This window comes from Gordonia metallireducens, from assembly GCF_021245825.1.
Taxonomy (GTDB): Bacteria; Actinomycetota; Actinomycetes; order Mycobacteriales; family Mycobacteriaceae; genus Gordonia; species Gordonia namibiensis.
In genome coordinates this window covers 288,357-343,868 of the sequence record NZ_JAJQJP010000002.1, presented here as the reverse complement: position 1 = coordinate 343,868, position 55,512 = coordinate 288,357, and the positions used below count along the sequence as shown (strand labels likewise).

The following is a 55,512-nucleotide window of genomic DNA, read 5'->3' as shown; positions in this document are numbered from 1 at the left end:
TCGCGCTGCGGGGACTGCTGGCCGGGGACGGGGACGATCGGGGTGCCGTTGCCTTCGCCGGGGCCGGGTCCGGGGTTGCCGGTGATACCGGGTCCGTTGTTTGAGCTGGTGTTGGCTGGTCCTGTGAGGGGTGGTGGAGAGTTCTGTGTGGGTGGTGGGGTGTAGGTGGGGACGCTGATGCAGGGCCAGCCGGCACCGTATTGTGCGCGCATCTGATCGCACAGTGGGTCGGCTTGGGCGGTCGGCTGGGAGCCGGTGAGTGCTGCCGAAGTGATCATGGCGGTGCCTGACAGAGTGGCCGCGAGAGCGAGAAGGGTTGTCGCACTGCGATGTCGGCGCCTGAGTGCAAAGCGTGTGCGGGTTTGGGTCATCGGTTACCGACAACCTTCCCGAGAATTGCGTCGGCGCCGCTCCAGAACCAGCGTCCCGCGATGGACATGAGGAGGAAGAATCCGAGGAAGACGGGGATCTGGCCCCAACGCTGGCTCCATTCGCCGAGGTGGTCGAGGTTGGCCGCGGCCAGGATCAGCAGGATGCAGCCGGCGACGAACAACGCGGCTTTGGTGACGACGGCGCGTCGGCCACCGCTGTCGGTAGGTGTGGCGTGGGCAGGTCCACCGGAATTAGTGGTGTTGTGAGACATGGATGTTCGATTCCCCCGAAGTCGAAAAGCCGAAAGTCTTGAGACGACTCAGAACAGAGGCGTGTCAGAGGTAGTGAGGCTGTCCGTACACATTGACGGTGTTGTCATTGGCCGGTGTGGAGATCGCGACCGTGACGTAGGAGCGCACCGCGACCGGACCGAGGCAGCCATCAACCTTGACGTGCACGCCATCGACGGTGAGCCCGGCGGTCGGTCCGGCGAGTTTCTTTGTGCCGAATGGGATGTTGGCGATGGTGCCAGGCTTCAAGGTAGTGGAGATGTTGCCGTTGGCTTGCGCGCCGACAATCAGCGCCGGCGGCCAAGAGATGGACATCTGGGCGGTGGGCCCGGCGGTCACTCCGAGGGTAAGTCCGGAGGTGACGTCAGTGTTGCAACCGATCTGGAAGCCGGCGCTAACGGTGCCCGCGGACACCGCGACCCGGCCTGCGCCGGAGATCCGTCCTTCGCCGCGTAGCGACAGGAAGCCTTCTCGGGTCCACGGTGATTGGTTGAGGGGCCGTACGCTTCGCACCTTCTCGTGCGCTTTGACGGCAGTGATCCGCCAGCCATCGGCGGTATGCTTCGACACCGTTTGATCAGCGAACGAGTATGGTCCTGCATCAGCTATGGCTGCGCCAGACGTGACCCCGAACGCGACCGTGGCTGCGGCGCAACCCGCGACCATCAGGCGACGCGCTGGTGACGCCACTACACCCCGCATATTCAACACTGGAAACCCCCGTTTTGTTAGTGTGAATGAGTGTAGACCATCACGGGGGGTGTCGATTGGCTAGCGCGACCGGACAGGTGTGCCTCGTATCACACCTACTCGGCAAGGAGTTGGCGGGCTGCGTTGATTTCGGCGTCAAGTCCGGCTGAGGAATGTCGGGTCGGTGCTATTCGAGGTCTGCACACTTAGCGCGCCGGCTCCGGTTCGTAGCCGACGAATCGATGCTGTCAGTCCGATCCGAATGCTGCTGTACGACAAGCCACGCCACAGGCTCAGGCTCTCGGGGGTCGTGAAACCTTCGATGCTCCGAATGTCGCTGTAACAGTTGGGTTGGCGCTTGCGGGGGCAAAGTTGGAGGAGTGCGCGAGCTGATGCATCTGATGCAATATGCAGCGGTCTAATTGACATAATGTATCTTATCGGCACTTACCTAGGACGGGTTGGAACGGTCTCTTGCAGCCCCAGTATCGCAGCCTGTTCCGCAACTGGTTTCGATCGCCGGCACGCGGTGGCGTGGTTTGTCGGGTCGATCCTCGGTCGAGGTGCATATCGACGCTCACCGAAGTCCTCTTTCGTCGTTGATCGCGTCGCATTCCTGGCGGCTAGCCCCCTTTCTCCTATACGCAGCTCACCCTTAATAAAACGTCACTGTGACGAATAGCTGAACTTCAATGCCCCTTCAGAATCGCATTGTCTAAGCTGCTGTCGGACGTCCTGCCTGTGAGTGTCACGGCACCCCGTGGTCATCATGGCTGTGGAGGCCCATCGCCACCGCGCTGGCCCAACGGCACACGGTCTACCTCTGGGACATGCCTGGCTACGGAGAATCCTCGAAATTCGACGGACAGGACGTGTCCCTCGCCGTCCAGGGCGATGCTCTGGCCGCACTGGTTGATTCATGGGGCCTCGATCGACCCATCGTCATCGCACACGACTACGGCGGCGCGGTGAGCCTGCGGGCGCACCTTCTTCACAACACCGTATTCCGAGCGCTGGCGTTGGTTGATGTGGTAGCCCTAAGTCCTTGGGGCTCACCATTTTTCCGACTGGTAGCCGACATTGCTGACGTATTCGCGCAACTACCCGCGGCCCTACACCAAGCATTGGTCCGTGAGTACGTCGCCGGCGCCGCGCACCGCCCGATTCGCGACCTCGACCACGACGCGCTCGTCCGCCCCTGGCTCGGCGACCACGGTCAGGCCGCGTTCTATCGACAGATAGAGCAGGCCGACGAGCGTTACACCCGCGACATCGAGCACCGCTACGACCAGCTCGCACTTCCGGTTCTCAATAGTGTGGGGTGAACGGGACGCCTGGATTGCTCTCGACCGGGCGCACACGCTCGCGGCCACTATCCCCGGCGCCGAACTCCGCATCGTCCCTGAAGCGGGCCACCTCATCCAGCTCGACGCCCCTGAACGCCTCACCGGCATACTGCCGGATTGGCTCGCCCGACTCCCTCACTGGGTTGAGTTGTTTCATCACGACGTCTCGATGTACGCAAAGAAAGTTCGCGCGCGACCGTGGATTGGTTCGGACCCAGTCGTGCTAGTCTCATCAGCAACATCAGCAACATCAGCAACATGAGCACCACGATCTGGAGTGCCCCGAATGCCCGTGCCGTACGGCCACAGCAAGCGCCGACGACTCGGCATCCGAACCATGCTGACTACCGCGGCCACCGCCGCCGCCCTTGTCGGCGGACTCGTCCATGCCGGCGCGGCCCAGGCAGCCGACGGGCATCCGTACGTCAACCTCGGTGACAGCTACAGCGCGGGCGCATCGGTATTTCCCCAGGCGACGAATGCGGCGATGTTCTGCTCCAACTCGCTCGTCAACTACTCCCACCTCGTCGCAGAGCAACGCGGGACCCCGGTAGTCGATGCCAGTTGCTCAGGCGCGACGACCGAGGATCTGACTCGGCCGCAACACTTGTGGCAGGGACCGCAGATCAAGGCGGTAGGACCGGCGACCCGCCTGATCACCTTGACGATCGGCGCGAACAACAACGGGTTCTTCAGTTTCGCGACGTCGGCCTGCCAGCAGGCCTGGTTGTCGGCCCCGTTGTCGGCCACTCCGTGCCGCGATAGGTACGGCACCTCGGTTGTCGACAAGATCAAGTCCTCGACCCATCCCGACCTCGTGAAAGCGTTGCGCGGAATCAACCGCGCCGCGCCGCGGGCCCGCGTGGTCCTCGTCGGGTATCCGCAGATCTTCCCCGCCAAGGGCTCTGCTCTCTGCTCGGCGTCGTTGCTCACGACGCCTGGAGATACCGCATACCTTCACCGGGCCTTCGTCGCCCTCAACGACGCCATGCGCCGCGCCGCCGCAACCACACGGGCCACCTTCGTCGACATGACCAAGGTCTCCGCCGGCCACGACGCATGCGCGGGCGCTCGGCGGTGGGTCGAGCCGACGTTGGGTGCGGTCAGCTTCCCGGCGATGCACGCCAATGAACTCGGTCAGAAGGCGATGGCCGACCAGGTCGTGGCCGCACTGCGCTGAGGGCCTCTCCGAGCACCTACTCGCCCAGTCTTGCCGATCGGGCGGCATGTCTGTCCCGACGTCTCACCGCTACGTTCCCTGCCCTTTCGGACAGCCCACCACCTGACCAACCTGGTTGCAACGTTGCTCGCCTTAATGTCAGGCGTCACGTTTACGGATCACTGTGGCCTGGGTAACTGGGTCCAGGTCCTGTCCCGAGGAGGCCGGTCATGGCTATCGACGAATCTCAGAGTCCGCACCACCACATCGGTGGCGTGGACAGTCACGCGGAGTCGGCGGACTATCTCGCCAAGCGGCAGCTCAAGGGCGGCACCGCCGGTTGGCTGCTGCTCGCCGGTCTAGGTGTGAGTTACGTGGTCTCCGGCGACTATTCGGGCTGGAACTTCGGTCTTGGACACGGCGGCTTCGGCGGTCTCGCGATCGCCGCGGTCGTGATCGCCGCTATGTACCTGTGTCTGGTACTGGGAATGGCCGAGCTGTCCTCGGCTTTGCCTGCGGCCGGCGGTGGTTACACCTTCGCCCGTCGCGCACTCGGCCCATGGGGTGGATTCGCCACGGGCACTGCGATTTTGATCGAGTATTCGATTGCCCCTGCGGCGATCGCGACATTCATCGGCGCCTACGTCGAGTCGTTGAACCTGTTCGGGATCACCGACGGCTGGTGGGTGTATCTGGTCGTCTACATGATCTTCATCGGAATCCACCTGTCCGGCGCAGGTGAGGCGTTGAAGGTGATGTTCGCGATCACCGCCATCGCGTTGGTCGGTCTGATCATCTTCGCCATCACCGCCATCGGACACTTCGACGTCGCCAACCTCACCGACATCGCACCCAACGACGCCGCCGGGTCGTCGTCCTTCCTTCCGTTCGGCTACATCGGTATCTGGGCGGCCATTCCGTTCGCGATCTGGTTCTTCCTGGCGATCGAAGGTGTACCGCTGGCGGCCGAAGAGACCGCCAATCCCGAACGCAATGTTCCGCGGGGCATCATCGCCGCGATCAGCGTCCTGCTCGTCACCTGCGTGACCGTGCTGTTCCTCACGACCGGCGCGGGTGGTGCCGGTCCGATGTCGGAGTCGGGGAACCCGTTGGTCGAGGCTCTGGGCGACTCGTCGATGGCCAAGGTGGTCAACTACATCGGACTCGCCGGTCTGGTGGCGAGCTTCTTCTCGATCATCTACGCCTACTCGCGCCAGTTGTTCGCACTCTCCCGAGCCGGCTACCTGCCGACGGTGTTGTCGGTGACCAACCGACGCAAGGCGCCCACGCTCGCACTGATCGTGCCCGGGGTCATCGGCTTCCTGTTGTCCCTGACCGGCAAGGGCGACCTCCTGCTGAACATGGCCGTCTTCGGTGCCGCGTCGAGTTACGTGCTGATCATGGTCAGCCACATCGTTCTCCGTCGCCGCGAGCCGGACATGAAGCGCCCGTACCGCACTCCCGGCGGCGTCGTGACCACCGGCTTCGCCCTCGTCGTCGCGGTCATCGCGGTCATCGCCACGTTCCTCGTCGACGTGGTGGCGGCCTTGTGTTGCCTCGGGGTGTTCGCCCTGTTCATGCTCTACTTCGCCGTGTACAGCCGCCACAAGCTCGTCGCCAACTCTCCCGACGAGGAGTTCGCTGCCCTCGCCGAGGCGGAGGACGACCTGCGATGATCTACACCCAGTCGATCTCGGGTACCACCTACACCTTCGACGGGTTGGTCGAACTCATGGCCAAGGCCACTCCACGCCGCTCCGGCGACGAACTCGCCGGGTGTGCCGCCGAGTCCGATGCCGAACGGGCCGCTGCGGCATGGCAACTCGCCGATCTACCGCTGACAGCCTTCCTCGAGGAACAAGTCGTCCCGTATGAGTCCGACGAGGTCACCCGACTGATCATCGACACCCACGACCGGGTGGCGTTCCAGTCGATCGCACATCTCACCGTCGGCGGATTGCGCGACTGGTTCCTCGAGACCTCGACTCGCGCAGACAGTGCCGATCAGATCGCCGCTGTGGCACCAGGGCTGACCCCGGAAATGGTCGCCGCCGTGTCGAAGATCATGCGCAACCAGGACCTGATCCTGGTTGCCGCGGCCGCGACGGTCACCGCGGCGTTCCGCACCACGGTCGGTCTCCCAGGGCGCATCGCCACCCGACTGCAACCCAACCATCCGACCGACGATCCGCGCGGTATCGCGGCAGCGACTCTGGACGGATTGCTGATGGGCTGCGGAGACGCGGTGATCGGCATCAACCCGGCTACCGACTCACCTCACGCCACGTCGGAGTTGCTGTACCTGCTCGACGACATCCGGCAGCGCTTCGGGATCCCAATGCAATCCTGCGTCCTATCCCACGTCACCACCACCGTGGACCTGATCGAGAAAGGCGCACCGGTCGACCTCGTCTTCCAGTCGATCGCCGGAACCGAAGGCGCCAACCGAAGTTTCGGGATCGACATGGCGATCCTGCGGGAAGCCAACGAAGCCGGCCGATCCCTGAAGCGAGGCACCGTCGGGGACAACGTGATGTACCTCGAGACCGGGCAGGGCTCCGCGCTGTCGGCGAATGCGCATCTCGGCACCGGCGGCAAACCCGTAGATCAACAGACCCTGGAAACACGGGCATACGCGGTGGCGCGAGTTCTCGAACCACTCCTGATCAACACCGTTGTCGGGTTCATCGGACCCGAGTACCTCTACGACGGGAAACAGATCATCCGTGCCGGACTCGAAGACCACTTCTGCGGCAAGATCCTCGGCCTCCCGATGGGCGTGGACGTCTGCTACACCAACCACGCCGAAGCAGACCAGGACGACATGGACACACTGCTGACCCTGCTGGGCGTCGCCGGCGCAGCATTCGTCATCGCCGTCCCCGGCGCCGACGACGTCATGCTCGGCTACCAGAGCCTGTCCTTCCACGACGCGCTCTACGTGCGTCAGGCACTCGGCCTACGTCCCGCGCCCGAATTCGAGACCTGGCTGGCCGGCCTCGGGATGGCCGACACCGACGGACGAATCCTGCCCGTCGACATGGTCAACTCTCCCCTGCGCTCACTGACGGTGGCCCGATGAACGCAGCCAACCAACCGGCCGAGGACCATTGGGCCGACCTACGACTGACCACGCAGGCGCGGATCGGGCTGGGCCGAGCCGGGAATTCACTCCCCTCCTGTCGAGTGCTCGAATTCAAGGCTGCTCATTCTGCTGCCCGCGACGCCGTGCACGAACCCCTCGACGTCGACGACCTGACCCGGCAGATCAGCCAGCTCGACATCGAACCGGCATTGCATGTGCGGAGCCAGGCCGACTCCCGCGGCGAGTACCTGAGGCGACCGGATCTCGGACGACAGCCCGCGGACCTGTCTCACCTGCCCGACGCCGGCGCCGACCTCGCCATCGTGCTGGCCGACGGACTCTCGCCGCGCGCACTCGCCGACCACGGGCGTGGACTGCTCGAAGCGCTCCTCGACACCCTCGGCGAGCGCTACTCGCTCGCTCCCCCGGTGATCGCGACCCAGGCCCGGGTCGCGCTCGGCGACCACATCGGCGAAGCCCTCCGTGCCCAGACGATGATCATGATCATCGGCGAACGCCCCGGGTTGTCGGTCGCCGACAGTCTCGGCATCTACCTCACCCATCTTCCGCAGGCGGGACGCCATGACGCTGACCGCAACTGCATCTCCAACATCCACCCGCCCGACGGTCTCGACTACACGACCGCCGCCGCGGTCACCGCGGCCCTGGTGGACGGCGCCCGGAAACTCGGGAGATCCGGAGTCGCGCTCAAGGACACCTCACGCGACCAACTCGCGGACAGTGACGCGCGCATCCTGGACGGCTAGATACCGTCTGGGCGACCCATGACAGTCGCCGCCGTCGACTGTCATGGGTCGCGGCGAAGACATCGTCGCCCTTTGCGGAGGTCATCGAGGCGGCGGCGTCCTCGGAAGATCGTCCTCCGGACCACCCGTCGGAGTGAGGGTGCAACCCCGCTGCAGAACGAAAAGCCATGTGCCGTAGTCTTTTCTCACGTGAATTCCGCTGCTGACGATGCTTTCATGACCGACCTCACTCCGCGTGTATGCGTGTGGTGCTCGTCCACCGAGGACATCGCCGAACTCCGTGGCGAACCGCGGTGCGGCCGCTGCCGCACCGCAGAGCAGACCATCGCTGCGGCCCGCGAATTCGTCGGCCTGTACGGCCTGCGGCCCCTGGGTGGATCGCTCGCCTCCGAGGACGAGGAAGAACACGAACACCGCGTGGCCGCGCGCGAGGCCCGAGTGCTGCTGAACCAGACCCGCTCGCAGACGCCTACGCGCACCAAGTCCAGGCCCGGGCAGCGCGTCGCGACCCGCACCGCGACCACCGCTTCGAAGGCGAGCAACAAGACGCCGGCCCCGAAGGCCCAGAACGACAAGTCCGGGGTCACCCGGCCGGACCGCGCCGAACTCATGAGCCGCGCCAAGAACCTGCTCGCGCAGCTCGCCGAGATCGAGGAGCGCCTGACGATCGCGCAGAAGGACTCCGGCTTGAGTGGCAAGGCCAAGGTGTCCGACCTGACCGCGAAGCGGGATTCGATCCTGCGGACGCTCGCCGCTCTGGAGAAGGCGAACCGGGCGCTGGAGCCGGCCTGACACTCCCCACGGACAGTGGCCCGCGGACCGGAAACCACTGCGTCGCAACCCGTTCGGATGCCCCTTCGCGCCGCATGCCCCTGATCGCCGGTGAAACACGCCGATTGCGCACCGGTCGGTTCCCCTGGGTGGTCGTCGACGACGCGTAGCATTTGGGTCGCACCTGCAGCAGCGCGGGACCGCCCAGGGGCGGCGCGTGCCGCCTGCCCCGCGTTCCGAGAGGAATCGCGCGATGACCGCGAACCAGCGCGACCACGAGGACGATCGGCGCGCGGCCGGTCGCGCGGACGGCCCCCTCGAACAGCAGCTCGAGGAGAGTTTCGACGAAGTCGTGACCGAGGGCACCGAACGCCTGTACCGGGCGGTGCGCACAGTGCTCATCACCGGCTTCTTCGGCGGGCTGGAGGTCGGACTCGGTGTCATGGCGATGCTGGCCGTCGTCCACGAGACAGGCAGCCACCTCTTGGGCGGCCTCGCCTTCAGTATCGGACTCATCGCGATCTACCTCGCGCACAGCGAGCTGTTCACCGAGGACTTCCTGATGCCCATCGCCGCGGTGGTGGCGCGTAAGGGATCTGTCCTTCAGCTGATCAAGCTCTGGGTCGGTACGCTGCTGGCCAACCTCCTCGGCGGCTGGGTCATCATGTGGCTCATCACGCGATCGTTTCCGGAATGGAACGAGACGCTGTCAGAGTCGGCACATCACTTCGTCGACGCCCCGTTGTCGTTGCAGAGCATCTGCCTGGCGGTCCTCGGTGGAGCCGTCATGACTCTGCTGACCCGGATGCAGCAGGGCACGTCGTCCGACCCGGCCAAGATCGCGGCGACTGTCGGAACGGCGTTTCTGCTCGCGGGTCTACAGCTGTTCCATTCCGTCCTCGACTCGCTGCTCATCTTCGGTGCGATCCAGGTCGGCGGCGGCGTCACCGTCGTCGGTTGGTTGTCGTGGTTCTGGTACACCGTGGCGTTCAACATCATCGGTGGCATCGTGCTGGTAACGGCCCTACGTCTGCTGCGGACCAAGGAACTGGTCGAGCAGGAACGCCGAGCGCCCGGGCCCGACTCGGACCGCAATGACGTGCCCTCCGAGAAGCCGTAGGGCTACCCTCTCGACGGCGTGTTCGCGAGCTCCACCGCCCGACGCAGCGTCTCCCGGTCGACGACATCGCCGGCGTTCATCGGCTGGGTCAGGACGCCCGACTCGGTCGCGATGTCGATCATGAACCCCACGCTGTCGTCGGAGAGCCCGCCATCCTCTGTCCAGAACGGATATTTCTGGATGAGGTCGTAGAGCTCTCGAAGCGATTGTTCGGACGGAGGTTCGTCGACGTACTCGCCGACCGCCGCTCGAAACAGTGCGAAGTCGCTCTTCAGCGTTGTCATCGCCCGCAGCGTGGTGGCACAGTATCGCGCGGCCAGTTCTCTGTTCTGTGCGAGCCAGCCCGCCTCGGCGGCCTGGGCCACCTTGAGGAAACCTGGGGCGTTCTCGTAGAGCGTGGCGATCAACACCGGTCGGTCCACCGTCGATCGGGCGGCGTCGAACTGCGTGTCGTGAATGACGGTGGCGTCGAGCTGTCCGGTGGCCCAGGCTTCCGTTCGGGCGGTTGCGTTTTCGATGATTCGCGGATTCGGGATCTCGTGCACGTCACGCGCCTCACCGATGCCGCTCAACAGCGCATTCAAAACGATGGCCCCTGCGCCGCCCGGGCTGTCGACGCCCACCCGGGTCTATGGCTCGAACAGCTGGCCGGCCGTGTCGACGCCATTGGCGCCGGCCAGGACGAAGTCGTCCATGCTGACGTATGGGCAGAACACCTTCAGATCCTCGCCCCGCTCCCGCGCATCGAGAATCGCCGAGACGACGTTGCGAGAACCTCGGCATCGCCGTCGGACAAGGTCTTCACCGCGTCGATGTGAGTGCCGGTGATCGTCACGTTCCCGTCGACGCTGAGGTCCAGCCCGGAATCGCGTCCGTACTCCCCGACGCCGTACACCAGCGGTATCTGCGACGCCGGCGGGGGCGAACCCAGCACGATCCGCAGCGACTCCCCTGTGCCCGCGTCGGTGGGCTGGGCGCAAGCGGTTCCGACGGCCGCCAGCCCGCTGACGGTGATGGCCGCGATCATGCGCGTCGTTCGGCTCCGGCGACCCCTGGCTGACATCCGGTACCTCTTCCGCAGTGTCCGATCGTTCCGCAGCAGTGCATCGACTGCGGACTCGCCCGTGCGGAGACACCCGATTCCCTCGGCATTGGGTTCAGGTGAACATACGTCAGCTCGACGCCGCGGGTGGGCAATCCGGAAGAAGTCGAATCGTCGTGCGACACAGAAGTTCATGACGGGTCATCCGCGATGAGCGCCATCGGCGGCCGGTGTCAGGTGAGCGGCGCCTTGAGTCCGTGCAGGATCGTGCCGATGAGCCGATCGAAGTAGTTCTCGCGTTCGGCCTCGGGCAACAGTCCGAGAGGTCCCTTGATGCAGAGCTCGGCGAATCCGTGAACCGCTGCCCAGCAGACGATCTCGGAGTCCGGGCGGCGTTCGGGCGGGATCTCTCCCACGGTCACCATCTCGTCGAGGACGCTGTGCAGGATGGCGTATGGGCCGTCGCGGCGCGCCGACACGTCGGGATTGACGCCCGGTCGGGAGAACTCGGCGTGAAAGGCGACCTGGAACAGATGCGGTTCGTCGATTGCGAACAGGGCATAAGCTCGCGCGGTCTCACGGAATCGGGAGCGCGCGACCTCCTCGGGTGCCTCGTCATCGGAGACCGTCGCGATCCGCTGGCGCATCAGATCGGCGAGTGTTGCGAGGGCGCGGTCGGCAATCGACGTCATCAGCTCCTGACGATCGGCGAAATGCCGATAGGCGGCGTTGTGGGAAACGCCGGCGCGCCGCGCCACCTCGCGGATGGTCACCTTCTCGGGAGCACTACTGCGCGCCAGCTCCCATGCCTCGTCGATGAGGGCATTGCGAAGGTTGCCGTGGTGATAGGTGGTGCGCTCCGATGCCATGGCGGTCACTCTACCGAGGTTGGGCCAGTCCCCCGACCTGGGTGAACCCGACACGACCTCCTTTCATGCCAATGTATGTTGACAGGGACAACATCGTGGTTCATTCTATGTTGACACTGCCAACACCTAGTGGTGACCGTCACAGCCCAGGGCGGTATTCAAGGAGGAACTCATGGCCACCGTCACCTTCATCACCTACGACGGAGAAAAGCAGGAAGTCCCGTTCGTCGAGGGTCAGAACCTGATGCAGGTCGCGACCGACAACGCGGTGTCGGGAATCGATGGCGATTGCGGCGGAGACGCTGCCTGCGGCACCTGCCACGTGATGATCGACCACCAGTGGGCCGCCGCGACCGGCAGTCGCAACGCCACCGAAGCGCAGATGCTCGAGATGAATCCTGACTGTCAGGAGAACTCGCGACTGTCGTGTCAGATCGCACTCTCCGCCGTACACGACGGTCTCGTCGTCAATCTTCCCGAATTCCAGTTCTGAACCGATCGGAGAACCACTGATGCAGATCCTCGACCGCGTCGTTGAGACGGTGCAGGCGAACATCCCGTTGGACCGTCAGGTTCAGGGCCTCCAGCTCTTCCACAAGACCCGCGCTCGGCTGCTCGGCGAGACGCGGCCGGAATCCTATGTGGAGAAGCCCATCCCGCCGGTGGACCAAGTCGGTCTGGACGAGATCGACATGAGCAACCCGTTCATGTACCGGCAGGGTCAGTGGATTCCCTACTTCGCCCGCCTTCGCGACGAGGCGCCGGTCCACTATCAGGCGAGCAGTCGTTTCGGCCCGTTCTGGTCGGTGACCCGGTACGACGACATCCTCACCGTCGACAAGGACCATGAAACCTTCTCGGCCGAACCCTTCATCGTGATCGGCACTCCCCCACCGGGTCTCGACGTCGAGATGTTCATCGCGATGGACCCGCCCCGACACGACGAGCAGCGCCGGGCGGTTCAGGGCGTCGTGGCACCGAAGAACCTCAAGGAGATGGAAGGGCTGATCCGGGAACGCGTGTGCGAGGTTCTCGACAACCTTCCCGTCGGCGAACCGTTCAACTGGGTCGATCGGGTCTCGGTCGAGATCACGGCGCGGACGCTCGCGACGATCCTCGACTTCCCGTACGACGAACGCCGTAAGCTGGTGCGCTGGTCCGACCTGGCGGCCGGCAGCGAGGAGGCGACCGGCGGCAGCAGCGACCCCGACGTCGTGTTCCAGGCCGCTCTGGAGATGGTCCGCGCGTTCGCCGAACTGTGGCATGACAAGGCTGCGCGTCTGGAGGCCGGGGAGGCACCGGGATTCGATCTCATCAGCATGCTGCAGTCCAATGAGAAGACCAAGGACCTGGTGAAGCGGCCGATGGAGTTCATCGGCAATCTGACGCTGCTGATCGTCGGCGGAAACGACACCACGCGCAACTCGATGTCGGGCGGTGTCTACGCACTGAACAAGTTCCCCGGCGAATTCGACAAGCTCAAGGCCGACCCGAGCCTCATCCCCAACATGGTCTCGGAGATCATCCGCTGGCAGACTCCGCTGGCCTACATGCGGCGGGTCGCCACGAAGGACACCATCCTCAACGGGCAGTTCATCCGCAAGGGCGACAAGCTGGTGATGTGGTACGCCTCGGGCAACCGGGACGAGAGCAAGTTCGAGCGAGCCGACGAGCTCATCATCGACCGCCCGAATGCGCGGAACCACATGGCCTTCGGATACGGCGTGCACCGGTGCATGGGCAACCGTCTCGCCGAACTGCAGCTCCGGATCCTCTGGGAGGAACTGCTGCACCGCTTCGACGACATCAAGGTGCTCGAGGAGCCCGAGTACGTGCAGTCCAACTTCGTCCGTGGGTACAGCAAGCTGATGGTCGAACTCACGCCGAAGACACCGTCATGACCTCGGGACGTGCCGTCGTGATCGGCGCCAGCCACGCCGGCGCCCAACTGAGTGCCCAGCTGCGGTCGTCGGGTTGGGACGGTGACATCGTCCTGATCGGCGATGAGCCGTACCTGCCCTACCACCGGCCGCCGATGTCCAAGACGTACCTTGCGGACACTGTCGGGATCGATGACCTGCTGATCCGCGGAAACGAGTTCTACGACAAGCAGAACATCCGGATTCGTCGTGCCCGGGTAGAACGCATCGATCGTGCCGACCAGCGCGTCGTTCTGAGCGATGGCGAGTCGGTGTCGTATGACCGACTCGCGCTGTGTACCGGTGCCAGCCCTGTGCGCCTGGGGATTCCGGGAGCCGAACTCCGTGGCGTGTACTACTTGCGGACCGCCGAGGACGTCGAGGCGATCCGCGCCGACGTTCCGGGCAGCAGGCGCGCCGTGATCGTGGGCGGTGGTTACATCGGACTCGAAACCGCGGCTTCGCTGCGCAAACTCGGTCTCGACGTCACCGTCGTCGAGGCAGCCGATCGTGTCCTGCAGCGGGTTACGGCCCCGGAGGTCTCCGACTTCTTTCGGCGTATCCATGAAGCTGAGGGCGTCCACATCAAGACCGATGCGGCCGTCGTCGCCTTGGAAGGCGACGACGGAACCGGTCGCGTCACCGCGGTGCGTCTCACCGACGGCGAGACGGTCCCGGCGGATTTCGTGATCGTCGGGATCGGTGTCCGGCCGAACGTCGAACTGGCGCACGAGGCCGGGCTCGCCGTCGACGACGGCATCATCGTCGATGCGCAGGGCCGCACCAGCGATCCCCAGATCACCGCGGCCGGTGACTGCGTCACTTACCACGACGTGCGCTACGGGAAGACTCGGCTCGAGTCGGTGCCGAGCGCGGGCGAGCAGGCCAAGGTCGCGGCGGCCACCATGTGCGGCAAGGAGACCACGATCTCGGCCCTTCCGTGGTTCTGGTCCGATCAGTACGACCTCAAGCTGCAGATCGCCGGACTCAACACCGGGTACGACACCGTCGTCCTGCGCGGGGACCCGACGACGGACCGTGAGTTCGCATGTTTCTACCTGCGAGAGGGACACCTGATCGCGGCCGACTGCGTCAATCGACCGCAAGAGTTCATGTTCAGCAAACGTGTTCTGGCACAGGGGCTGCCGGTCGACCGGGATGCACTTGCCGATCTCGGCGTACCGATCGCGTCGCAGCTCGCGGCGGTCCGCAACAAGGCCACAGCATAGTACTGGCATTTTCTCGCCATTCCGTCGGCCTATCTGAGTCGTTGGACGATCGCTGCGGCGCCGAGTCCGAGGCCGCCGGGAATCGTGAGCAATGCGATTTCTCCGTCGGTGCGCTCCAGGTGATCGAGCGCATTCACCAGCAGCACACCACCGGTCGCGCCGAGCGGGTGTCCGGTGGCGCACGCGCCGCCATTCGGGTTGACCCGGGCGGGGTCGAGATCGAGTTCGCGGGTCAGCAGCATCGGAGACACGGCGAAGGATTCGTTTGCCTCGATGACATCGAGGTCGTCTGGCTGGAGGCCGGTCTGCGCAAGTGCTTTTCGTGCGGCGTCGACCGCGGCGGTCAGTCTGGGCGACCGGACCGCTGCCTGGGTGACGGCGAGGATGCGGGCCCGAGGATGCGATCCCAGGGTCTGCTCCGACTCCGCGCCGCCCAGCAGGGCTGCCGACGCGCCGTCGGCAAGTTGCGGAGCAGTGGCCATGGTGTGGAGGCCACCGGCCGGACGCGTCGAATCCGGCAGCCGGGAGGCGACCAGATCCCAGGACGGGTCGTCCCCGAAAAGCGTCGGCAGAGCGCCGAATCCGACGGCGTCGGCGTCAGCACGGGCTCCTTCGTCGCCGGCGAGGGTCGCCCAGCGCGACATCACCGGAACGACCGACATGGATGTGGGGGCCTTGACAGCTCGGTGATGTGAGCGGACCGCGTAGGCATCGAGCTCGTCGCGGGTGATCCCGGCGTCGGCGGCGGTCAGATCTGCCGAGACGCCGATCGTCACGAAGCCGGTCCGGTCACGGAGGTCGCCGTCGAACGCGAACGCCGGCTTGTCGTGCAGCAACGGCACGCGCGACATCGACTCCACGCCGCCCGCCACGACCACGTCGGCCATTCCGGATGCGACTCGTGCGGTTGCGGATCCGATGGCGTCGATGCCGGAGCAGCACAGACGCGAGACCACGCCGCCGGGCACCGTGTCGGGCCAGCCGGCCCACAGCGTCGCGGCGCGTGCGATGGCACTCCCCTGTTCTCCGGCTGCGGTGCTGGTGCCGATGACCATGTCGTCCACGACGTGCGGGTCGAGGCCGCGCGCGGCGAGCGCGCGCAACAGGCCGGCCAGCAACTCGTGGGCAGGGACGTCGGCGAGTGTTCCGCCGGAGCGACGTACGCGGCCCTTCGGCGTGCGGACGGCGTCGTATACGTAGACGTCGCGAGCAAGCGACGAGCGAACCGTCTTCACTTAGAGGCCGACCGCCTCGGCGGCGGTGTCGGTCTCCCGCCACCGGCGTAGCTCACTGCCCGCTGCCCAGGTGGAATGGGTTCCGCTGGAGATGCGTTCGGGGAGTGCGAGTTTGCATACCGGGCCGTCGGAGACACGCGCCGCGTCGAAGATGACGCAGTAGGACGCGTCGTCGTTCATGTCGGTGGTGAGAGTGATCAGGTAGCCGTCGTCCTCACCTGTACTGCCGACGCGCGGAGCCATCGACGCTTCACTGCCGAAGACCCCCTCGCCGAGGTGGAACGATTCCTCGGCGCCGGTCTCGGTGTCGTGGCGGACGAGCCCGTTGAACAGGAACCATCCGTCGACGCCGGATGCGGCGTACACATAGCGGTGCTTGCTGCCGGCGTGGCCGCCGTTGATCATGCCGAACTCGGTGATCGTGTCGGTCAGTCGTTCTTCGGTCGTCTGACCGGTCCGGAGATCGAACCGCCAGCGGTGCAGGCGCGACTGGAAGTGATCGAGCGCCAGGTAACGGAAGGCGCGCTGCCATTTGTCGGTGATTCCGTCGGCTGTCGGCTCGGGCTCGCCCTGGTAGAACCCTTCCAACACAATCTCTTCGCCGACCTCATAGGCGTTCACGAAGTGGAGCACGTATGTGGGATCGGCCTCGAACCACTTGATGTCGGAGGGCTGTCCGCGCCGTGGGATGACGGCGAACCGCGACGGGGTGTCCCGGTGGAACTTCGGGAAATGCACGTTGTGCTCCAGTAGTTCCGGGTCCCAGAACATGGGCAGGTCGTTGAGGATGGCGTAGTTCTCGGTGAACGCCATGTCGTGTGGCAGCCGGGGGCCGGGCAGCGGGATGTCGACGTAGTGGACGAGGTCGTTGTTCTCGTCGACCACGCCGTAGTGCATGTACGGCGCTTCCTTGCCGTAGTTGAAGAACAGCATCTCGCCGGTCCGGTCGTCGACCTTGGGATGGGCCGACACTCCAAGATGGTAGGGAAATGCGCCGTTCCAGGACTCCTTGCCCAACGTCCTCGCCGAGTACGGATCGAGGCGGTAGAGGTCGCCGCACATCCAGAAGCTGGACAGGGCGGTGCCCCGGTGCACCACGATGTCGGTACTCGACGCATCCTTCATCCGTCGCCGAGCACCCCAGCCGTCTTCGCGTTCGGCCCAATCGGGCATCTCCGCGGTACCGGCCCACAGCGGACGCTGCGCCTCGTTCTCCGCCAGCATTCCGTCCGTGCGTACGAATCGGTTGCGGTAGAACGCTTTCCCGTCGCGGAAGCCGACGACGTGGACCATGCCGTCGCCGTCGAAAGGGTGATAGTTCTTGACCGCCGGATGCAGCGGATTCTCGGTGTTGCGCAGGTACACGCCGTCGAGGTCGGCGGGGATCTCGCCGGCGACGACCGTCAGGTCATCGGCCTTCCACTCGGTGGTCTGAGGACGCCACGGGCCGGTGCGATACGGGTGGTCGTCGTCGGCGGGCAGCGTCGACAGCAGCTTGCCCAGAACCTCGATCTCCATCGACTCAACTTCCTTCGGAGCGGTCACTACAGTTACGAGAGTGACCGACCTGCGTGAACCTGTCAAGGGTTACCATCAGCCGCCTGATGTGGTTACTCTCGCTGTTGTAGTTCCACTGCGTGAGGAAGGCGTGCGGCGAGATGACTGACAGGACGGTATGGATCACCGGCGGATACCAGTCCGATTTCGCCCGGAACCTCACCAAGGAGGGGCGTGGACTCCCCGAGCTCTTCGATGAGGTCGTGTCGGGAACGGTGTCGGCGTCGGGAATACCGGTCGGCGACATCGACGTGATCCATGTGGGCAATGCCTTCGGGCAGGTCTACACCGGTCAGGGGCACCTCGGCGCCATGCCTGCGTCGGTCGTCCCGGAGCTGTGGAGCATCCCGGCGAGCAGGCACGAGGGTGCCTGTGCGTCCGGGTCTCTGGCGATTCTCGCCGCGATGGCAGATCTGGAGTCCGGACGCTACGACTGTGCGCTCGTCGTCGGCGCCGAACTCGAGAAGAACGTCCCGGGCGACGACGGGGCGCGCAACATGGCCGGCGCGGCGTGGATCGGCGAAGAAGGTCAGGACGCGAACTTCATGTGGCCGTACATGTTCAGCCGCATCGCCGAGGAATACGACAAGCGCTACGGGCTGAATCCGCAGCATCTGTGGCAGATCGCAGAGTTGAACTCCCGCAACGCACGTCGGAATCCGCTCGCCCAGACTCGCGGCTGGGAACACGTACCGGAGTCGTTCACCGCCGACGACACCGCCAACCCGATCGTCGAGGGTCACCTCCGCAAGATCGACTGCGGTCCACTCACCGACGGCGGTGCCGGCGTCGTGCTGGTCTCCGATCGATACCGACGGGCGCACCCGGAACTCGAGACGACGGGCTTGTCGGCAATCCTGGGCTGGGGCCATCGCACCGTCGGGTTGCTCCTGGAGGACAAGCTGGCCCGCAGTGCAGACGACGAGTTGATGTTTCCCCATGTCCGCCAGGCGATCTCCGATGCCTTCGGTCGGGCGGGCATCGCAGGCGTCGACGACCTCGACGTCATCGAGACCCATGACTGTTTCACGACCAGTGAGTACATGGCCATTGACCACTTCGGACTCACCGCGCCGGGTGAGAGCTGGAAGGCGATCGAATCCGGCGAGCTCGAGATCGACGGCCGGGTCGCGATGAATCCCAGCGGTGGTCTGCTCGGCGGAGGACACCCGGTGGGCGCCACCGGAATCCGCATGCTCCTCGATTGTCATCGTCAGATCGTCGCCGGCGCAGGTGATTACCAGGTCGACGACGCACGTCGTGCGGCCACGCTGAACATCGGCGGGAGCACCACGACGGTCGTGAGCTTCGTCGTCGGCTCCCCGGTGACGACACAGCCTCGTCGAGCTGACTAGGGTCTTCGAGGTGGAACCAGACCGCGACAGCTTCACCAGCCTGGAGCCCGGCGGCGACAATGCCATCGCGGTGACCCTCGGCATCCTCGGCGACGAGTGGAATCTGTGGATCCTGCGGCACGCTGTCGAAGGTGCCAAACGATACGGCGACTGGATGCGCGAAGGTGCGATCTCCAACTCCGTGTTGTCCTCGCGCCTGGGGGCGCTCACCGACAAGGGCCTGTTCGACCGCGTGCAGTACGCCCACCGCCCGGACCGCTACGAATACGTGCTGACTCGCCGCGGCGCCGACATCTGGACCGTCCTGCTGACGATGTGGGCGTGGGAGCAGACGTGGGCGCCACCGGCGACTCCCCCGCTACCGCGGATGCGGCACATAGGATGCGGCGAGTTCCTCTCCCCCGCAACGACGTGTGGCGAGTGCGGCGCAGGCGTCGAGGCCCACGACGTCGTTGCGGAACTCGGTCCGAGCGGTGCGTGGCCACGGAGCGTGCCCGCTTCGATCACCCGACGACGCTCGGCGGGAGCCAAACAGCCTTCCCAGGTCATCCCGCACACCATGGAGCTCATCGGTGACCGGTGGTCTGCGGCCATACTCGGCGCACTGTTCCTTGGTGCTCGACGGTTCGGCGAGTTCTCCGAACGGACCAGCGCTCCACCGACAATGGTCGCCGATCGGCTGGCGCGATTCGTCCGGCTGGGGGCCATCGACACCGAACCCAATCCCGACCGCCCGGACTGGGTCAGTTATCGCCTGACCCCCAAGGGGGTGGCCTTCTTCCCGGTTGTCGTCTTCATGATCACCTGGGGCCAACGCTGGTTCCGTGCTCCCGAAGGTCCCGCGCTGATCTTCACGCACCGCGGCACGGGTCATGAGTTCCGTCCGCGCCTGGCATGTGACCGGTGCGGTGAAGAACTGACGGCGAGTGCCGTGTCGATCGAACCGGTCGACGTCTAGCGTTCTCCATGCCCGATAGGCGATGGGCCTCGACAGCGCCTGCGTCGGCACCCTCCCGGTCCAGGATCTGACCAAGCGTTGGTGTCATCAAGCCCTGCCCCACCACGGCGTGTGTGACGGATGTCGCGCTCGGCCTCAGCGGTCACGAGCCCGCGAGGATTCCGTGCACGGCGTCGGCGGTCGCCTACCGACGGTGATGACGAACTGATACGACCACGCCGCGAAAACCGGGTCCAGCAGGACGTTTTCGAGCCGCCACAGTTCCTCCTCGGTGAACCCGAAGGTGGTCAGGAGGGGTTCGAGCTGCTGAACCAGGCTGCGGTAGTAGAGCATTCCATCGGACCCGCCGGGTGAGGTGAACCGGAACTCCTCTTCACGTACGTTTGTCAGCCCGGCACGATGCATGTGGTCGCCGGCGGCATGGGCCCACTGCAGATCCATCCCGACGGCAGGGCCCACGCGGGTTGTCCCGGCTTCGAGGACGCGGTCGAAGAGGTCGCGATCGGCATCGTGCCGGGCTGCCACGGCGGTGGGCGGAAGGCCGGTCGCGTCGCAGAGGACCAGCCATCCGCCGGGCGCCAGTTTCGCGACGAGTGCATCGAAGACCTCGCGCCGGCGTCGAAGATGCATCATCAACATGCGGGCGTGGATGAGGTCGTAGGGGCCGCCGTCGGGAAGTCCGTCGTTGAGGTCCATGGTGTGCACAGTGAGTCCGGGTGCTTCGACGAGATGGCTTGTGTCGACGTCCACGGCGTCGACCGTTCCGTTCGGCCCGACTCGGTTCGCGAGCCAGCGGCTGATCGAACCGCCGCCTGCGCCGAGCTCCAGGCACCGCCGGCCCGACACCGCACCACATTCGGCCAGGGCTCGCGTCGTCGTCGGGTCCAGCATCGCAGCAAGCGTGTCCACCTGGATTCGGCCGTTGTCGGAGCCCGTTCGGAACACGTAATCAGTGGTCATGGGCATTTCCTCTCGTCGGAGCTGGTCGGTGGCACTGCCATGAGCGGCTACCCTAAACGGTGATTAGGCTGGCGAAGGTCCTATTCCGGTGCCACGCTGGAACCCATGTCGTCGATGTCGGTTCGACTACTCAGGCTTCTGTCTCTCCTGCAAGGGCACGAGGAGTGGACGGGCGCCCAGCTGTCGCAACGTCTCGGCGTGAGCGGGCGGACCGTCCGCAGGGACATGGAGAAGCTCCGCGAGCTCGGCTATGACGTGGAAGCGACGCGCGGCGGGATCGGTGGCTACCGGCTCGGGCACGGCGGCAACAAATTGCCGCCGTTGCTGCTCGACACCGACGAAGCGGTCGCTGTCGCAGTCGGACTTCGGACCGGGGTGAACTGCATCATCGGCGGGATGGAAGAGACCTCACTGCGTGCCCTCACGAAACTGGAAGGGACGCTGCCGGATTGGCTCCGTCAGCACGTCCGCGATCTCAGTCACTTCATGGTTCCGCTCCCCCACGAGGAACCGATCCCGATCACCGATCCCACGCGACTGACCACACTGGCCGAGGCCTGTCGCAGGCACGAGCGATTTCGATTCACCTACGACCCCGACGACCTCACCACCCACGACGTCGAGCCCTATCGGCTCGTCAACCGTGGGCATCGCTGGTACCTCCTCGGATACGACGTCGGGAAGACCGACTGGGAACTCTTTGCCGTAGAGCAGATCGCGCCGCGTAACCCGCATTTCGGGCCGCGATTCGCCGAGCGGGCGCTGCCGGCCGACGACATCGCCGTATACGTCGGCAATCGTCTCCGCGAACCGCACTGGGCCCACCGCGCGTCAGTGATTCTCCACGCCGGCGCAGACGAGGTGGCAGGCAAGGTGGCGCCTGCGGAGGGGACGATCTCACCGATCGACGACGAGAATTGTCGCGCAATACTCGGGGGACAGAGCCTCACCGGGGTCGCTGCGACCCTGACACGACTCGACGTCGACTTCGAGGTCGAGCGCCCCGCCGAACTGGTCGAACACCTGGGCGTCCTGGCCGATCGCTACGCGCGCGCCGGCCACCGGTGATCAGGGCTGTGTGAAGGTCCGACAGTCGATCAGAAGTCGAAACCGCCGCCCCCGAAGTCTCCGAAGCCGCCACCGTCTCCGCCGAAACCACCGTCTCCGCCGAAACCGCCGTCGCCGCCGGCATCACCTCCGAAGTCGTCCCCTCCGGCGCCGCCGTCGATGGCGCCCATGTCGGATCCGTCACCGACACCGTTCTCGAAGCCCTGAGCGTCGTACGGAACGCCGGCCATACCGGAGAACATCGCGGAGAACAGGAACATCGACCCGACTCCCCAGGCACCCGCCACGAGTGCCGGCCGCCACCAGGGCTCGGAGTACCAACCGGCCGGAACCGGGCGTCCGGCGACGCGGCCACCCGGGTAGTAGTTCGGCGTCCGATCAGACGGGTTGGGCGACGCCTCGACCTGACGCCCTTCGAACTCGACCTTCCGATCCTCGGTGACCTTGCCTGCGCTCTGCTGACCCTCGAGTTCGGGGATGGCGGGACCGGGATCGAGGTTCATCGCGACCCGCGCCGCACGGATGTAGTAGAGACCTTCGATGGCGGTCTGCTTGGCCAGGCGCGTCTGCGCGGGCGAGTTGGCCTGCTCGATCTGTGACCCCGCCGCGGTATAGCGCTCCCCGGCGTCAGCGAGAGCCTGCTTAGAGGCCGGTCCGTCGCCCACCAGCATGAACACCTGCCCGCCGAGACGTTCGATGGCTTGTCGCGCGTCGGCCTTTGCATCGTCGAGGGTCCGAGCGGCGTTGGTGCCGGAGCGCTGCTGTGCGACGACCACCACCCCGACGACGATCAGGACGATGAGGGCGATCAAGATCAGTGCTTCCATGGTTCTCTCCAGCTCGTGCGTGTCCGACGGACTCGTCCGCCCAGGCCGCTGAGCGCGGGCGGGCCTGGCCGACAAATCGGGCACCTTCGAGCGTACCGACCGGGATGGCGCCGGCACCGGGCTCGGCCCGGCGTGCGTCTCTTCGGCGGTCAGCGAGTGCGGGCGGCCTCGACGACGATGCGGACGTCGTCGACGACTTTCAGTGTGCCCATCATCAATGAGTACGGTTTGATCCCGAAGTCGCTCTGGGTGACGGTGGACTCGGCCGAGATCTGCCAGCCATCAGGGGTCTCGACGACCTGTAGGTCCAGCGCATGCGGGCGTGACCTGCCGTGGATCGTCAGCACTCCGTCGGCGTGGTAACCGTCGTCCGTGGCTCTGAAAGTGCTTGCCTCGTAGGCGATCTCGGGGTACTTCTCGGCGTCCATGGACTTCAGGGCGTTCACCCGGGCCAGCGACTTCTCGGCCCCGGTCATCGGGGTGAGTCCGCCTTCCCCGGATTCCACATGCAGCGAGTCGACCGAGATCGCGGCCTTCAGGTTCGTCGGTACGAGGTCGGTCAGCGTCACCGACGCCGACCAGGTGCGCATCGCGATCGCCAGTCGGTGGCCGGTGCGCGCCGCCCGTCCGCCCACGTCGGTGTGCACGACAACCGAACCATCGGATTCGGTGAATTCCCAGACAGATTCCGCCACGGCCGTAGTGTAAGCGCTCGGAGTACGCGGCCGGGCTCATTGCACGGCGGACGACACACAGCGAGGTGGTGAAGACGATGACGGAACAACGGATTCTGCTCGATGTCGACGATGCGGGCGTCGCGACGGTCACGCTCAACAGAGCGGCGAAGCACAACGCCTTGGACCCCGCGATGTTCGATGCGTTGTTGGCCGTGACAAGCGAACTGGCGGCGGATCGTCGAATTCGGGCGGTTGTCGTCCACGGAGCCGGGAAGAGTTTCTGTTCCGGTCTCGACATCTCCTCCCTCGGCGGCGATGAACTGGGTGGCTCACTGCTGGATCGCGATGACGCAGACCGCGGGAACCATGCGCAACGGGTGTCTCTCGACTGGGGCCACGTGCCGGCACCGGTGATCACCGCGATTCACGGCAACTGCTTCGGCGGTGGCCTGCAGATCGCGCTCGGCGCCGACATCCGCTACGCCACCCCCGACGCGCGACTGTCCATCATGGAGGTCAAGTGGGGTCTGGTGCCGGACATGGGCATCACCCAGACGCTTCCGCGTCTCCTTCGGGCGGACGTCGCCAAGGAACTCACCTTCACCGGCCGTGTGCTCTCCGGAGCCGAGGCCCACGAGCTCGGGCTGGTCACCGGTACTGCCGACGACCCACTCGCCCGTGCATTGGAGCTCGCCCACGAGATCGCGGCGATGTCGCCGCACGCGGTCCGCGCCGCGAAGCGCCTCTACGACGAGACATGGACCGGTGCCGACCCGTCGGCCGCGCTGTTGCTCGAGAGCAAACTGCAGGTCGAGCTGATCGGTTCACCGAACCAGCTCGAGGCCGTGCACGCCGGAATGGCCCGGCGCGAACCGCGGTTCACCGACCCGGACTGAGCGACCGAACCGGTGGGTTGGGATGGTCACCCGGTGCTCTCTTCAGCTCGGGCCCGCTGCCGATGGCGGCGCCGACCCGCCGCTTCCCTGGCCGAGCATCAATCGGATCACCGCGGCGCGATCCGCCTCGGATGGCAGACCCATCCCCGGCGAGTACCCGTACACCTCACTCAGCGGGCTGGACCCCTGTCTGCCGTCGACGATCTCCACTGAATCGGTCGAGATGAGTCCGGGGTGCTCCACTCCGCACGCCTGCGACACCTTGACCAGGTCACGCCGCAGCGTCGTGATGTAGTTCGCGACTCGAGTTGCCTTCTCGCCGGGCACCAATCCTCGTGTGAGCCAGTTGTTCTGGGTGGCGACGCCTGTCGGGCACGTGTCGGTGTGGCATTTCTGGGCCTGGATGCAGCCGATCGACAGCATCGCCTCGCGCGCGACGTTGACCATGTCGCACCCGAGCGCGAACGCTAGGACCGCGTTGTCGGGCAGACCCAGTTTGCCGCTTCCGATGAACGTGACCTGCTCGTGGAGGTTTCGCTCGGCGAACACCCGATAAACCCTGCTGAAACCGAGCAGGAACGGCAGCGACACGGAGTCGGAGAACAACAGGGGCGCCGCTCCGGTGCCTCCCTCCCCTCCGTCGATGGTGATGAAGTCGACGCCACGGTCGGTGTCCGCCATCAGGTCGGCGATCTGGTACCACGCATCGATGTCGCCCACTGCGGATTTGATCCCGACCGGCAGTCCCGTTTCGGCGGCCAAGAGTTCGACCCAATCGAGCATGCTGTCCGCGTCGGAGAATTCCGCATGCCGTGACGGGCTCACGCAATCGCGTCCGGCGGGAACGCCGCGCGTCGCGGCTATCTCCGCAGAGACCTTGGGGCCGGGTAGAAAGCCGCCCAGGCAGGGTTTGGCTCCCTGGCTGAGTTTGATCTCCAAGGCGCGGACCGGGGCTTCGGCCACGAGGTCTTTCAATCGGGTGAGGTCGAACCGCCCCTGTGCGTCTCGGCAGCCGAAATAGGCTGTGCCGAGCTGGAAGACGAGGTCGCCACCGTGTCGGTGATAGGGCGAGACCCCGCCCTCGCCGGTGTTGTGCAGCGCGCCCGTGAGGGCGGCCCCGCGATTCAGGGCCTCGATGGCGTTCGCGGACAGAGCCCCGAAACTCATCCCGGAGATGTTGACCACCGACTCCGGACGGAATGCGTTCCTCCGCCGGCGCGCTTCGCCGAGAACTTTTGCACAGGGCAGCACGACCTCGTGGCCGGCCTCGGGTGTCGAGGCCGGCGCCGAACCCGGATTGAATGTTCGATGCTTGATCACGGGGTAACCGGATGTGTACTCGACGTCGTTGTCGGTGCCGAACCCGAAGTAGTTGTTCTCCTTCTTGGACGAGGAATAGATCCAGCGTCGCTGGTCGCGGCTGAACGGACGCTCCTCGTCGTTCGAAGCGACGATGTACTGGCGCAGCTCGGGACCGACGGTCTCCAGCAGGTAACGCGCATGCCCGATCAGGGGGTAGTTGCGTAGCAACGAATGTCTGCGCTGGAACAGATCGCGAACGACAACCGCCGCCGCGGTGGTGGCGGCGCCGACCGCGACAGCAGATCTCCTCCGGCTCATGGAGCCAGTGTTCACCCGTCCGGATCGCCGGTGTCCCGAATCGGTCAGCTCTGCACATGACATTCGTGCAACGGTCGGGTCGCTTGGCCTCGACCTGACGCCGTTGGTCTGGTCAGTGCGGGTTGGCGACCTGTTGTCACCGGTGGTGAACCACCCATACTGGCAGCGGAGTCGGGCGTGAACACTGCCATGGCCGCCCACACCCGCCCGGCTCGACGACGGTCGTCTCTGAAGGGAGAGGTCACGAATCATGAAGCAGTTCAGCCGGTTGGCGGCCATTTGGCCACCGGTTCGATTGTCGGTCTTGTCCATCGTCTCGGTGATCGCCGTCTCGGTTGTCTTCTCCGCCGCCGCTTCGGCGGATGCCCCCGGCACTCGTAACCCGGTGATCCTCGTCCACGGTTGGACGGCGGGTGGTCTTCTGCCACCGGATCTCTCGGTCTTCGAGCCGATGCGAGACGCACTGGAGTCCGACGGTCACCCGGTCTATATCGCGAAGCTGCCCGGCGATACGAACAAGGTCAACGCCGCTGTGATCGCCGGGCTCGTCGCAACCGCGCTACACCGACATGCAGGCTCGAAGGTTGACCTCGTCGGCCACAGTATGGGCGGGCTGTCGACGCGCTACTACCTCAAGTACCTGAACGGGGCCGCACGCGCGGACAACTACGTATCTCTGGGCACCGGCCAATACGGCTAGTCGGTGACGTGCGCCCTGCCGCTACACGCGGGTGGGGAGATGTGCCCGCCCAGCGCCTTCCTGAGCGCTCTCAACCGAGGCGACGACACTCCCGGCGGCGTTGACTACACAACCCTGCGGACCGTCGCCGACGACGAACCGTCGCAGGGCCGACCCGCCCGGCACCTCGACGGTGGCGTGTGCGCGAAAGACGCCATCGACGGCGGACCGCACGAGGACGAACCGGGCAACCCGACGATGATCGCGCTGGTTCGCCAGACGCTCGACGGGATGTGCCCGGGCAAGCCGATCGATCTGCCGATCACCTGATCGGTCGTGGTCGGGTAGAACGAGCGGTCTGGTTTGTAGCTCCGGCGATAAACTGTTCGGTGCCCGGAGTTCCATCCGGCGCCCTTCCTCGGAGGAGGCATCCGATGCCTGCATTTCCCGCTCTCACCCACGTTGCCATCACCGTGAGTGACCTGGCTGCGAGTACCGCTTGGTACGCGAAACTGTTCGACGCCAAACCGGTCCTGGACGAGGACGAAGAATCCGGGGATTTCCATCACACGGTCTTCGCACTCGACGGCGGAACACTTTTCGGACTCCACACCCATACCTCGAGTGGGCCGGACACAGCCGGCTTCGACGAACGCAACGTCGGACTGGATCACATCGCGTTCGCCTGCACTCAGTCCGAACTCGAGGAGTGGGTTTCGCGTCTGGACAAAGCCGGAATCCCGCACAGCGGCATCAAGCACGCCCATTACGGTTCAGGAATATCGTTCCGCGACCCGGACAACATCGCGCTGGAGCTCTTCGCCCCGCCGGCGGGATGACGACGAGTCAGCTCTCGGTGGGCCCGACGTCGAGGTGAGCGAGTGCGGCTCGCGCATTCTCGAGTTCGCGCGTCAGTTCCTCGATCTTCCTCTGCGCGGCTTCGCGCGCGGATTCGATGACCTCGTCCACCGCTGTGATCGCGGCGTCGTCACCCAGCTCCTGCATGGCGCGGGCCACGCGGTCCGCGGTCACCTCGGCGGGTTTGCCCTTCTTGCTGCCGTGCGCCACCGACACCGTCCAGGTGCTCTCCCCCGCTGACGTGATGGTCACGCTGACCGCAGCTGTCGAGGTCTTCGACCGTCGTGCAGCCTTCGGGTGAGCCGGCTTCGGCGTGGCCGATCGAGCCGGCGTGGCCTCCGGACGCGGAGCGGGCTCGGGTGTCGGCTTCGGTTCCACTGCAGCTGCTTTCGGTGTCGGTGCAGGTCGGGTCGCCGGAGTCGGCGTCTGGTCGGCAACCGCGGTCTTGGCGGCACGCGGAGCGGACTTGGCCGGTGCGGCGGCGGATCGTGTGCGTTGCAGTTCGTCGGCTTCGAAGGGCAACTGATCGTCGACGCCCTTGGGCCGGACCGTCACCGTCGAACCGTCGATGGACAGGACACGCGCCGATGTTCCGGCGTCGAGTCCGAGCGACGGCATCGGGTCACGAAGGTAGACGGTCACACGCTTGCCGGCCGCGAGTGCCGCGGACAGAGATTCCAGGTCACCGGCGGTCAGGCCGGTCCTCTTCTGCGAGCTCACGCGTACATGTTCGCACACGCGTGCGACTGATGGGTGTCCGGTGTCGATCCGAGTCAGACGCGTCGGCCGGTGTCCTGCCTACGATGACGGAGTGTTCTTCCTCTTCGGATACGGCCCCAAACAGCAGCAACTCGGCGCGGGACAGACCCGGACCTGCCCCCGTTGCCACAACACCACCCAGTGGGCCCGTATGCGGGAGTTCAAGCAGTTCACCGTGTTCTTCATCCCGATCGCCCGCTGGGGGCGCCGGGAGTTCGAGTCCTGCGGCATCTGCGGCGCTTCCATCGCCCTCTAGCGATCGGCGAAAGTCGGACGACGCGACAAGTGGTTACGCTCGAAGAGTGGCTGCCACCGACTCCCCCGCCCGCACCTCCGACGCGATCACCGGCTTCGAGAGCACTTTCGCCGACGAGCTGACGCCGCTCACCGTCGAATGGCGCGGCGCCGACGTGCCCGATCCGCAGCTTCTCGTCGCGAACGATCAGCTCGCTGCGTCGCTGGGCATCGATCCTGCGGCCCTGCGCTCCGACGACGGGGTCGCGATCCTGGCCGGCGCAGCCGTGCCCGCCGACGGCAGACCGGTGGCGACGGCGTATTCCGGACACCAGTTCGGCGGGTACGCCCCGCTGCTGGGCGACGGTCGGGCACTTCTCCTCGGCGAACTGCTCGACACCGAAGGTCGCCGCGTCGACTTGCAGTTGAAAGGTTCTGGCCCGACACCGTTTTCGCGAGGCGGAGACGGTTTCGCAGTCGTCGGCCCGATGCTGCGCGAGTATCTGATCAGTGAAGCGATGCACGCCCTCGGCGTGCCCACCACGCGGTCCCTGTCGGTGGTGGCGACGGGGCGCGGGATCCACCGCGACGGCGTCGAGCCCGGGGCTGTACTCGCGCGCGTCGCATCGAGTCACCTGAGGGTGGGCACCTTCGAGTTCGCCGCCCGCAACGGCGACATCCTGCAGCCCCTCGCCGACTACGCGATCGCCCGTCACTACCCCGACCTGACCGATCTGCCGACGACCGGCGGCGGGAACCGCTACGCGAAGCTGCTGGAGCGCGTCGTCGAACGGCAGGCCCGCCTCGTCGCCCAGTGGATGCTCGTCGGTTTCGTGCACGGCGTGATGAACACCGACAACACCACCATCTCCGGCGAAACCATCGACTACGGACCGTGCGCATTCATCGACGCCTTCGACCCGGCGGCGGTGTTCAGCTCCATCGACCACGGCGGGCGTTACGCCTTCGGCAACCAACCCGCCGTCCTGAAATGGAACCTGGCACGGTTCGCCGAAACACTTCTCAGGCTGATCAGCCCCACACCGGACGACGCGATCGCCATCGCGACCGCCACCCTGTCCACCTTCGACAGTCTCTACGAACAGCACCTCAACGAAGGTCTGTCCGCCAAGCTGGGCCTGGCCGACACCTTCGTCGACCACGCACTGATCGACGACCTGCTGGCCCTGATGGCGGAACACCGCGCCGACTGGACCGGCACCTTCCGTGCGCTCGCCGACGAACTCCGCGGACGAACGGCTCCCCTCGACCAACTCCTCCCACGGGAGGTCTCGGCGCCCTGGCTCGCGCGATGGCGAGAAACGCTCACACAACACGACCGCGCCGACAAGACCACCGCCGACGCGATGGACCGCGTCAACCCGCTCTACATCCCGCGCAACCACATGGTGGACGCCGCGCTCCGTGCCGCGCACGAGGACGACCTCGCGCCATTCCAGGAGTTGCTCGACGTGGTGACACACCCGTTCGAGCGGCGCGTCGACTGGGTCAAGTACACCGCCCCCGCGTCGGACGAGTTCACTTCGTCGTTCCAGACGTTCTGCGGGACCTGAGAGTCGGGAGGTTCCGCGGAACACCGGTGAGTTGTCACCGAACCCCTGTGTGCGTGCTGGGACTGCGCGACCATGGACCCATGTGGACACTCGCCCGCGATGAGGCTTCCGTCGTCGGATCAACCTCGACCGTGAACTCCTCTGCGGTCGCCGGTTCGATCGCGACCACGTCGAGTGTGGCGGTGGCCGGTTCGGTCGGCACCGTCGCGAGCGCTGCCGTGGCGGGGTCGGTCGGCACGGTGTCCAGTGCCGGTGTCAGCTCCTCGGCGGCTACGGTGGCGAGCGCGATCGTGACGGGTTCGGCGGCGACGATGGCCAGTCTGCTCGTCGCCGGAAGTTTCGCCACCGCAATCAGTTTCGGGGTCGCCGGCAGTGTCGGTGTCGTGGCCTGTCTGCTGTGCCGGCGATGCGCCGGGTGCGTCGGCTGCGTCCGCTGCACGAACTGCGTCGGCTGCGTGGGGTGCGTCAACTGTTCCGGGCTGCGCGGCGCCGTCGGTCTCCGCGACGTTCATGAGTGAACGCGATCGTCAGACCTGCGGCGTACAAATGGATCCGTGAGACGACACACCCGGGTGCGGTCGTGACCCAGTCCGACCCGCACGAATCGGAAGCATCGCTGACCGCCGAACGCGAGAGAACGGCGGCCCTCATCGAGTCGTTGTCTGCTCGCCTGGCCGCCGTCATCGAGGCGACCGCCGACGCCGCCTCGGACGACGAACACGATCCGGAAGGGACGACGCTCGCCGTCGAGCGTGGCCAGTTGGTGGCCCAGCTCGAACGTTCGCGGGTTCGTCTGGACGAGATCGACGCTGCTCTCGAACGGGTCGGTCGCGGAGCCTATGGTCGCTGCGAGACGTGCGGCGAGATCATCGATCCCGAGCGTCTCGAGGTGCTCCCCGCGGCGCGGCAGTGCGTGCGATGCGCGGCGAGGAATCCGTCCCGCCGCTGGTGAACACCGAACCACGACGCCGCGAGGATCGTGCCGAGTTCGCCAGAAGACGCTTGCCCTGACGACCGACCGAGTATACCGGAAGACGGGTTCCCTCTCCGCCGGGTCGAAAGGTGTGCGCATGAAGGCCATTCAGATCATCCAGCCGGGCAAGCCGCCGGAGCTACGTGAGGTCGACAAGCCCACGCCCGGCCCGGGACAGGTGCTGCTGAAGGTGACCGCAGCGGGGGCCTGCCATTCCGACGACTTCGTCCTCAACCTACCTGAAGAAGGATTCCCCTATCCCCTGCCGATGACGCTCGGCCACGAAGGGGCCGGCGTGGTCGCCGAGGCCGGTAGCGGCGTCACCGGAATCTCCGAGGGCACCTCGGTGGCCGTGTACGGAGCCTGGGGGTGCGGGGTCTGCCACTTCTGCTCGCGCGGACTGGAGAACTACTGCAGCCGGGCCGGCGAACTCGGCATCACACCACCGGGTCTCGGCAACCCGGGCGCCATGGCCGAGTACCTACTCGTGGACGACGTGCGGCACCTGGTTCCCCTCGGTGATCTCGACCCGGTGGCCGCGGTCCCCCTCACCGATGCCGGCCTCACTCCCTACCACGCGATCAAACCCTCGCTTCCAAAGCTCGTGGGGGGCACGACGGCGGTGGTCATCGGAGCCGGTGGTCTCGGGCATGTCGGGATCCAGCTGCTTCGCCATCTCACCCCGTCCCGGGTCATCGCCCTCGACGTGAGCGACGAGAAGCTCGAGTTCGCCCGCGAGGTCGGGGCTCACGAGGTGGTGCTCTCCGATGCGGATGCCGTCGCAAGCGTCCGCAAGATCACCGGAAACGACGGTGCGACCGCTGTCTTCGACTTCGTCGGCCTGCAACCCACTCTCGACATCGCGATGGGCGTCGTCGGCACGATGGGCGACGTGGTGATCGTCGGCATCGGGGACATGGTCGCTGCGGCGAAGGTCGGCTTCTTCACCCAGCCCTATGAGGTGTCGGTACGGGCGCCGTACTGGGGAGCACGTGGCGAACTCATCGAGGTGCTGGATCTCGCACGCAATGGTGTTCTCGAGGTTGCGGTCGAGCGGTTCTCACTCGATGACGGCGTCGAGGCCTACCGGCGGCTGGCGGCGAATGAGTTACGTGGCCGAGCCGTCGTGGTGCCTGACTGATCACTGCCCCACGTAGTGCAAGCCCGTCACCTGCGGTTCTTCGTCGCCGACGGACCGACCGGGTTTCGTCGTTCTTTGGGCAGGAACGCTAACCTACGGTACCGTAACTTACGTGGATGTAGAGCTCACCCAGTCTGAGGCCGTATACGCGCACTACCTCGATCACCAGCAGGATCGTGTGCGCGCGAAGTTGATGTACGGGGTGCTCGCCGCCAAGATCCGGCCCGTCGTGCGGTTCACCGCCCGCGATCGGCTGGTTCGTGCGGTCCGCAGCGAAAAGCCTTTGCTGATCGCGGCCAACCATGTGTCCGAGCGCGATCCGCTGGTGCTGGCGGCAGCAGGTTTCCGCTCGCCCCTCCGCCCCCGGATCGGTCACATGCGCGTGCTGGCGAAGGACGAACTCTTCGAGGATCCGGAACAGCGACGCAAGATCGACACCCTGGGCGGCATCCCGGTTTTCCGCCAGAAGGATCACGGTGTCCGGGCCGCCGCGGAAGCCGGTCGGCAGATGTTCGGTGTCTGCGTCGAGCGGATGGTCCGTGGCGACAGTATCGCCGTTTTCCCGGAGGGAACCTGCAACGAGGGCGACGTCACCCGGCTGCAGAAGCTCGGAACAGGCATCGGCCACATTGCCTACCGTGCGCTGAAAGCCGGTGTCGATGTCACGCTGGTGTCCGCCGGTATTGCCTACCCGCCCCACGGTGATCGGGCTCGTCCGATGGTGACCTTCGGAAACCCCGTCGACCTCGTCGACTTCAAGGACGAGACGCCCGCCGCACTGACGAGAATGATCCAGGGCGATCTGCAGGGCGTGGTCGACGAGGTGTGTCGGGCCGCCTGATTCCTGGAGCTACTCTGTCGCCGACGGCGGCAGGTTCTCCCACGCCCAAGCGGTGAGGGCGGTCAGCGCCGGCATGAGTGCGCGTCCCGATTCGGTGAGCTCGTAGGACACCGATACCGGCGGTCCCGGGTCCACCAGACGCTCGACCAGATTGGCCTCGGTGAGCTCCGAAAGTCGGCCGGACAGCACCGAATCGCTGATTCCTCCGACTGCGCAACGCAATTCGGCGAACCCCGCCGGTCCGTTCATAAGTGTCGCGATGAGAATGCCGTTCCACCGCTTTCCCAGAAACCCGAACGCGCGACGCAACGCCTCGTCGCATGTGCGGGGCTCGTGGTCGGGCGCGGAGATTTCGGACATCGACCACATCCTAGTCGTACCCCTGGCGTTCCAACGACGACAGTACTACCTTGTGACTAGTCACTTCTAAATACCTAGTCACTCTCGAGGAGATCGCATGTCCCTCTTCCGCCTGGATGCCAGCATCTTCCCCTCCACGTCGGCGAGCCGCGCACTCGGTGAACTCGTCGAACGAGAATGGACCAGCGCACACCCGGACTCGACGGTGATACGACGCGACCTGTCGACCGATCCTGTTCCCGCGACCGCCTGGCGCGATGCTGTGATCGCCGGGACGGTCCCGCCGGCCGACCGCGACGATCCGCAGCGCGAGGCCGTCGCCCTCGCCGCCGAGATCGCCGACGAGGTCATCGGTGCCGAGGCGTTACTGCTCACCGTTCCGCTCTACAACTTCGGTGTGTCCCAACACTTCAAGACCTGGTACGACCTCACGGTGACCGACCCGCGGATCGGCGTCGACCCGGCCGAGCTGCGCGGCAAGCCCGCGGTCCTGGTCACGACCCAGGGTGGCAACTACGACCCGGGGACACCGAAGGAAGGCTGGGACCACTCGACGCCGTGGCTGCGCCGCGTGCTGGAGGATGTCTGGGGCCTCGATCTCCGGGTCGTCAAACGCCAGTTCACGCTCGTCGGGGTGAATCCTGCACTCGACGCCTTCACCGAGGTCGCGGCCGAACTCGAGCTCGAGGCCGAGGAGAACGCGCGCGCCGCAGGTCGCGACCTCGCCCTGTCACGTGAGGTCGCCTCGGCGGGTTGACCGCCACCGCCGGTACGCTCCCCCCGTCTCGCCTGGTCAGGGCACGGGGAGTTTGGTCTGCGAATCCGGCGGCTACACCGGGGTATGAGCAAGGACGAGCAGACCATCGACAAGACCGGTCGGGACGTCGACGATGACCCGACTCAGGCCGATCCCGACGATCCACGCAAGCCGGATTCGCCCACCGATCTGACCAAACCGTCGCTGATGTTCGTGCTGCGCAAGACGGCCCGCGAGTTCTCTCGCGACCAGTGCACCGACCTTGCGGCCGCACTCACCTACTACTCGGTGCTGTCGCTGTTCCCTGCACTGCTGGCCATGGTCTCTCTCCTCGGCGTCTTCGGGCAGGGAGAGAAGACGGTCGACGCGGTGCTGACGATGGTCGAGGATCTGGGGCCGTCGGACGCGGTGGACACCCTGCGCGCACCCGTCGAGCAACTGGTGTCCGCGCCGAGTGCCGGCTTCGCCCTGGTGCTCGGTCTCGTCGGTGCTCTGTGGTCGGCATCGGGGTACGTCGGCGCCTTCGGGCGCGCGATGAACCGCATGTATGAGGTCGATGAGGGGCGTCCGATCTGGAAGCTTCGACCTGCCATGCTGCTGGTGACGCTCGTGGCCCTGATCCTCGCCGCCGCCGTCGCCCTGATGCTCGCGGTCAGTGGGCCGATAGCGCGGTCCATCGGCGATGCGATCGGCTTGGGCGATACCGCTCTCACGGTGTGGAACATCGTCCGCTGGCCCGTGGTGCTGGTCTTCGTCGTGGTGATCGTCGCCGTCTTGTACTGGGCCACACCGAATGTGAAGCAGCCGAAGTTCCGGTGGATCAGTGCCGGGGCAGTGCTGGCGATCGTCACCTGGATCGTGGCCTCCGCGGCGTTCGCGCTGTATGTGTCGAACTTCGGCAGCTACAACAAGACCTACGGCGCGCTGGCGGGTGTCATCGTATTCCTGCTGTGGTTGTGGCTGACCAACCTGGCCCTGCTCTTCGGTGCGGAGTTCGACGCCGAACTCGAGCGTGGCCGTCAGCTCCAGGCGGGCATGGCTGCCGAGGAGCGCCTACAGCTGCCGCCTCGGGATACCACCGTCTCGGACAAGAACGAGAAGATCCACCAGGAGGACATCGAGAAGGGTCGGGCCCTCAGGGAATCTCACGGCGGCTGAACGCCGCACTGCCCAGCGGAAGTTCTCGTATGACGTTGTGCCCGGGTTCCGGGCACAACGTCATACGACTCTCTGGGGCGCTCAGGCGAACAGTGCCACCGTCTGAGAAGCCTGGATGATCGGACGCGATGCGCTGTCCCACAGGGTCATCGACTGATGGGAGTAGCCGTCGCGGGTGAATGTGCTCGATGATTCCAGGAGCATCCAGTCGGTCGGCTTCGGCAGGTCGTCGGTGCAGATGTGCAGCGACCAGCTCATCGTGCTGACCGGTGCCCACTCGGTGAACGCGGCCGTCGTCGCCGGCGGCAGGGCGTCGGCGAGCGCGACGAGAGCAACCGCCGGATCGACTCCCTCGGCGCCGCGATGCCGCACCCAGGCGCGGAACCGCGGATCCCCGTCGTTGGCCAGCGGGACCGTGCCGCCCGCCCGAACCATCTCGATGTTGTCGACGAATGCCGGGCGAAGGGGCGCCGACGCGTCGCCGAACGGTGCGCATTCCTCGGGTGCCGGCACCTCGGGAGCACCGACATGGTCATGACTGATCGCGCTCGGACGCGGCTGCGCGAAGATCAAGGACGCGTGCGCAGCGACCTGTCCCCCGCTGACGGTTTCGACGGCCACGCTCGAGGCCGACCGCCCCTCGCGGAGCCGGCGTGCGGTGAACGTCGCGGAGTCGGCGACCGGCGCGCTGAGCAGGAATTGCGCCGACCTGAGCGGTGCCAGCGGCTTACCCTCGGTCAGCTGCGCGGCGAGAACCGACATGGCCGCGGTCAGTCCACCGTAGGCAGTACGACCCTGCGTCCACTGTGTGGGCACAACGAATTCAGAGGTCGGGTCGAAACCCGACACGAGTTCGGCGAGTGTGGGCATGTCAGGTTCCTCACGCACTATGACGACCGCTATAACTCGGTCCACGCTACTCTATGCCGATCGGCATAGACGTCCCGGGTAGGCGCCGGATGAGGTGGGTTCGGCGAGGAAAGTCCAGGGGTCAGTCTCCGAACGCGGCCCGTCCCTGCACCGCCGATGCGACCAGATTGTCCTTGTCGAGCGGCGCTCGCCCGGCGCTGGCCTCGATCCATTGCTCGGTGGTGGCGACCGCGGCGAAGTTGGAGTTGAGGATCGCCATCAGCGTGTTGTGAACCTGCTCCGCCGAGGCCTTCCCGGCGGCGTTCGCGATGTGGATGGCGCCGGTGGCATCGGAGATCACCTCGGCGGCTACGCCCAGTTCCTCGGCGCCCGTGGCGGAGGCCAGGTCGCAGTTGTTCGTCATGTAACCCGCCAACGTCACGGTGTTCACGTCCTGGGCCCGCAACCAGTCCGCCAGGTCGGTACCGGCGAACACGCTGCCGAGGTTCTTGCGCACCCGCTTCCACGACGGTGTCGCCCGCTCAGCCACCTCCGGGTGCAACTCCCACGATGGCGAACCCTCCGCGAACGCCGGGGCGTCGGCCGGATACGTGTGCTGGACCGCCACCACCGGGATGCCCTCGGCCTCTGCGTGGTCGATGAGGCGAACGATGTTCTGCAGGCTCGTGTCTCGGGGCGGGTACTGGATCGTCAGCGGGCCGTCGAAGTACTGGTTCTGGACGTCGACGAGGATCAGTGCGCGGCGGATCGTGGTCATGGTCGGAGCTCCCATCTGTGCGACGGCCGGGGATGTCGACCGTCCTCTCCCACTATGCGTCGCTGCGAAGTGCGGTCGCCACTGCTGTCGTGCCTCAGCCGATCACGACTCCTTGGCCGCACGACTCGCGGCCGCGTCCCGTGCCACCGCCTCGCCGAGCAGCTGACCGCCGTTGGTGAGCACAGCCCGCCGCCACGGCAGCGTGCCCTCGATCTCTATCTGGATGGACATCGACAGCACCGTCCGGATCACCACGATGATGCCGAGGATCAGTGCGTCCTCGATCGAGGGCTTCGAGGTGATCGTTCTGATGAGGTCTGCGGCGACGAGGATCTCGAGGCCGAGGAGGATGGCCGAGCCCAGGGTCGTCCGGAGGATCGAGAAGGCGTCGCTTCCGGATTCCTTGCGTGACAGCGACCGCGCGCCGAGGACGAGCGCGATGAGAAAGCCGATGACCATGGCCAGAGCGCCGAGCGCTTCGAATGCGACCGCCACCGCGGTGAAGATGTCCTCGAAATCCATGGCAGTCAGCCTATCCGCGTCCTCGCCCCGGCACGGGCGGTCGTCGCCGAGTCCGTTTCTCCGGTCGCTCCTGACGTGTACCGATCTCGTTGCGCCTTACCCGATCTACGCAGCCGGTCGGGATACGATCCGTCAATGCTGACACGTGGGCGAGGTCGATGACCCCCGTATTGATCGCGATCGTGGTGATCGTCGGGTGGACCCTGGTCGCGGGCCGGTTGTCGCGGCTCCAGATCTCCGGGGCCATCGTGATGGTGGTCGCCGGCATCGTGATCGGGCTGACCACCAACAACTCGATCGGCAACGCGCTCGACACCGACGCGGCCGAACCCGTCGTCGAACTGATCCTGGCTCTTCTGTTGTTCGTCGACGCGATCGAGGTGCGCGGCGGTTACTTCGCCGGTGAACGACGAACATCGCTGCGTCTGTTGGTCATTGCGATGCCGATCTCGGTCGCGCTGGCGACCCTTCTGGGTGTCGCTCTTCTTCCCTCGATGTCGGTCGGTGTCGCGCTGCTGATCGCCTGCGTGGTGATCCCGATGGATCTGACGCCCGCCTCGTCGCTGGTACGTGATCGGCGGTTCCCCACCCGGGTTCGACACCTGCTGAACATCGAGAGTGGCTACAACGACGGCATCATCGCGCCGCTCTTCATCTTCGCCCTGACACTTGCGGGCGACCACAAGCACGCCTCCTCCCCCGCCGAAGCACTCGAACAAGCGGTGCCGTCTGCATTGTGGGCTGTGTTGGCGGGCAGCGTCATCGGACTCCTCGCCGCGCGACTGACGAACTTCTCGATGCGCCGCGGGCTGGCCACCGAACAGTCCATCCGGATCAGCCTCGTCCTGATCCCGATCCTCGCCTACGGCTGTTCGGTACAACTCGGCGGCAACGGCTTCGTCGCGGCCTTCCTCTGCGGAATCGCCTACAAGGCGGCACGAGTCGATGGTCCGGGCGACGAGCAACTGCGCCTCGCCGACGACGTCAGCGCGCTCGCGGCCCTCACGATGTGGTTCGTCTTCGGTTGTGCCGCCGTGCTGGTCTTCGAACTCGGGTTCGTCTGGCAGATCGTCGTCCTGGCCCTGGCCGCGCTGACCGTCCTCCGAATCGTCCCCGTCTATCTGGCACTGATACGCACCGACATCGGCCCGCGTGACCGGCTCCTGATCGGCGTGCTCGGTCCGCGCGGGACCGCGTCGATCGTCTTCGGGCTTCTGGCGTTCAACGAACTCGACGGCATGGTCGCCAACGAGACGCTGTACGCGATGACCGTGACAGTCCTCGCGAGTGTCGTGCTACACGGCTTCGGGGTGAGTCTCGTCGCCCAGCGCTTGCACCGCCGAGAGGCGCACGGAACTCGGCGAGCCAGTGAACCGGACGGCCGCGAGCTCGACGACGCTACGTGAGCACCTCGGGCTGCCGCGCCCGGGCAAACCGTAGGTTCTCGTCGGCGACATCGCCCTTGAACAGACGGCGGTCGGCGTAGTAACTCATCGACATCACCCACGGTGCGTGCGGTCCCTGCTTCGGCAGGGTGTCGAGAGCGCGTTGGACGTAGCCGGCGCCGAAGTCGAGTAGCGGACGTGTGGCCATGTCCGGATCGGCGACCGCCCAGACCGCGTCGTGACCGTGAGAGTCCATGTAGCCGAGCAACTTACAGAAATACTGGCAGAGCAGACCGATCTTCAGTGTCCACGAGGCATTGGTGTACCCGATCGCCAGCGCGAAGTTCGGTACTCCCGACAGCATGATCCCGCGGTAGACGACGGTTTCCGGCAGCGACACCGGCTCCCCGTCGACGGTGAGGTCGATGCCGCCGATGATCTTGATGTTCAGACCTGTTGCGGTGACGATGATGTCGGCTTCGATCTCGGCACCGCTCTCCAAGAGGATCCCGGTCTCGGTGAAGGATGCGATCCGGTCGGTGACGATCGATGCCTTGCCCGCCCGGATGGTGCGGAACAGGTCGGCATCGGGTACCACGCACAGACGCTGATCCCACGGGTCGTAGGGCGGATTGAAGTGGACGTCGACCGGAAAGTCCTCCGGCAGTTGCGACTCGTTGATCTTCCGGATCATCCGCCGCGCGACCTGCGGGAACCGTTGACACAGTTCGAAGAGGATTCGTTGCTGGGCGACGTTCTTCTGGCGGGTGAGCGCGTAGCCACGCTCGTTGCCGAAGACCTTCTTGAGCGTGTTCGCCAGGGCGTCCTCGCGTGGCAGGGGGATGACATACGTCGGCGTCCGCTGCAGCATCGTCACGTGCTCGGCTTCGTCGGCCATCGCCGGCAGCAGTGTGACTGCCGTTGCGCCGCTACCGATCACGACGACGCGCTTCCCGGCGTAGTCCAGATCCTCCGGCCAGTGCTGCGGATGGACGATCTGGCCGCGGAACCGGTCCTCGCCGACGAAGTCGGGGCTGAACCCCTCGTCGTAGTCGTAATAGCCCGAACCGCAGAAGATCCATCCCGCGCTGATCTGTGTGCGCTCGCCGGTGTGAGTCAGTTCGATGTCGACCAGCCAGCGCGCGTCATCCGAGGACCAGGCGGCCGAGACGACCTTGTGGTGATATCGGATGTGGTCGGTGAGGTCGTTCTCCTCGATGGTCTCGTGCAGGTAGTCGAGAATCCGTGGGGCGTCGGCGATCGCCTGCTTGTCCGTCCACGGCTTGAACTCGTAGCCGAAGGTGTGCAGGTCCGAATCCGAGCGGATGCCGGGGTAACGGAAGAGGTCCCACGTGCCGCCGGCAGCACCACGTGCCTCGACGATCGTGAACGTCTTCGACGGTTGCTCGGTCCGCAGATAGCGGGCAGCGCCGATCCCTGAGATCCCGGCTCCGACGATCAGGACGTCGACGTGTTCTGGTGCGCTCACTGAAACTCCTGGGCTGTGCGGCGTGATACTGCATCCAGGATGCCTCAGCCGGCGGCGGGACAGCACCGAGCCCGGTCGATCCCGTCGAACCACGTTAGGAAAGCGTGTGTCCGGGTACGCCCACGACATGAGCGCAACACCTGAACTCCCGCTACCCGATTTCGACCAACTATCCGTCGGAGACATCACACACCGCATCAGGTCTCTCCAGCTCGACCAGGTCAGACAGCTGCTGGAACACGAGCGGTCCACCGCCGGCCGCGTCCAGGTGCAGGAGATCCTGGCCGCGCGGGTCGAACAACTCGAGGCCGGTGCGGAACCGTCCGCCGGCGACCCCTCCAAGGCGCCCCCGGTTCAGGGAGCCGACGCCGGGTCATCTGTCGGCCCGGACACCGCAGCGGAGGCGACCACGCCGCTGCGCCACGGTGTCGCCGAGCAGACGCCGAAGCGCGGTCAACCGTGAACCGGTCCCGCTAGCGGTGTCGGCCCGGTAGGAACTGTTCGAGGCTGTGCTTGGCGACGTTCTTCGCCACGTCCCAGGCGTCCTCGTCGCCCTTCACCAGCGCCTCACTCAGGGCTTTGGCCTGTTCGCGGGTCGAGTGCGGCGGGATGGGCGGCACGGTGGGATCGCACCGGACATCGAGCAACGCGGGACGACCGGCGGCCAGCGCCTCATCCCACGCCTCGCCGAGTCGGTCGGGGTCGTCGACGTTGATCCCGGTGAGACCTATCCCTCGGGCGAATGCGGCGTAGTCGACATCCGGAAGTGTCTGAGACGGTGGGAACTTCGGCGATCCGGACATCGCTCGCTGTTCCCAGGTCACCTGGTTGAGGTCGTTGTTGTGCAAGACGGCCACGACGAAGGTCGGGTTGTCCCACTGCTCCCAGTAGCTGGCGACGGTCACCATCTCGGCGAGCCCGTTCATCTGCATCGCGCCGTCACCCTCGAAGGCGATCGTGGGCCGGCCGGGATGCGCCCATTTGGCGCCGATGGCGTACGGAACCGCCGGACCCATCGTGGCAAGGGTCCCCGACAGCGATCCACGCATGCCGTCGCGGAAGACGATGTGCCGTGCGTACCAGTCGGCGGCGCTGCCCGAATCGGCGGTGACGATCGAGTCGCTCGGTGCACGCAGCGAGAACTCGTGGAAGATCCGCATCGGGTTCACCGGGTCGGCAGCGGTCATCGCCTGATGCTCGGCGGTCGACCACCATCGCGACACGTCGGCCTCCACCTTCTCGCGCCAGGAGCGATCGGGCTTCCTGTCCAGCATCGGGATCAGCGCGCGCAACGTGGCCCGGGCGTCACCGACGACGTTGAGTTCATTCGGGTACCGCATGCCGATCAGCTTCGCCGAGCTGTCGATCTGCACGCCCCTAGCCTGTCCGAACGGCGGAAGGAACTGCGAGTACGGAAAGTTCGACCCAACGGTGAGGAGCGTGTCGCAGTCGGTCATCATGCGGTGACTGGCCGTGGTGCCGATCAGACCGACCGATCCGGTGACCCAGGGCAACGTGTCGGGTAGGACATCTCGTCCGAGAAGGGCTTTCGCGCAGCCGGCGCCGAGGATGTCGGCGACCTCGGTCAGTTCGGGCACACAGTCACGGGCGCCCTGGCCGACGAGCATGGCGACACGCTCGCCGGCGTTGAGGATGTCCGCGGCCCGCGCTAGTGCACCTTCGTCGGGTACCGGGGTCCCTGGTTCGACACCGAAGCTCGACGGCACCTGCTTGAAGGCCTGGGCCGGCGGTTCGTACTCGAGCTCGAGGACGTCAGACGGGAAGATGATGGCGGTCGGTGCCCGTTCGGCCTGGGCGACCCGGATGGCACGGTCGAGTAGATTCGGCAGCTGTTCGGGCACCGTGCACATCTGCACGAAGTCGCTGCACACGTCCTTGAAGAGCGCGTGCATGTCGATCTCCTGCTGGTAGGCCCCACCGATCGCGGAACGCTCGGTCTGTCCGACCAGGGCGACCACCGGAACATGGTCGAGCTTCGCGTCGTACAGGCCGTTCAGCAGATGAATCCCTCCCGGGCCGCTCGTGGCCGCACACACGCCGACCTCGCCGGAGAACTTCGCGTACCCGACGGCCTGAAACGCGCTCATCTCCTCGTGGCGGGACTGCACGAACTGAGGGGCGTCGTCGGCGCGCACCCATGCCGACAACAATCCGTTGATCCCGTCCCCCGAGTATCCGAAGACCTGCCGAATCCCCCATTCGCGTAGGCGTTTCAGGATGACGTCGGCGACTGTCTCCGTCATGGTTCTCCTCTGTGTTCGACGATGCCGCTGTCGGCTCGGCGCCGAGGGCTTGCCGGTCGCATACCCGGGACGTCAGGTGCCGACACGTTCGGTCTGGCGATGACGCGCCGGTATCGAAGATCATCCACATCAGCGGATTTGGTTCGTTAGGGTCCGATGCGGGTGGGCAGTGGCCCTCCCGATCCTGAAGGTTGTGAACCGAGAGGAAGTCATGAAGCACAACAGCGTCACACGACGTCTGGTCGCAACGGCAGCGGCGGTGGCCATCGGAACGCTCGGCCTGGCGGGTTGCAGCAACGACGACGACAACGACAACACGTCCGCGGTGTCCTCGGCTGTATCCGGTGCGGTCGAGTCCGGGATGTCGAAGGCCGAGTCGGCCATCTCGTCGGCGGAGTCGGAGGCCGCCGATGACGACAAGAAGGTCGAACTGACCGCACCGGACGGCACGAAAATCACGCTCAGCGGATCGATCGCGGCCAAGTACGACTCGGCGACCGAAGCGCAGAAGGCCGATCTCGGCAAACCGCTGACCGGGCCCGATGCGGCCGGTGAAGGCGAGAACGGCGTCGTGTTCCAGCAGTTCGAGGGCGGTGTCATCACCGCGAAGAACGACGACGCGGACACCCCCGCCTACATCACGTGGGGCAAGATCCGCGACGCCTGGAACGTCCCGCGCAACGACGAGGGTGCGCCCTCCCCCGACGGCAAGGGCGGTTCACAGGGGCCGCTCGGTGTGGCCACGAGCGACGAGACCGAGAAGGACGGCGTCAAGGAGTCGACCTTCGAACACGGCAAGATCACCTGGACCGAGGCCACGGACAAGGTCGAGGTGACCGTCGACGGCAAGGTCGTCCCCACCGAGTGACCCCTCGACAGACCGAACCGCGCCCATCCGCTCCGGCGGGTGGGCGCGGATTTGCGTCGGGGCCCTACTGCTGTCCGTGCCAGACGGCGTCGAACGGGGCCGTCGAGCTGATGCGCCCGACGATCCCGCGGTGGGTGAACTCCTTGGCCGCGCGGACCGCGTCGAGGACGTCGGTGCCCTTGGTCAGTTCGGCGGTGGTCGCGGCCGCGAACACGCAGCCCGCGCCGGACACGCGCTCGTCGCCCACCTTGGGCGCGCGCAGGACGGTGATGTCGGTGCCGTCGAAGACGACGTCGACGGCTTCGTCACCGGCGAGTCCGACCCCGCCCTTGACGATGACGTACTTCGGCCCGAGATCGGCGATCCGACGAGCCGCTTCGGCGAGGTCGTCGACGCTGGTCAGTTCGTCCATGCCGGCGAGCGTTGCGGCCTCGAACAGATTCGGCGTGACCACGGTGGCCAGCGGGAGTATCTCCGCACGCAGCGCATTGTCGGTGTCGAGGGCGGCACCGGGTTCCTGCCCTTTGCAGATCAGGACGGGGTCGACGACCACGTGTCGCCAGGTCCGGGATGCCAGCGCCTCGGCGACCGTCGAGATGGTCGCGGGCGTTCCGAGCATGCCGATCTTGACGACCTCGGGCTCGTGGGCAACGGTGGCCGCCTCGATCTGGTCGGCGATGACGCCGGCGTCGACCGGAACGAATCGATGGCCCCAGCCCGCCTTCGGATCGAAGGACACGATGCAGGTGATGGTTCCGACGCCGTAGGTGCCGAGCTGAGCAAAAGTACGCAGGTCGGCCTGGATTCCCGCACCACCGGTCGCCTCGGAGCCGGCGATCACATACGACACCACTGACATTGCTCGATCCTTTCGTGGTTCGCAGATGAACCGGGTCCTTTTGTACACCCCCAGCACTACTCCACTCGCACTGGAGTCGGTCGTCGCGGCCTCCCGACCGCGACGTTTGCCCGGAAAGCAGCCGGGTACCCGGCACCACATGACAGCGTCGACGAGCACCGACACGATGCGGGCCATGGTCTACCGAGGCCCGTACAAGGTTCGTGTCGAACAGAAACCCATGCCCCGCATCGAGCATCCCAACGACGCGATCGTCCGGGTCACCCACGCCGCGATCTGCGGCTCCGACCTGCACCTCTATCACGGGATGATGCCCGACACCCGGCCCGGCATGACGTTCGGTCACGAGTTCATCGGCGTGGTCGAGTCGGTCGGCGGGTCCGTGCAGAACCTGAAGGTCGGCGACCGTGTCATGGTGCCGTTCAACGTCTACTGCGGCACCTGCTACTTCTGCGCCCGCGGCCTGTACTCCAACTGTCACAACGTGAATCCGAACGCGACGGCGGTGGGCGGGATCTACGGCTACTCGCACACCTGTGGCGGATACGACGGCGGGCAGGCCGAATTCGTGCGGGTGCCCTTCGCCGACGTCGGGCCCAGTGTCATCCCCGACTGGATGGACCCCGAGGACGCACTCCTGCTCACCGATGCGCTGTCGACCGGTTATTTCGGGGCACAGCTCGCCGACATCCGTCAGGGCGAGACCGTCATCGTGTTCGGGGCAGGTCCGGTGGGGCTGTACGCGGCCCGGTCGGCGTGGTTCATGGGTGCCGGGCGCGTCATCGTCATCGATCACCTGCAATACCGGCTCGACAAGGCCGAGTCCTTCGCCTATGCCGAGACCTACAACTTCGCCGACTGTGACGACATCATCGTCCACCTGAAGAACATCACCGACAACATCGGCGCCGACCGCGTGATCGACGCCGTCGGAGCTGAAGCGGACGGTAACTTCCTCCAACACGTCACCGCAGCCAAGCTCAAGTTGCAGGGCGGATCGCCGGTCGCCCTGAACTGGGCCATCGACTCGGTCCGCAAAGGCGGCACGGTCTCGGTGATGGGTGCCTACGGCCCCATCTTCAGCGCGGTCAAGTTCGGCGACGCCATGAACAAGGGCCTGACGATCAACATGAACCAGTGCCCGGTCAAACGCCAGTGGCCCCGGTTGTTCGAACACATCCGCAATGGCTATTTCAAACCGAATGACTTGGTCACGCATCGCATTCCGCTCGAGCACATCGCCGACGGGTATCACATCTTCTCGTCGAAGCTCGACGGCTGCATCAAGCCCATCATCGTCGCCGACGCCGGCTGAGGAGACAACAGCATGCCCGCCTATCCCGCTGACCGACCCAACGATCCGGACACCACCGATCTCGTCGACCGCATACCCGGCTGGGGCGTCGACGCCGACCCGGCCAACCGGCCTGCCGTGCCGAAGGAACTGCCCGTCGGACCGGCTCCCGGCGTGCACTGGGACGTCCCGGAAGATCAGCCCAACCGCGAATCCAGGGAACGATCCAACGAACATGCCTTCCTCACACCGGTTTTCGGAACGTCCACACCGCCGAGTGGGCTCTCCGGTGTGATCCGACGATCCGCCTACCGATTCAGCGAGGGCCGGGCCGCGCACTGGCTGATCCTCATCGGAGCCGATCGCGTCGCCGCGGCCGAGGCCCATGTGCGGTCGATCGCCGAGGGGCGGCCCGACAACCCCCTCACCGAAACGGGCATCGGGACCGAACTCAGTCACCACGGCTGGTCGTCGCGGGCCGGGCGCAAGCGGGTGGACAACAACCACGCGTGGCTCGATCCGATCCTCGTCGGCGGGCCGTGGGTCGCGGCCGCTGCCGCCGCCGGGTTGGCGTCGCGCGCCGTTCTCCGGCGTTCACGGGGACACTGACCCGAAGCGCGACCAAGGCCGTCGTCGCAGGCATGCGATTTTCCCGGATCCGCTGACAAACGGGCCGACGCCATGACTAATGGACACATGTCCAACGGGGGTCGGGGAAGAATGCAGTTCAGTGGCGATCGCGTGCGACGAGGCCGACGCCGCTGGTGTGCCGTCGTCGTGGCGTGTGCGGTGGCTGCCACCGGCTCGCTGGTCGGTGTCGGGTCGGCCACGGCGGACCCCTACGCCACCTTCTACAACCCGCCGTCGACCTTTGACCCGCAGCCCGGGTCGCTGATCAGGTCGGCGCCTTCCTACGCCGCGGTCATCCCGTTCACCGGCGCGAACATCGACGCCCGGACCACGACGGTCATGTATACGAGCACCGGCGCGAGGAACCGTCCGACGGCCGTGACCGGAAGTGTCCTCGTCCCCCGTAAGCCCTGGACCGGACGTGGTGAGCGTCCGGTCGTCGTGGTCGGTTCGGGGACCATCGGTGCCGGCGACCAGTGCGCACCGTCCCGTCTGTTGCGGTACGGACAGGCGTACGAGGAGCTCGCGATCGGAGCATTGCTCGCCAACAACTATGCGGTGGCGCTGACCGACTACGAAGGACTCGGTACGCCAGGCGATCACCCCTACCTGAACCGCAGGTCGCTCGGGACATCGATGCTCGACATGGCCCGTGTGGCGCGCAACCCGAAGTTCGGTGTGAGCGCGAAAGCCCCGGTCGCGCTGTGGGGTTACTCCGAGGGTGGTTTCGCGGCCGGGTCCGCTGCCGAACTGGCCGGCACATATGCCCCGGAGCTCCCGATCTTCGCGGCCTTCGCCGGTGCTCCCGCACCGGATCTCGCGGACCTGGCGCGACTGGGAGACGGGAGCCTCCTCGGAGGTGGCGTCGGCTGGGTTGTCAACGGTTTCATCGCCGCGTACCCGCAGCATCGCGAGAAGTTCCTCGCCGCGTTCAACCCGCTCGGTCGGAGTGTTCTGCGAGATGTCAACTCGTACTGCGTGTTCGACGTGCTGAGGATGCTCCCGTTCGTACCCACGACCTTCTACACCAATGATGGCCGTCCGATCGCGGCGCATCTGCGCAAGGAGCCGTGGCTGACCGCGGTGAACGACCAGCGACTCGGCGGAGTGGCCCCACGGATGCCGGCCCTGGTGAGCCAGAATCGTGGCGACGACGTGGTCGATCCACGCGGAACCGATCGCATGGTGCAGTCCTGGCGCGCCAAGGGCGCCGATGTCACCGTCGAGACGATGCATCTGCCCGTCATCCTGCCGGGTACGTTCCTCGGTCACGGAGTCGGCCTGACCTCCGAACTGCAGGCTCTGAGGTGGTTGAACGGCAAGGCTGCGACCCTGCCGAAGAACTGAGACACAGGGTGTGGCGACCTGGGCGTCCGGGTATGACGGACGCGGGTCGACAGTCGCCGGGAAGGAGCGCCATGGCATTCCCCGGTGCAGAGCAGTTCCTGCCGGATTCGCGTGATCTCGACGATCTGATGGCGGCTGCGAGCACGTGCCGCGGCTGCGACCTCTACAAGGCGGCCGACCAGACGGTCTTCGGCGCCGGCTCGCCGGGTTCGACGATCATGTTCGTCGGCGAACAACCCGGCGACCAGGAGGATCGAGCGGGTGAGCCGTTCGTCGGACCGGCAGGACGCGTATTCGATCGTGCTCTCGACGCCGCCGACATCGACCGCGAACTCACCTACGTCACCAATGCGGTGAAACACTTCAAGTTCACCCGGGCGGCCGGTCAGAAGCGTCGGATCCACGACAAACCCTCGCGGACCGAGGTGGTGGCCTGCCGTCCGTGGTTGCTGGCCGAACTCGACGCCGTCGCACCCCGCATCGTGGTCTGTCTCGGAGCGACCGCGGCACAGGCGTTGCTGGGGAGCAAGTTTCGGCTCACGCGGCACCGCGGAGAGCTGTTCAACCTGGCCGACGACGGCGACGTCGGACCCGAACGGACCGAGGACGTGATCGCAACCGTCCACCCGTCGTCGATCCTGCGCGGGCCGTCGGACAAGCGAGACCAGGCGTTCGACGACTTCGTCGACGACCTCCGCGTGGTGAGCAACCTCCTGGCCTCCTGAGCGGCGGTGCCGTCAGTCGGAATTGCTGAGCCGCACATGCTGCGGTTCTCGAGTGTCTATAGTCAGCGAGGAGCAGGTCGACCTCACCCTAAAGCTTCACTGCGCCAACGTGAATCGTCGTGCTCCCCCACCTGTGGGTCATCCACCGAGGCGTCGCGCAGCGCGACCAGAACGGAGAGTCGTGAACACCCAGGAGATCGCGGATCGGTTCGAGATAGCCGACACGCTCCACCGGTACGCCCGTGCAGTCGACACCAAGGACTGGGATCTCTGGCGGTCGGTGTTCACCGCGGACGCCACCGTCGACTACACCTCGGCTCCGGCCGGGCGAGCCGGGAGTCGGGACGAGATCGCCGCGTGGCTCGAGGAGAACTTCGCGTTCGTCTCGGTCAGTCAGCACTTCATCACCAACATCGAGTACTCCTTCGACGGCGACCGTGCACAGGTCCGGGCGATGTTCTACAACCCCATGCAGTTCGTGGGGATGACCGAGCTCAGTACCTGCGGCGGCAACTATCACCACTCGATGGTCCGCACCGAGACGGGGTGGCGGAGCGAACGCCTGCACGAAGAGAGCCTCTGGTTCGTGAACTCGCCCCTCGGGCAGGGCGACACCTGAGACGCGCGTTACCAACCCGTGGCCGCTGGGTACGATCCGGCACCGACTCCCACCGACCAGGCCATGTCCGACGTTTCCGCTCCTAGCCTGAGGGGTACCGCCCGAAAGTACAGAGGAGTCATGTGAACGAAGCGCGAACCTGTCTGGTCACCGGAGCCACCGGCTACGTGGGAGGCCGTCTGGCACCCCGGCTGCTCGAACGTGGGCACCGTGTCCGTGCACTGGCGCGGACACCGTCGAAGCTGTCCGACGCACCGTGGACGGCAGACTCGCGTGCCGAGGTCGTCAAAGGTGATCTGTCAGAACGGGACTCGCTGATCTCTGCTTTTCGCGGCGTCGACGTCGTCTACCACCTCGTGCATTCGATGAGCAACGACGCCGACTTCGCGGCCGAGGAACGACGCTCCGCGGAGAACGTGGTGGCGGCTGCCCAGGCTTGCGGGGTATCGCGGATCGTCTATCTCGGCGGCCTCCATCCCGAGGGCACCGAACTGTCCGAACACCTGGCATCGCGAGCCGAGGTCGGCGACATCCTCATCGACTCGTCGATCGAGACCGTCGCACTGCAGGCCGGAACGCTCATCGGGTCCGGATCTGCATCATTCGAACTCATCCGCCACCTCACCGAGCGCCTCCCCGCGATGACGACGCCGCGTTGGGTGAGCAACAAGATCCAGCCCATCGCCGTCTCCGACGCGTTGCACTACCTCGTCGAAGCCGCCACGGCGGACGTGCCGGAATCGCGGACCTGGGACATCGGCGGACCGGACGTCCTCGAGTACGGCGACATGATGCAGGTCTACGCACGAGTCGCCGGTCTCCGCCCGCGCGCCATGGTCGTCCTCCCGTTTCTCACTCCGTCGGTGGCAAGCCGCTGGGTCCGCCTGGTGACCCCGATCCGGGGCAAGATCGCGCGACCGCTGATCGAGTCGTTGGAATGCGACGCCGTCTGCCGGAACCGTGACATCGACTCGGTCATCCCCCGCCCGCCGGGCGGCCTGACGCCCTACAGCCGGGCGGTGGCCGAGACGCTGAGCCGTGCCGAACGTGGCTCGGCAACCGCGACGTGGGCGAACGCGACCGCGGACACCCCCGCAGCCGAACCCATCCCGACCGACCCGGACTGGGCCGGAGAGGAAGTGTTCGAGACGACGTCCACGACCGTCGAGGACGGTACGCCCGACGCCGTCTGGGACTCCCTCGAACGGCGTGGACGTGTGATCGCGGAGAAGCACCCGGAGTTCCTCCGCGTCCAGGTGTGCGACGACTCGCGCGGCAACGGGTTCGTCGAGTACGCGCTTCGCGACCTCGGTGGCGATCCTGCGCGCACCGAGGTCACCACCACGAGCCGCTTCTTCCCCCGCGGGATCGTCGGACTCGCGTACTGGCGGCTCGGGTGGCCGTTGCGCACGCTCGGCGTGCCGGCCGCGAACCCGTTTCACTGAGGCACAGATCGAGTTCAGTGCGGCACGGACCGGGCTACGACTGATCGGCCGTCGGCCGGGATACAGTCAGCACACCCGCCGCCCGGGCGGTGCCGGGAGGACCGGCTGGACGACGAACAGAGGGTGAGCGGGTGTCGCTGTCGGAACGGATCGACGACTTCCAGCGACGACACCCGGCGACCGGATTCCCGCTCGCGGTGATCTACAAGTTCGTCGACGATCAGGGCGCCTATCTGGCCGCCCTGTGCACCTACTACGCGTTCATCTCGCTGTTCCCGCTGTTGCTGTTGTTCTCGACGATCCTGGGCATCGTGCTCGCCGACAATCCGGCGCTGCAGGAGCGCATCCTCGACTCGGCGATGAGTCAGATCCCGGTCATCGGGAGCCAACTCGGTGAGCCCGAGAAGCTCAGCGGAGGAATCCCGGCACTCATCATCAGTGTGCTCGTCTCGCTGTACGGCGGCCTGGGCGTCGCCGTCGCCGCTCAGAACGCGATGAACACCATCTGGGCCGTGCCCCGCAACGAACGACCGGATCCGATCTTCGTGCGCCTGCGGGGCCTGGTGTTGCTGTCCACGGTCGGCCTCGCCGTCATCGGACTGACCGTCGTCAACGGCATCGCCGCGAGCTTCGAGCTGGGCGTCGCCGGACGGTGGTTCGCGATCCTCGGGTCCGTGGTGCTGAGCACATGCGTGTTCATCGTGGCGTTCCGGTTCGGCACCGCACGTGACCTGTCCGTCCGTGACGTGCTCCCCGGTGCTCTCGCGGCCGGAATCTGCTGGCAGATCATCCAGACGTTCGGCGCGGTGTACGTCGAACGCGTCATCGCCAATGCGAGCTCGACGAACGGTGTCTTCGCGATCGTTCTCGGCCTGCTCGCGTTCCTCTACGTGACCACGATCGTGCTGGTCTTCTGCCTCGAGGCGAACGCAGTACGCGTGGACCACCTGTATCCGCGGTCGCTGCTGACGCCGTTCACCGACAACGTCATCCTCACCAAGGGGGACGAAGCCGCGTATGCGGCACAGGTGCGGGCGCAGCGGAACAAGGGGTTCCAGGAGATCGACGTGACCTTCGACAACCCTCGTGAGGACCGGACGAACGGCGAGAGCACCTCGGACGGTCAGCGCGACGACGAGCCGCGCTAGACCACTCAGCGCATCGAGCCGGTGTCCATGAACCGCTGGTGGAAGCTGAACGCCTCACCGAGGATGTGCGGGGTCTGGCCGGCCGAGGGCATCGCGTCGGCGCGGATGAAGTAGTCGTTCAACATCGGCCGGAACTCCGGGTGCGCACACTTCTCGATGATCTCCCGGGCACGGCGCCGGGGTGACATGCCACGCAGGTCCGCGAGTCCCTGCTCGGTGACGATCACCTGGCAGTCGTGTTCGGTGTGGTCGACATGGGGCGTCATCGGGACGATCGACGAGATCGCACCGCCCTTCGCGGTGGACGGGCTCATGAACAACGACACGTAGCCGTTGCGCGCGAAGTCGCCCGAGCCGCCGATGCCGTTCATGATCTTGGTGCCCATCACGTGCGTGGAGTTCACGTTGCCGTAGATGTCGGCCTCGAGCATGCCGTTCATCGCGATCACACCGAGACGCCGGACGACCTCGGGATGGTTGCTGATCTCCTGCGGACGCAGAGTGATGTGGTTCCGGTAGAAGTCGACGTTGGCTGTCAACTCCTCGATACCGGACTCGCTGAGCGCCAGCGCGGTCGACGATGCGTGCGCGACGGTCCCGTCCTTGATCAGCCGCAGCATGCTGTCCTGGATGACCTCCGAGTAGCAGGTCAGACCCTTGTAGGGGCCGCGGTCCAGACCGCCGAGAACGGCGTTGGCGACGTTGCCGATGCCCGCCTGCAGTGGAAGCAGCGTGTCGGCGGGCAGCCGGCCGTTGCGGACCTCGTAGTCGAAGAACTCCAGGACGTGGCCGGCGATGGCCTCGCTGATCGCGTCGGGCGGTGTCACCGGGCTGGCACTGTCACGGCAGTTGGTCTCCACCACTGCCACGACCTTGGCCGGGTCGACCCGGAACGTCGGCTGCCCGATCCGGTCCTGTACGCGGGTCAGCGGGATCGGCTTGCGGTCCGGCGGCAGCGCGGTGCCGTAGTAGACGTCGTGCATGCCCTCGACGGCCTCGGGGATCCACGAGTTGACCTCGAGGATCACCTTCTTGGCGACGTCGAGCCAGGTCTTGTTGTTGCCGATGGATGCGGCCGGAATCAGCTCCCCCGATTCGGTGATTCCGGAAATCTCGACGACGGCGACGTCGACCTGGCCGTAGTAGCCCACCCAGACCTGCTGCGCCACGTGGGACAGGTGGATGTCGACGTAGTCCATCCGACCGTCGTTGATGCGCTTACGGGCGGTGCTCTCCGACTGGTACGGCATGCGCAGTGCGATGCCGTCGACCTCGGTGAGGAGACGCTCGGTCTCGGTGGAGACCGAAGCGCCCGTCAGCAGGTTGATCGTGAAATTCGAGCCGGTCGCCCGGGCTCCTCTGATCTTCTCGGCGAGCGCCGGGATCATGACTTTCGGTGTTCCGGCACTGGCAAAACCGCTGATCGCCACGGTCTCGTCGGGCTGGATGTACTTCACGGCGTCGTCGGCGGACATCACCTTCGATGCGAACGCGGTGTTGCGAATACGTCCCGATGGCACGGAACTACCTACTGTGGGGGTCACGCTCCTCAGGATAAGCACAGGCGCAAATGAGCAAAATCACGGATTACCGAGACATGTCGATTCAGACATGGTATAGAGCGACGGGTGAGCTGGTCGATCGACCGACTCCGGGGAGTCTCAGTGCACCGCTCCCAGCTCGACCAACAGCACCCCCACGACGATCACGGCGATGCCGGCCAGCATCCTCGGGGTGAGCCGTTCCCGGAACAGGAAGTGAGCCGCTACGGCCGTCGCTGCGACGCCGGTCGCTGCCCAGATCCCGTAGGCGACGCCGAGGGGAACGCCCTGCCGGAGCGCCACCGTCAGCGCGGCGAATGCGGCGAGGTAGCCGGTCACGACGATCCCGTAGAACCGCGGCCGCCCGTTGGTGGCCACGCGGAGTGCCAGGGTCGCGCTGACCTCCGCGACGATCGCGAGGATGACGAAGACGTATCCCACGCTCAGGCCTCGTCGATCAGTGTCGCGACAGGTGCGTGGGACGAGGATCCGGACTCGACCAGCACGACGCCGATCATGATGCACACGATTCCCACCGCCATGACGGGACTGAACGCCTCGTCGAAGATCAGCGAGGCGAGTACGGCTGTCAGGGCGACGCCGGTCGCCGACCACACGCCGTAGGCGACGCCGATCCCCATCCCCCGCTTGAGAACTGCTGCCAGCAACAGGAATGCCGTCGCATAACCGACGACCACGACCAGGTAGAGGGCAGGGAGCGATTCGGAACCCTTGAGGGACAACGTCGCGGCGACCTCGGACGCTATCGCGCCGAGAAGGAGGATCCAGGGCAATGGGGGTCCTTCGGTGAGGTGGGCACTGCGCGTGAATCTACTCCGGTACAGAACGGACCCGCAGCAGTGCTGCGGGTCCGAATCCGGTTGCGTATCCGGTCAGTTGGCGGCACCGACGGGAGTTGCCGAGCGGTTTCCGTCCACGGCGAGCCAGGGCAGCCTGGTGCCGAGGATCGCATCGACGCTGAACCGGCCTGCGCCCACGACGGCGAGGAGGAGTGCGCCGGCGCCGAGGGTCAGCACGAACTCGTAGCCGCCGTCCGATGCCCAGAGGCCGTTGTCGATGTGGGTGATGAACAGCGCGCCCAGCATGTCGATGACGAAGAGGATGGCGACGATCGGGGTGAGCGCGCCGACGATCAGGGCGATGCCGCCGAGGATCTCGAGCCAGGTGACCAGGAACGCGGAGACCGCAGGCAGCGGAACGTCCATCATCTCGAATCCGGCCTTCGGTCCGGCCCAGCCGTTCTGCTGGAACTTCTGTAGGCCGTGGGCCAGGAACACGACGCCGATGGCGATGCGTGCGAGGAGGATTCCCACGCTGCGGACGATGGGATTGGACATGGAAACCGCCTTGGATTCGATAGGGATGACTTGACGTGTCAATTGACGAACCTAGGTGGGATGAGTTGAAGAGTCAAGTGACGCTTCAAGTGAATTGATCCGATAGACTGCCCGGGTGTCCCAAGAGCAGGAGCCCGAGTGGCTCGACGACGAGGAGATGGACGCCTGGATTCAGGTGGCCACGGCGCTGGCCAGGCTCCCCCACGCTCTCGACGCCCAACTGCTCCGTGACGCTCAGCTGACCCACTTCGAATACGAGGTCCTCGCAGCGCTTTCCGAGGCGCCCGAGCACACCTTGCGGATGAGTGAGCTCGCCGAGATGTCGTACGGTTCCCTCTCGCGACTCTCCCATGTGGTGAGCCGGCTGGAGAAGCGGGAATGGGTTCGCCGCTACCAGTGCCCGGAGGACGGACGCTTCACCAATGCCGTGCTGACCGAGGCGGGATGGGAGAAGGTGGTGGCCACTGCGCCGGGTTATGTCGCCAACGTGCGTCGGCTCGTCGTCGACCGCCTGACCCGTACCCAACTACGTCAGGTGTCGTCGATCGGGCGGCGGATCAACAACGTCGAGCCCGACTCGCGCTGAGCGTCATTCACGACTCGGGTTCATCTGCTGCGTGCCCAGAACGTTGAGCAGCTCGATCTTGGCCGCCGCATCGGTTCGCGGGGCCGCGGTGAGGACGAGCAGGACCTGGGTCTGGTCTTCGGTGAACAGTGCCTGACAGTCGACCTCGATGGGCCCCAGCTCGGGATGGATGAGGGTCTTGTGGTCCTCGAACCGTCGGCTGACCAGGTGGGTTTCCCACAGGGCGGCGAATTCCTCACTCTGACGACACAATTCACGAACCATCTCACCGGCACGGGATCGTGCGCCCATGACGCCGTATGCGGCTCGTAGTGACGCCACCTGGGCGCGGCTCTGGCGATCGTGGTCGTCTTCCGGATAGCGGCGCCGCTCCTCGTCGGGGCGGGTGAACCACCGGTAGATGGCACTGCGTTCGAATCCGGTCTGATGCCTGACGTCGCCGAACAATGCTCGCGCGGAATCGTTCTGGACCAGCGTCTCCCCCAGTGCGGACAGGATGAGCGCGGGGGTACCGGTGAGCCGGTCCAGAACGCGCAGGAGACCGGGTGCGATGTAGTCGGAGCCGACGACGCGATCGGGAGCACTGTGCCCGGCGACGCGGTACATGTAGTCGCGTTCATCCGGCGTCAGCCGCAGGGCGCGTGCCAGCGCCGATAGCA

Annotated in this window: 60 protein-coding genes (1 of these 60 cut by a window edge); 35 read left to right on the top strand and 25 right to left on the bottom strand. The window is 65.9% G+C overall.

Going from position 1 to position 55,512, the window contains the following annotated elements:
- Window positions 1–367: 367 nt before the first annotated feature.
- On the bottom strand, window positions 368–643 hold the full coding sequence (locus LQD00_RS01570) for a hypothetical protein (protein WP_232715351.1): 276 nt from the start codon (window positions 641–643) through the stop codon (window positions 368–370).
- 64 nt (window positions 644–707) lie between these two features.
- Window positions 708–1,232, bottom strand: coding sequence for an MspA family porin (locus tag LQD00_RS01565; protein WP_232715350.1), 525 nt, complete (start codon window positions 1,230–1,232; stop codon window positions 708–710).
- Window positions 1,233–2,125: 893 nt separating this feature from the next.
- Here LQD00_RS01565 and LQD00_RS01560 point away from each other — a divergent pair.
- The 7 genes from LQD00_RS01560 (at window position 2,126) to LQD00_RS01530 (ending at window position 9,600) form a co-directional block, all read left to right on the top strand.
- The gene (locus LQD00_RS01560; RefSeq protein WP_308195913.1) at window positions 2,126–2,677 is read left to right on the top strand and encodes an alpha/beta fold hydrolase; all 552 of its coding nucleotides are present in this window, start codon (window positions 2,126–2,128) and stop codon (window positions 2,675–2,677) included.
- A 307-nt stretch (window positions 2,678–2,984) separates the two neighbouring features.
- A complete protein-coding gene (locus LQD00_RS01555) occupies window positions 2,985–3,878 on the top strand; it encodes an SGNH/GDSL hydrolase family protein (RefSeq protein ID WP_232715349.1) in 894 nt (297 codons plus the stop codon).
- A 209-nt stretch (window positions 3,879–4,087) separates the two neighbouring features.
- Window positions 4,088–5,533 (top strand): ethanolamine permease, encoded by a 1,446-nt coding sequence (gene eat / locus LQD00_RS01550; protein WP_006864924.1) that lies wholly within the window; start codon window positions 4,088–4,090, stop codon window positions 5,531–5,533.
- Complete coding sequence (locus LQD00_RS01545) at window positions 5,530–6,939, top strand: ethanolamine ammonia-lyase subunit EutB (protein ID WP_232715348.1); 1,410 nt, start codon at window positions 5,530–5,532, stop codon at window positions 6,937–6,939. The genes eat and LQD00_RS01545 overlap by 4 nt, the downstream gene beginning before the upstream one ends.
- Window positions 6,936–7,709 carry an ethanolamine ammonia-lyase subunit EutC gene (eutC, locus tag LQD00_RS01540; protein WP_232715347.1) on the top strand — a complete coding sequence of 258 codons (774 nt, stop codon included), beginning with the start codon at window positions 6,936–6,938 and terminating at the stop codon, window positions 7,707–7,709. The genes LQD00_RS01545 and eutC overlap by 4 nt, the downstream gene beginning before the upstream one ends.
- A 216-nt stretch (window positions 7,710–7,925) precedes the next feature.
- Window positions 7,926–8,501, top strand: coding sequence for a hypothetical protein (locus LQD00_RS01535; RefSeq protein WP_232715346.1), 576 nt, complete (start codon window positions 7,926–7,928; stop codon window positions 8,499–8,501).
- A gap of 232 nt (window positions 8,502–8,733) precedes the next feature.
- Window positions 8,734–9,600, top strand: coding sequence for a formate/nitrite transporter family protein (locus LQD00_RS01530; RefSeq protein WP_232715345.1), 867 nt, complete (start codon window positions 8,734–8,736; stop codon window positions 9,598–9,600).
- 2 nt (window positions 9,601–9,602) lie between these two features.
- Here the strand turns inward: LQD00_RS01530 and LQD00_RS01525 are convergent, their stop codons facing one another.
- The 3 genes from LQD00_RS01525 to LQD00_RS01515 all read right to left on the bottom strand — a co-directional run bounded on the left by LQD00_RS01525 (window position 9,603) and on the right by LQD00_RS01515 (window position 11,511).
- Entirely contained in the window at window positions 9,603–10,223 is a 621-nt protein-coding gene (locus LQD00_RS01525; protein WP_232715344.1) for a substrate-binding domain-containing protein, read from the bottom strand.
- A gap of 95 nt (window positions 10,224–10,318) precedes the next feature.
- Window positions 10,319–10,627 carry a hypothetical protein gene (locus tag LQD00_RS01520; RefSeq protein WP_232715343.1) on the bottom strand — a complete coding sequence of 103 codons (309 nt, stop codon included), beginning with the start codon at window positions 10,625–10,627 and terminating at the stop codon, window positions 10,319–10,321.
- A gap of 248 nt (window positions 10,628–10,875) precedes the next feature.
- A complete protein-coding gene (locus LQD00_RS01515; protein ID WP_232715342.1) occupies window positions 10,876–11,511 on the bottom strand; it encodes a TetR/AcrR family transcriptional regulator in 636 nt (211 codons plus the stop codon).
- Between the two features lie 172 nt (window positions 11,512–11,683).
- Here LQD00_RS01515 and LQD00_RS01510 point away from each other — a divergent pair, with 172 nt between their 5' ends.
- The 3 genes from LQD00_RS01510 to LQD00_RS01500 are packed head-to-tail and all read left to right on the top strand — an operon-like array spanning window position 11,684 to window position 14,659.
- A complete protein-coding gene (locus LQD00_RS01510; RefSeq protein ID WP_232715341.1) occupies window positions 11,684–12,004 on the top strand; it encodes a 2Fe-2S iron-sulfur cluster-binding protein in 321 nt (106 codons plus the stop codon).
- Window positions 12,005–12,023: 19 nt separating this feature from the next.
- Window positions 12,024–13,412, top strand: a complete 1,389-nt coding sequence (locus tag LQD00_RS01505) for a cytochrome P450 (RefSeq protein WP_232715340.1) — start codon at window positions 12,024–12,026, stop codon at window positions 13,410–13,412.
- Window positions 13,409–14,659: an NAD(P)/FAD-dependent oxidoreductase gene (locus tag LQD00_RS01500; RefSeq protein ID WP_232715339.1), complete on the top strand. Its 1,251-nt coding sequence runs from the start codon at window positions 13,409–13,411 to the stop codon at window positions 14,657–14,659. Before LQD00_RS01505 ends, LQD00_RS01500 begins: the two co-directional genes overlap by 4 nt.
- Before the next feature lie 29 nt (window positions 14,660–14,688).
- Here the strand turns inward: LQD00_RS01500 and LQD00_RS01495 are convergent, their stop codons facing one another.
- Entirely contained in the window at window positions 14,689–15,894 is a 1,206-nt protein-coding gene (locus tag LQD00_RS01495) for a thiolase family protein (protein ID WP_232715338.1), read from the bottom strand.
- Window positions 15,895–17,412, bottom strand: coding sequence for a carotenoid oxygenase family protein (locus LQD00_RS01490; protein WP_232715337.1), 1,518 nt, complete (start codon window positions 17,410–17,412; stop codon window positions 15,895–15,897).
- 140 nt (window positions 17,413–17,552) lie between these two features.
- Here LQD00_RS01490 and LQD00_RS01485 point away from each other — a divergent pair, with 140 nt between their 5' ends.
- Both LQD00_RS01485 and LQD00_RS01480 read left to right on the top strand, forming a co-directional pair.
- A complete protein-coding gene (locus LQD00_RS01485; protein WP_232715336.1) occupies window positions 17,553–18,806 on the top strand; it encodes an acetyl-CoA acetyltransferase in 1,254 nt (417 codons plus the stop codon).
- A 10-nt stretch (window positions 18,807–18,816) separates the two neighbouring features.
- A complete protein-coding gene (locus LQD00_RS01480) occupies window positions 18,817–19,764 on the top strand; it encodes a winged helix-turn-helix transcriptional regulator (protein ID WP_232715335.1) in 948 nt (315 codons plus the stop codon).
- Window positions 19,765–19,899: 135 nt separating this feature from the next.
- Here the strand turns inward: LQD00_RS01480 and LQD00_RS01475 are convergent, their stop codons facing one another.
- Window positions 19,900–20,724 (bottom strand): class I SAM-dependent methyltransferase, encoded by an 825-nt coding sequence (locus tag LQD00_RS01475; protein WP_232715334.1) that lies wholly within the window; start codon window positions 20,722–20,724, stop codon window positions 19,900–19,902.
- Between the two features lie 105 nt (window positions 20,725–20,829).
- Here LQD00_RS01475 and LQD00_RS01470 point away from each other — a divergent pair, with 105 nt between their 5' ends.
- Window positions 20,830–21,792 carry a helix-turn-helix transcriptional regulator gene (locus LQD00_RS01470; RefSeq protein WP_308195912.1) on the top strand — a complete coding sequence of 321 codons (963 nt, stop codon included), beginning with the start codon at window positions 20,830–20,832 and terminating at the stop codon, window positions 21,790–21,792.
- A gap of 29 nt (window positions 21,793–21,821) precedes the next feature.
- Here LQD00_RS01470 and LQD00_RS01465 read toward each other — a convergent pair whose 3' ends face one another.
- Both LQD00_RS01465 and LQD00_RS01460 read right to left on the bottom strand, forming a co-directional pair.
- Window positions 21,822–22,619 (bottom strand): DUF1542 domain-containing protein, encoded by a 798-nt coding sequence (locus tag LQD00_RS01465; RefSeq protein ID WP_232715333.1) that lies wholly within the window; start codon window positions 22,617–22,619, stop codon window positions 21,822–21,824.
- 149 nt (window positions 22,620–22,768) lie between these two features.
- Complete coding sequence (locus LQD00_RS01460) at window positions 22,769–23,314, bottom strand: YceI family protein (protein WP_232715332.1); 546 nt, start codon at window positions 23,312–23,314, stop codon at window positions 22,769–22,771.
- A gap of 77 nt (window positions 23,315–23,391) precedes the next feature.
- Here LQD00_RS01460 and LQD00_RS01455 point away from each other — a divergent pair, with 77 nt between their 5' ends.
- Entirely contained in the window at window positions 23,392–24,192 is an 801-nt protein-coding gene (locus LQD00_RS01455; RefSeq protein ID WP_232715331.1) for a crotonase/enoyl-CoA hydratase family protein, read from the top strand.
- 42 nt (window positions 24,193–24,234) lie between these two features.
- On the opposite strand, the gene LQD00_RS01450 is transcribed toward LQD00_RS01455, so the two are convergent.
- Window positions 24,235–25,812, bottom strand: a complete 1,578-nt coding sequence (locus LQD00_RS01450) for an FMN-binding glutamate synthase family protein (RefSeq protein WP_232715330.1) — start codon at window positions 25,810–25,812, stop codon at window positions 24,235–24,237.
- Window positions 25,813–26,062: 250 nt separating this feature from the next.
- Here LQD00_RS01450 and LQD00_RS01445 point away from each other — a divergent pair, with 250 nt between their 5' ends.
- From LQD00_RS01445 to LQD00_RS01435, 3 genes are all read left to right on the top strand, one after another.
- Complete coding sequence (locus LQD00_RS01445; RefSeq protein ID WP_232715329.1) at window positions 26,063–26,512, top strand: esterase/lipase family protein; 450 nt, start codon at window positions 26,063–26,065, stop codon at window positions 26,510–26,512.
- Between the two features lie 39 nt (window positions 26,513–26,551).
- A complete protein-coding gene (locus LQD00_RS01440) occupies window positions 26,552–26,821 on the top strand; it encodes a hypothetical protein (RefSeq protein ID WP_232715328.1) in 270 nt (89 codons plus the stop codon).
- 104 nt (window positions 26,822–26,925) lie between these two features.
- A complete protein-coding gene (locus LQD00_RS01435; protein WP_232715327.1) occupies window positions 26,926–27,330 on the top strand; it encodes a VOC family protein in 405 nt (134 codons plus the stop codon).
- 7 nt (window positions 27,331–27,337) lie between these two features.
- On the opposite strand, the gene LQD00_RS01430 is transcribed toward LQD00_RS01435, so the two are convergent.
- Complete coding sequence (locus tag LQD00_RS01430; RefSeq protein WP_232715326.1) at window positions 27,338–28,069, bottom strand: DUF6319 family protein; 732 nt, start codon at window positions 28,067–28,069, stop codon at window positions 27,338–27,340.
- Between the two features lie 91 nt (window positions 28,070–28,160).
- Here LQD00_RS01430 and LQD00_RS01425 point away from each other — a divergent pair, with 91 nt between their 5' ends.
- Together LQD00_RS01425 and LQD00_RS01420 are read left to right on the top strand one after the other, a co-directional pair.
- Window positions 28,161–28,364, top strand: a complete 204-nt coding sequence (locus LQD00_RS01425; RefSeq protein WP_232715325.1) for a zinc-ribbon domain-containing protein — start codon at window positions 28,161–28,163, stop codon at window positions 28,362–28,364.
- A gap of 46 nt (window positions 28,365–28,410) precedes the next feature.
- A complete protein-coding gene (locus LQD00_RS01420) occupies window positions 28,411–29,916 on the top strand; it encodes a protein adenylyltransferase SelO (RefSeq protein ID WP_232715324.1) in 1,506 nt (501 codons plus the stop codon).
- A gap of 34 nt (window positions 29,917–29,950) precedes the next feature.
- On the opposite strand, the gene LQD00_RS22815 is transcribed toward LQD00_RS01420, so the two are convergent.
- The gene (locus LQD00_RS22815; protein WP_308195911.1) at window positions 29,951–30,262 is read right to left on the bottom strand and encodes a hypothetical protein; all 312 of its coding nucleotides are present in this window, start codon (window positions 30,260–30,262) and stop codon (window positions 29,951–29,953) included.
- A gap of 234 nt (window positions 30,263–30,496) precedes the next feature.
- Here LQD00_RS22815 and LQD00_RS01410 point away from each other — a divergent pair, with 234 nt between their 5' ends.
- The 3 genes from LQD00_RS01410 to LQD00_RS01400 all read left to right on the top strand — a co-directional run bounded on the left by LQD00_RS01410 (window position 30,497) and on the right by LQD00_RS01400 (window position 32,871).
- Window positions 30,497–30,868: a TraR/DksA family transcriptional regulator gene (locus LQD00_RS01410; RefSeq protein WP_232715322.1), complete on the top strand. Its 372-nt coding sequence runs from the start codon at window positions 30,497–30,499 to the stop codon at window positions 30,866–30,868.
- Between the two features lie 118 nt (window positions 30,869–30,986).
- Window positions 30,987–32,030 carry an NAD(P)-dependent alcohol dehydrogenase gene (locus LQD00_RS01405; RefSeq protein ID WP_232715321.1) on the top strand — a complete coding sequence of 348 codons (1,044 nt, stop codon included), beginning with the start codon at window positions 30,987–30,989 and terminating at the stop codon, window positions 32,028–32,030.
- 112 nt (window positions 32,031–32,142) lie between these two features.
- Entirely contained in the window at window positions 32,143–32,871 is a 729-nt protein-coding gene (locus LQD00_RS01400; protein ID WP_232715320.1) for a lysophospholipid acyltransferase family protein, read from the top strand.
- 9 nt (window positions 32,872–32,880) lie between these two features.
- On the opposite strand, the gene LQD00_RS01395 is transcribed toward LQD00_RS01400, so the two are convergent.
- On the bottom strand, window positions 32,881–33,231 hold the full coding sequence (locus tag LQD00_RS01395; protein WP_232715319.1) for a winged helix-turn-helix transcriptional regulator: 351 nt from the start codon (window positions 33,229–33,231) through the stop codon (window positions 32,881–32,883).
- Between the two features lie 97 nt (window positions 33,232–33,328).
- Here LQD00_RS01395 and LQD00_RS01390 point away from each other — a divergent pair, with 97 nt between their 5' ends.
- Window positions 33,329–33,988, top strand: coding sequence for an FMN-dependent NADH-azoreductase (locus tag LQD00_RS01390; RefSeq protein ID WP_232715318.1), 660 nt, complete (start codon window positions 33,329–33,331; stop codon window positions 33,986–33,988).
- 84 nt (window positions 33,989–34,072) lie between these two features.
- Window positions 34,073–35,146: a YihY/virulence factor BrkB family protein gene (locus LQD00_RS01385; RefSeq protein WP_232715317.1), complete on the top strand. Its 1,074-nt coding sequence runs from the start codon at window positions 34,073–34,075 to the stop codon at window positions 35,144–35,146.
- 81 nt (window positions 35,147–35,227) lie between these two features.
- Here LQD00_RS01385 and LQD00_RS01380 read toward each other — a convergent pair whose 3' ends face one another.
- From LQD00_RS01380 to LQD00_RS01370, 3 genes are all read right to left on the bottom strand, one after another.
- Window positions 35,228–36,016: a thioesterase family protein gene (locus tag LQD00_RS01380; protein ID WP_232715316.1), complete on the bottom strand. Its 789-nt coding sequence runs from the start codon at window positions 36,014–36,016 to the stop codon at window positions 35,228–35,230.
- Window positions 36,017–36,137: 121 nt separating this feature from the next.
- The gene (locus LQD00_RS01375) at window positions 36,138–36,773 is read right to left on the bottom strand and encodes an isochorismatase family protein (RefSeq protein WP_232715315.1); all 636 of its coding nucleotides are present in this window, start codon (window positions 36,771–36,773) and stop codon (window positions 36,138–36,140) included.
- Window positions 36,774–36,875: 102 nt separating this feature from the next.
- The gene (locus tag LQD00_RS01370) at window positions 36,876–37,295 is read right to left on the bottom strand and encodes a DUF1622 domain-containing protein (RefSeq protein ID WP_232715314.1); all 420 of its coding nucleotides are present in this window, start codon (window positions 37,293–37,295) and stop codon (window positions 36,876–36,878) included.
- Window positions 37,296–37,453: 158 nt separating this feature from the next.
- Between LQD00_RS01370 and LQD00_RS01365 the strand changes: the two genes are divergently transcribed.
- Window positions 37,454–38,701, top strand: a complete 1,248-nt coding sequence (locus tag LQD00_RS01365) for a cation:proton antiporter (RefSeq protein WP_232715313.1) — start codon at window positions 37,454–37,456, stop codon at window positions 38,699–38,701.
- Here the strand turns inward: LQD00_RS01365 and LQD00_RS01360 are convergent.
- Window positions 38,694–40,169 (bottom strand): flavin-containing monooxygenase, encoded by a 1,476-nt coding sequence (locus LQD00_RS01360; protein ID WP_232715312.1) that lies wholly within the window; start codon window positions 40,167–40,169, stop codon window positions 38,694–38,696. The genes LQD00_RS01365 and LQD00_RS01360 overlap by 8 nt on opposite strands.
- Before the next feature lie 127 nt (window positions 40,170–40,296).
- On the opposite strand from LQD00_RS01360, the gene LQD00_RS01355 reads away from it, so the two are divergent.
- Window positions 40,297–40,632, top strand: a complete 336-nt coding sequence (locus LQD00_RS01355; RefSeq protein ID WP_232715311.1) for a hypothetical protein — start codon at window positions 40,297–40,299, stop codon at window positions 40,630–40,632.
- A 10-nt stretch (window positions 40,633–40,642) separates the two neighbouring features.
- On the opposite strand, the gene LQD00_RS01350 is transcribed toward LQD00_RS01355, so the two are convergent.
- Window positions 40,643–42,433 (bottom strand): thiamine pyrophosphate-requiring protein, encoded by a 1,791-nt coding sequence (locus LQD00_RS01350; protein ID WP_232715310.1) that lies wholly within the window; start codon window positions 42,431–42,433, stop codon window positions 40,643–40,645.
- Between the two features lie 211 nt (window positions 42,434–42,644).
- On the opposite strand from LQD00_RS01350, the gene LQD00_RS01345 reads away from it, so the two are divergent.
- Complete coding sequence (locus LQD00_RS01345; protein WP_232715309.1) at window positions 42,645–43,301, top strand: hypothetical protein; 657 nt, start codon at window positions 42,645–42,647, stop codon at window positions 43,299–43,301.
- 64 nt (window positions 43,302–43,365) lie between these two features.
- Here the strand turns inward: LQD00_RS01345 and LQD00_RS01340 are convergent, their stop codons facing one another.
- Complete coding sequence (locus LQD00_RS01340; RefSeq protein WP_232715308.1) at window positions 43,366–44,160, bottom strand: hydroxymethylpyrimidine/phosphomethylpyrimidine kinase; 795 nt, start codon at window positions 44,158–44,160, stop codon at window positions 43,366–43,368.
- A 166-nt stretch (window positions 44,161–44,326) separates the two neighbouring features.
- Between LQD00_RS01340 and LQD00_RS01335 the strand changes: the two genes are divergently transcribed.
- From LQD00_RS01335 to LQD00_RS01305, 7 genes are all read left to right on the top strand, one after another.
- Window positions 44,327–45,475, top strand: a complete 1,149-nt coding sequence (locus LQD00_RS01335) for a zinc-dependent alcohol dehydrogenase (protein ID WP_232715427.1) — start codon at window positions 44,327–44,329, stop codon at window positions 45,473–45,475.
- A 12-nt stretch (window positions 45,476–45,487) separates the two neighbouring features.
- The gene (locus LQD00_RS01330; RefSeq protein WP_232715307.1) at window positions 45,488–46,063 is read left to right on the top strand and encodes a hypothetical protein; all 576 of its coding nucleotides are present in this window, start codon (window positions 45,488–45,490) and stop codon (window positions 46,061–46,063) included.
- A 111-nt stretch (window positions 46,064–46,174) separates the two neighbouring features.
- A complete protein-coding gene (locus LQD00_RS01325; protein ID WP_232715306.1) occupies window positions 46,175–47,431 on the top strand; it encodes a lipase family protein in 1,257 nt (418 codons plus the stop codon).
- 71 nt (window positions 47,432–47,502) lie between these two features.
- Window positions 47,503–48,156, top strand: coding sequence for a UdgX family uracil-DNA binding protein (locus LQD00_RS01320; RefSeq protein ID WP_232715305.1), 654 nt, complete (start codon window positions 47,503–47,505; stop codon window positions 48,154–48,156).
- A 181-nt stretch (window positions 48,157–48,337) separates the two neighbouring features.
- Window positions 48,338–48,775, top strand: a complete 438-nt coding sequence (locus LQD00_RS01315; RefSeq protein ID WP_232715304.1) for a nuclear transport factor 2 family protein — start codon at window positions 48,338–48,340, stop codon at window positions 48,773–48,775.
- Between the two features lie 122 nt (window positions 48,776–48,897).
- Complete coding sequence (locus tag LQD00_RS01310) at window positions 48,898–50,220, top strand: NAD(P)H-binding protein (protein WP_232715303.1); 1,323 nt, start codon at window positions 48,898–48,900, stop codon at window positions 50,218–50,220.
- A 131-nt stretch (window positions 50,221–50,351) separates the two neighbouring features.
- Window positions 50,352–51,368 (top strand): YihY/virulence factor BrkB family protein, encoded by a 1,017-nt coding sequence (locus LQD00_RS01305; RefSeq protein ID WP_232715302.1) that lies wholly within the window; start codon window positions 50,352–50,354, stop codon window positions 51,366–51,368.
- A gap of 5 nt (window positions 51,369–51,373) precedes the next feature.
- On the opposite strand, the gene LQD00_RS01300 is transcribed toward LQD00_RS01305, so the two are convergent.
- The 4 genes from LQD00_RS01300 to LQD00_RS01285 form a co-directional block, all read right to left on the bottom strand.
- The gene (locus tag LQD00_RS01300; protein ID WP_232715426.1) at window positions 51,374–52,888 is read right to left on the bottom strand and encodes an acetyl-CoA hydrolase/transferase family protein; all 1,515 of its coding nucleotides are present in this window, start codon (window positions 52,886–52,888) and stop codon (window positions 51,374–51,376) included.
- Window positions 52,889–53,029: 141 nt separating this feature from the next.
- Window positions 53,030–53,350 (bottom strand): DMT family transporter, encoded by a 321-nt coding sequence (locus LQD00_RS01295; protein ID WP_232715301.1) that lies wholly within the window; start codon window positions 53,348–53,350, stop codon window positions 53,030–53,032.
- Between the two features lie 2 nt (window positions 53,351–53,352).
- Entirely contained in the window at window positions 53,353–53,703 is a 351-nt protein-coding gene (locus tag LQD00_RS01290; RefSeq protein WP_232715300.1) for a DMT family transporter, read from the bottom strand.
- Window positions 53,704–53,802: 99 nt separating this feature from the next.
- Window positions 53,803–54,267 carry a DoxX family protein gene (locus LQD00_RS01285; protein ID WP_232715299.1) on the bottom strand — a complete coding sequence of 155 codons (465 nt, stop codon included), beginning with the start codon at window positions 54,265–54,267 and terminating at the stop codon, window positions 53,803–53,805.
- Window positions 54,268–54,382: 115 nt separating this feature from the next.
- Between LQD00_RS01285 and LQD00_RS01280 the strand changes: the two genes are divergently transcribed.
- The gene (locus LQD00_RS01280; RefSeq protein ID WP_232715298.1) at window positions 54,383–54,853 is read left to right on the top strand and encodes a MarR family winged helix-turn-helix transcriptional regulator; all 471 of its coding nucleotides are present in this window, start codon (window positions 54,383–54,385) and stop codon (window positions 54,851–54,853) included.
- A gap of 3 nt (window positions 54,854–54,856) precedes the next feature.
- Here the strand turns inward: LQD00_RS01280 and LQD00_RS01275 are convergent, their stop codons facing one another.
- A protein-coding gene (locus tag LQD00_RS01275) for a helix-turn-helix transcriptional regulator (protein ID WP_232715297.1) crosses the window boundary here: on the bottom strand, window positions 54,857–55,512 show its 3' portion. It continues 196 nt past the right edge of the window; 656 of the gene's 852 nt are visible here — the last part of the coding sequence; the start codon falls outside the window, past its right edge — the gene reads right to left on this strand; its stop codon occupies window positions 54,857–54,859.

Coding starts and splice junctions, on each gene's coding strand:
- LQD00_RS01405 (WP_232715321.1), top strand. CDS start 30,987: ATGAAGGCCATTCAGATCATCCAGCCGGGCAAGCCGCCGGAGCTACGT.
- LQD00_RS01505 (WP_232715340.1), top strand. CDS start 12,024: ATGCAGATCCTCGACCGCGTCGTTGAGACGGTGCAGGCGAACATCCCG.
- LQD00_RS01535 (WP_232715346.1), top strand. CDS start 7,926: ATGACCGACCTCACTCCGCGTGTATGCGTGTGGTGCTCGTCCACCGAG.
- LQD00_RS01485 (WP_232715336.1), top strand. CDS start 17,553: ATGACTGACAGGACGGTATGGATCACCGGCGGATACCAGTCCGATTTC.
- LQD00_RS01335 (WP_232715427.1), top strand. CDS start 44,327: ATGCGGGCCATGGTCTACCGAGGCCCGTACAAGGTTCGTGTCGAACAG.
- LQD00_RS01520 (WP_232715343.1), bottom strand. CDS start 10,627: ATGATCGCGGCCATCACCGTCAGCGGGCTGGCGGCCGTCGGAACCGCT.
- LQD00_RS01570 (WP_232715351.1), bottom strand. CDS start 643: ATGTCTCACAACACCACTAATTCCGGTGGACCTGCCCACGCCACACCT.
- LQD00_RS01320 (WP_232715305.1), top strand. CDS start 47,503: ATGGCATTCCCCGGTGCAGAGCAGTTCCTGCCGGATTCGCGTGATCTC.
- LQD00_RS01555 (WP_232715349.1), top strand. CDS start 2,985: ATGCCCGTGCCGTACGGCCACAGCAAGCGCCGACGACTCGGCATCCGA.
- LQD00_RS01465 (WP_232715333.1), bottom strand. CDS start 22,619: ATGGAAGCACTGATCTTGATCGCCCTCATCGTCCTGATCGTCGTCGGG.
- LQD00_RS01390 (WP_232715318.1), top strand. CDS start 33,329: ATGTCCCTCTTCCGCCTGGATGCCAGCATCTTCCCCTCCACGTCGGCG.
- LQD00_RS01340 (WP_232715308.1), bottom strand. CDS start 44,160: ATGTCAGTGGTGTCGTATGTGATCGCCGGCTCCGAGGCGACCGGTGGT.
- LQD00_RS01395 (WP_232715319.1), bottom strand. CDS start 33,231: ATGTCCGAAATCTCCGCGCCCGACCACGAGCCCCGCACATGCGACGAG.
- LQD00_RS01500 (WP_232715339.1), top strand. CDS start 13,409: ATGACCTCGGGACGTGCCGTCGTGATCGGCGCCAGCCACGCCGGCGCC.
- LQD00_RS01510 (WP_232715341.1), top strand. CDS start 11,684: ATGGCCACCGTCACCTTCATCACCTACGACGGAGAAAAGCAGGAAGTC.
- LQD00_RS01470 (WP_308195912.1), top strand. CDS start 20,830: ATGTCGTCGATGTCGGTTCGACTACTCAGGCTTCTGTCTCTCCTGCAA.
- LQD00_RS01385 (WP_232715317.1), top strand. CDS start 34,073: ATGAGCAAGGACGAGCAGACCATCGACAAGACCGGTCGGGACGTCGAC.
- LQD00_RS01530 (WP_232715345.1), top strand. CDS start 8,734: ATGACCGCGAACCAGCGCGACCACGAGGACGATCGGCGCGCGGCCGGT.
- LQD00_RS01345 (WP_232715309.1), top strand. CDS start 42,645: ATGAAGCACAACAGCGTCACACGACGTCTGGTCGCAACGGCAGCGGCG.
- LQD00_RS01450 (WP_232715330.1), bottom strand. CDS start 25,812: ATGAGCCGGAGGAGATCTGCTGTCGCGGTCGGCGCCGCCACCACCGCG.
- eat (WP_006864924.1), top strand. CDS start 4,088: ATGGCTATCGACGAATCTCAGAGTCCGCACCACCACATCGGTGGCGTG.
- LQD00_RS01350 (WP_232715310.1), bottom strand. CDS start 42,433: ATGACGGAGACAGTCGCCGACGTCATCCTGAAACGCCTACGCGAATGG.
- LQD00_RS01380 (WP_232715316.1), bottom strand. CDS start 36,016: ATGCCCACACTCGCCGAACTCGTGTCGGGTTTCGACCCGACCTCTGAA.
- eutC (WP_232715347.1), top strand. CDS start 6,936: ATGAACGCAGCCAACCAACCGGCCGAGGACCATTGGGCCGACCTACGA.
- LQD00_RS01545 (WP_232715348.1), top strand. CDS start 5,530: ATGATCTACACCCAGTCGATCTCGGGTACCACCTACACCTTCGACGGG.
- LQD00_RS01475 (WP_232715334.1), bottom strand. CDS start 20,724: ATGACCACTGATTACGTGTTCCGAACGGGCTCCGACAACGGCCGAATC.
- LQD00_RS01490 (WP_232715337.1), bottom strand. CDS start 17,412: ATGGAGATCGAGGTTCTGGGCAAGCTGCTGTCGACGCTGCCCGCCGAC.
- LQD00_RS01330 (WP_232715307.1), top strand. CDS start 45,488: ATGCCCGCCTATCCCGCTGACCGACCCAACGATCCGGACACCACCGAT.
- LQD00_RS01365 (WP_232715313.1), top strand. CDS start 37,454: ATGACCCCCGTATTGATCGCGATCGTGGTGATCGTCGGGTGGACCCTG.
- LQD00_RS01440 (WP_232715328.1), top strand. CDS start 26,552: ATGTGCCCGCCCAGCGCCTTCCTGAGCGCTCTCAACCGAGGCGACGAC.
- LQD00_RS01455 (WP_232715331.1), top strand. CDS start 23,392: ATGACGGAACAACGGATTCTGCTCGATGTCGACGATGCGGGCGTCGCG.
- LQD00_RS01370 (WP_232715314.1), bottom strand. CDS start 37,295: ATGGATTTCGAGGACATCTTCACCGCGGTGGCGGTCGCATTCGAAGCG.
- LQD00_RS01435 (WP_232715327.1), top strand. CDS start 26,926: ATGCCTGCATTTCCCGCTCTCACCCACGTTGCCATCACCGTGAGTGAC.
- LQD00_RS01515 (WP_232715342.1), bottom strand. CDS start 11,511: ATGGCATCGGAGCGCACCACCTATCACCACGGCAACCTTCGCAATGCC.
- LQD00_RS01285 (WP_232715299.1), bottom strand. CDS start 54,267: ATGTCCAATCCCATCGTCCGCAGCGTGGGAATCCTCCTCGCACGCATC.
- LQD00_RS01325 (WP_232715306.1), top strand. CDS start 46,175: ATGCAGTTCAGTGGCGATCGCGTGCGACGAGGCCGACGCCGCTGGTGT.
- LQD00_RS01355 (WP_232715311.1), top strand. CDS start 40,297: ATGAGCGCAACACCTGAACTCCCGCTACCCGATTTCGACCAACTATCC.
- LQD00_RS01445 (WP_232715329.1), top strand. CDS start 26,063: ATGAAGCAGTTCAGCCGGTTGGCGGCCATTTGGCCACCGGTTCGATTG.
- LQD00_RS01375 (WP_232715315.1), bottom strand. CDS start 36,773: ATGACCACGATCCGCCGCGCACTGATCCTCGTCGACGTCCAGAACCAG.